Source organism: Roseiarcus sp., from assembly GCF_049514155.1.
Lineage (GTDB): Bacteria > Pseudomonadota > Alphaproteobacteria > Rhizobiales > Beijerinckiaceae > Roseiarcus.
In genome coordinates this window covers 1-56,811 of the sequence record NZ_JBEKVH010000003.1, presented here as the reverse complement: position 1 = coordinate 56,811, position 56,811 = coordinate 1, and the positions used below count along the sequence as shown (strand labels likewise).

Sequence of the window (56,811 nt, the reverse complement as noted above, 5' to 3'; positions counted from 1 at the left end):
AAACCTTTGACAACCAATTATAATGCGAACACGTCGCACCTCCGAGAGGGCGTCGCCCATTGACATTGATTATCTTCGGTGGGAACCTTCGCCGCAACCTCGGGCCGCAATGGGGACGCCTCGAGAAAAGAACAATGTCGCCCCACTCGAAACGGTCGCAAACCGGTATTTGACGCCGATAAATTCGGCGTCGCGTCAGGAGGAAACACAATGATCATAGATCGCCGCACATTATTGGTCGGTACGGTCGGCAGCGCCGCGGCGTTGGCGATCTGGCCCGCTTTTGCGGCTGTGCCGCCGCTGAAGAAGAAGGACACTTACAAAGTCGGCTTCGCCCAGACGGAAAGCAACAATCCGTGGCGCCTGGCGCAGACCGCCAGCATGCAGGACGAAGCCAAGAAGCGCGGCTGCCAGTTGGTCTATACCGACGCCGCCAGCTCGGCCGCCAAGCAGGTCGCCGACGTCAACAGCATGATCGCCCAGGGCGTCGACTTCATCTTCCTCGCCCCGCGCGAAGAGAAGCCGCTCATCCCGGCCGTCATGGCCGCCAAGAAGGCGGGCATCCCGGTTCTCCTGATCGACCGCAGCGTCGACCCGTCGCTCGCCAAGGCGGGCGAGGACTATCTCGCGTTCGTCGGCTCGAACTTCATCCAGGAGGGCCAGCGCGTCGCCGAATGGTTGATCAAGACCACCGGCGGCAAGGGCAAGATCCTCGAGCTCGAGGGCACCATCGGCGCTTCGCCCGCCAATGACCGCAAGAAGGGCTTCGACGACGCGATCAAGGCCGGGGCGCCCGACATGGTCATTCTCGCCAGCCAGTCGGGGGATTTCGCTCGCGACAAGGGACGCCAGGTCGCCGAAACGCTCCTGCAGGCCCATTCGGACGCGACGATCATCTACGCGCACAACGACGAGATGGCGCTCGGCGCCATCGCGGCGGTCGAAGCGGCCGGCAAGGTTCCGGGCAAGGACATTCTCATCGTCTCGATCGACGGCGAGAAGGACGGCGTCCAGGCGATCGTCGACGGCAAGATCGGCGCGATCTGCGAATGCAGCCCGCACTTCGGGCCCAAGGCCTTCGAAATTATGTATAGCTATGCCGCGGGCGATAAGATCCCGCCGGTCATCATCAATCCGGATCGATTCTACGACGCGAGCAACGCCAAGGAAATGCTGGCGAGCGCGTTCTAACTGTGCCCAAATAGACCCCACCTCGCCAAAGCCCCTCCCACCCGCCGCGAAGCGAGCGGGAGGGGTCGCGGCGAGGCCGTGCGCCGCCGATCGGTGAAAGCCCTGATGCCGTCGTCCTCTCCCCTCCTCTCCATGCGCAATATCGACAAGCGGTTCATGGGCGCCCACGCGCTCGCCGCCGCGACGCTCGAGGTCGAGCCGGCCGAGGTGATGGGGCTGGTTGGCCAAAACGGCGCCGGCAAATCGACGCTGATCAAGGTGCTGACCGGCGCTCACGGAAAGGACGCCGGCGAAACCGTCTTCGGCGGCGAGACGGTCGAGTTCGCCTCGCCACTGGCGGCGCAGCACGGCGGCATCAGCACGATCTACCAAGAGATCAATCTCATCCCCTTCCGCTCGGTCGCCGAGAATATTTTCCTCGGCCGCGAATTTCGCCGCTACGGACTGCTCGATTGGCGGCGCATGAACCGCGACGCCGCGGATTTGTTGCGCCGCTTCGCCGTCGAGATCGACGTGCGCCGCCCGCTGATGGAATTCAGCACCGCGATCCAGCAGATGGTCGCCATCGCGCGCGCGGTGTCGTTCAAGGCGCGCCTGGTGATCATGGACGAGCCGACATCGTCGCTCGACGAGCGCGAGGTCGCGGTTCTGTTCGACGTCATCCGGCAATTGCGCGCCGAGGGCGTCTCGGTGATCTTCATCACCCATCGACTGGACGAGCTCTATCAGATCTGCGACCGGGTGACGGTGATGCGCGACGGCCGCACCGTGATGACCAGCCGGATGGCCGACGTCGACAAGTTGCATCTCATCGCGGCGATGCTCGGGCGCGATCTCGAAGCGGTGCGCGAGCGCGCCACCGGTTTCCAGGGCGCCTCGGCGGCGGCGGGCGCAGAAGTGCTCGCCGCGGAAGGGCTCGTCGTCGGCAGAAAAGTCAGCGACGCGCGCCTCGAGGTGCGCGCCGGACAGATCGTCGGGCTCGCGGGCCTGCTGGGATCAGGGCGGACCGAAGTGGCGCGCGCGATTTTCGGCGCCGATCCGCCCGACGCCGGCGCGATTCGACTGATGGGCAAGGTCGCTTCGCCAAGGGAACCCATCGAGGCGATCACGCTCGGCGTCGGCTTCTGCTCCGAGGATCGCAAGGTCGAGGGCATCGTTCCCGACATGTCGGTGCGCGAGAACATCACGCTCGCGCTGTTGCCGCGGCTCACCCGCTTCGGCGTCGTCGACGAGGCGCGCCAGCGGGCGATCGTCGACCGGTTCATCGCCCGCCTGGCGATCAAGACTGCCGACATCGAGCAGAAAGTGCGCGAGCTGTCGGGCGGCAACCAGCAGAAGGTCCTGCTGGCGCGCTGGCTTTGCACCGACCCCAAGCTGCTGATCCTCGACGAGCCCACCCGCGGCATCGACGTCGGCGCCAAGGTCGAAATTCAATCGCTGATCAAGGAACTCGCCGACCAGGGTCTCGGGGTGCTGATGATTTCATCGGAGCTCGAAGAGATCGTCGAAGGCGCCGACCGGGTCTTCGTCCTGAGCGACGGCCGCACCGTCGCCGATCTGCCACACGCCAAATCGAGCGCGTCGGCGATCATGGCGGCGATGGCGCACGACGCCAGTGCGCTTTCCGCTGATGGAATGGAACATGGCTGACGCGCAAGCTATCGGGCGGCCGAGGACGTCGCTGAACGTCGGGAACTTTCTGCGACGCTACGCGGCGCTTTCGGCCATCGTCGTGCTGCTGGCGTTCAATTTCGCCGTGACGCCCAACTTCGCCACCTGGCAGACGTTGAACGTCAACCTGACCCAGGTGGCGACGATCGTCATCGTCTCGGTCGGCATGACGCTGGTCATCGCCACCGGCGGCATCGACCTCTCGGTCGGTTCGCTGATGGCGATCTCGGGCGCGCTCGCCCCGCTGATCTTTCTCAGCCCGTTCGGGCGCGACCATCTCGCCATCGGCAACATTCTCGCTTTCGTCGTTCCGATCGGCGTCGCGGGATTGCTCGGGCTGTTCAACGGCTGGTTCATCACCCGCTTTCGGGTTCAACCGATCGTCGCGACCTTGGTGCTGTTCATCGCCGGACGCGGCATCGGACAAGTGATCACCAACGGCAATTTGCAGACGTTCAAGAACCCGTCGTTTCAGTTCATCGGCCTCGGCCGCGTCTTCGGCCTGCCGTGCCAAGTCCTGGTCATGCTGGCGATGGTCGCCGCCGCCGCGTGGATGTTGCGCCGAACGCTATTCGGCCGACAGATCCTCGCCGTCGGCGGCAACGAGAAGGCGGCGCGGCTGGCCGGCGTTCCGGTCGCGCCGGTCAAACGTTGGGTCTATGCGATCAGCGGTCTGTGCGCCGGCGTCGCCGGGCTGGTGGTGGTGTCGATCAATTCGTCGAGCGACGCCAATCTGGTCGGCCTCGGGATGGAGCTCGACGCCATCGCCGCGGTCGCGGTCGGCGGAACGCCCTTCACCGGCGGCCGGGCGACGGTGGTCGGGTCGCTGCTCGGCGCGCTGCTGATCCAGCTTCTGCGCTACACCCTGCTCGCCAACGGCGTGCCCGACGCGGCCGCGCTGGTGGTGAAGGGCGCGATCATCGCCGGCGCGGTGTGGTCCCAGCAAAGGAGTATGCCGTCGTGAGCGCGCTTCCGGCGAACGCGGCCCCGACGATTCGTTCGGGCCTTTCGGCGTGGGCGGGCCAACAGCGCGTGCTGATTGCGCTGTTCCTTCTCATTCTGTTCGGCGCGCTGCGCTACGATCACTTCCTCGGCGCGTTCAACGTGCTGAGCGTCCTGCGCTACAATTCGATGTTCGCGCTGACCGGCCTCGGCATGTGCTTCGTCATCATGACCGCGGGCATCGACCTTTCGGTCGGAACGACGGCGGCCTTGGCGAGCGTGGTCTCGGCGATGCTGTCGCCGCTGGGCGTTCTGCCGGGACTGCTCGGCGGCCTCGCCGCCGGCGTCGCAGTCGGCATGATCAACGGCTTCATGGTGACGCGGATGCGGATCCTGCCGTTCATCGCCACGCTGTCGGGCGAGCTCGCGGCGAGCGGAACCGCGCTGCTGCTCGCGCACAACCAGTCGGTTTCGGTCTCCTACGACACTGATTTCACCTGGCTCGGGCAAGGCGATTTCCTCGGCTTTCCCGTCCCCGCCTGGATCGCCCTCCTCGCCTATGTCTACGGCTCGATCGTCCTCAACTACACCAGCTTCGGCCGCAACATCCTGGCGGTCGGCGGCAACGAGGAAGCGGCGCGCCTGATGGGCCTGCCCGTCGATCGGGTCATTTTCCTCACCTACGTGCAGTCGAGCGTCTTCGCCAGTCTTGCCGGCGTCATCCTCGCCGCCCAGTTCGGCGCCGGCCAGCCGGCCGAGGGCGTCGGTTGGGAATTGTTCTCGATCGCCGCCGTCGTCGTCGGCGGAACCTTGTTGACCGGCGGCGTCGGCTCGGTGGCGACGACTTTGGCCGGCGTGCTCTTGCTCGGCTTGATCTTCAACGTGCTCAATTTCGAGAACGGCATGGGCTGGATCAGCCTCAGCGCCTATTGGCAGTCGGTCGTGCGCGGCGTCTTCCTGATGGTGGTGGTGATGGCGGGCCCGGGGACGGCGAGGCGCGTGGTGCGACTGGGGCAGACCAAGACTGGCTGAACGCGCCGCCGGCGTCGAAGCGCGTCACCGTCACGACTTCGCGAGGGACGCCGCGGTCACATCCTCGCGATCCCCACGGATCTGTGGTTGAAGTGGCGGGCCGTCCGCGCGCATCCTCGGTTGCGTCGTGCGGGGCCTCGCGCCGCGCCGCCAGGGAGCCGTCGGCATGCGCCTTCCTCTCCTCCTCGCCAGCATTCTGATCGCCGGCTCGTCGCTGCTGGCGCTCGCCGACGACAGCGCGACGCGCATCGGCGCAGCCGCCTACGGGGATTGGCGCAGCGACGCGCCGGGCGTGCGCCGCAAGCTGACGGCGGCCGACCTGCCGGCGCCGGGGGCGTCGCGCTCGGTCGCCAATCCGTCGCGGGTCGTCGCGCGTCCCGAGAGCGCGCTGCCGAAAGCGCCCGAAGGCTTCGTCGTCAGCCTATTCGCCTCCGGCCTCAATCAGCCGCGCGTCGTCCGCGTCGCGCCGAACGGCGACGTCTTCGTCGCCGAGAGCGCCGCCGGCCGCGTCGCGGCGCTCAGCGCCGCCGACGGCGCGGCGAAAGCGGCGAGCGCCGCGACCTTCGCCGCCGGGCTCCATCGCCCGTTCGGAATCGCCTTCTACCCGCCCGGTCCCGACCCGCGCTACGTCTATGTCGCCGAGACCGACCGGGTCGTGCGCTTCCCCTACCGCAACGGCGATACCCAGGCGGCGGGGCCAGCCGAGGTCGTCGTCCCATCGCTGCCGGCGGGGCGCGGCCACTGGACGCGCGACCTCGCCTTCTCGGCCGACGGCAAGACGATGTTCGTCTCGGTCGGCTCGGCCTCCAACATCGCCGAAGAAATGCCAGAGGCGCCGGCCGAAGGACTGGCCGCCTTCGTGGCGAAACACGCGCCCGGCGCGGCCTGGGGCGCGCAGGAGAACCGCGCCGACGTGCTCGCCTTCGACCCCGACGGCGGCGGCATGCGGGTGTTTGCGACCGGCTTGCGCAACTGCTCCGGCCTGACGGTGCAGCCGCAGTCGGGGGCGCTGTGGTGCGCGGTCAACGAGCGCGACGCGCTTGGCGACGACCTGCCGCCCGACTACGTGACCAGCGTCAAGCCGGGCGCCTTCTACGGTTGGCCATGGTTCTACATCGGCGACCACGAGGACCCGCGCTTGGCGGGACTCCGCGGCGACCTCGCCAAATCCGTGACCACGCCCGACGTGCTGATCCAGGCCCATTCCGCGCCGCTCGGAATCACGTTCTATGAAGGCGCGCAGTTCCCCGCCGCCTATCGCGGCGACGCCTTCGTCGCGCTGCACGGCTCGTGGAACCGCGCCAAGCGCACCGGCTACAAGGTCGTTCGGCTGCCGTTCGAGGACGGCGCGCCGACCGGCGAATACGAAGATTTCCTCGTCGGCTTCGTCGCCGACGACGCCAGCGTATGGGGGCGGCCGGTCGACGTCGCCGTCGCGCATGACGGCGCGTTGCTGGTCACCGACGACGCCGGCGGCGCAATCTGGCGCGTCGCCTATCAGGGGCGGTGAACGCCGGCCGTCCCACGGTCAGATCAGCACGAGCCACAGCGCGAGGCCGCCGCCGGCGACGATCGAAGCCGCCACCAGCAGAGCCGCAAGGCGCGAGCCGTCGATGCGGAATCCGCGCGAGGTGAAGAAATAGCCGAGGACGATAAAAACGGCGACGGCGGCGAACCCGTGCGTGCGCCAGGGATCGCCGGAAAGCGACGCCATATAGGCGTTCAGCGGCTCGTCGACGTTCTCCGCCCAGGCGAGCGCGGTGTTGAACAGGATCGCGATCACGGCGGCGAGGCCGAAACCGGCGGGGGGGCCTTTGAGGGCGTCGTTCGTCTCGGCGCCGGCGTCGACAGGGGGAACGGCGCTCATCATTGGGCTCCTGTGATCCCGTTGTGGACGAATCCGGCGCTGACCGCATAATCGACGACCGCGCCTGCGCCTTCGATCGCCAGGCCGTTGAGGACGATGAGGGCGGCCGCCGCCATCACCACGATCCGCGCGCCGCGGCTGCGGGCGATATTGGCTGTGGCGGCGATCGGCAGATAGAGGGCGAGAATCAGCGGGATAAAGAACAGCCGCGCCTTCGTCTCCATGACGAAGTTGTGCGCCCAGGGCCACGGCCCGGCGAGAATGATCGCCTTCTCCGGCGCGTAGAGGACGGTGTAGCCGTAACCGCCCAGCGCCCAGGCGATCAGCATGCAGGCCGTAACGACGAAGGCGGCGACCCGCACGCGCGACCGATTCGCTTCAGACGCGTTCAACGCTTCGACGAACACCCATACCGAAGCCAGAATGCCCAACACCCCGAACGTCGGATGGGCATGCAGGATGACGTCGTTCATCGCGCCTTGCCCCCCGGTCAGAGCGGTCTGATGCGTCACCCTATCGTATTTCGCCGACCGCCGTCCCGCGTTCCTCGTTTCGCTTGTGCGCGACTCAATCGCCGGGCGGCCAAAGAGCGGGCTTGCGGAGCGCCACGGCGGCGGCGACGCGGCCGGGTCAGCGCCAATGCGGGCGGCGAGCCGGAACCCGCACGCGGGCCGGATTCGTTTTCGCAGCGTTCCGCGCCTGGACGAACAGGCGCAGTGTAGCGAGGGCGCCGAGCGCCGCGACCGCCGGAGTGACGAAAAGGATGATGCCGTTCATCGCGCCTTCCTCTGTCAAAGAACCTTCCCGATTGTCATTATCGGCCGCTTCCGATGGCCGGCCTTGAGCCGTCGCAAACTGCACGTGCGCAAACTTGCGGCGCCCGGGGGCGGCGGCGGGATTTCACCGCGCGCGAGACGGATCAGGGTCACTCCGGCGCCAAGAGCCGTCCCATGCTGGCGAAATCGATCTTCGTATAGCCAGCGGGAATGTCGAAAGCATCCGCAGGCGCGTCTTGACGCTGGATCGACTTGAGGGTGACGACGATCTGGCGGCCGCCGTCGCCAAGCTTGGCCGTCGTCTGCACCGGAAATCCGTCGAAGCCGATCGCCTTCGTCATCGAGTCGTAGTCGATCGACGACATCGGCGAACGCAAGACGCCCATTGCCGCGGTCATCTTCGCCATGAAGGCGCCGAAGCTGGCGAAAACGGTCAGATCGTCGCGACTCAAGCCCAAGTCCGACAATTTGGCGATGCAAACTTCCGACGAAGCCTTTCCGCCCACGACGACTTGATAGGGCGCGCAGCTCCAGTCTCCCACGGTGCGCGAATCGCCGGCTTTCTCGTAAGCGACTTGCGGCGGCGCCGTCGCCGCGCCCAGCCCCAGATGCGAGGCCATCATGGCCTCGACTTGCTTGCGCTGCGCCTCGGGCACAGCGGCCAACTTCTCCTTCATCTGCGCCATCGCCTGATCCATTCGGGCGCCCATCTGGCCAAGGCCCCCGGGCGTCAGTTCGAAGTAGGTGTGGTTTTTCGAGCGCAGCACCCACACCTTGTTCAGATCGCCACGAAAGACGAAGTCTATCGCCGCCGTGGACATTCGCAGCCGATTCGCGTCCAGAATCATCGTCCGGGGTTGCGCAGCGGCGCCGTTGGCCGCCTCGTCGAAGGCCATCACCGTCGCCGCCGTCGCGCCGCCGCCGGCGCCGAAGGCGAGAAGAGCGCCCACAAATCCGGCGCTCCAAGCAAGCTGACTGGGCACTGTGTTTCCTCCCCGCCGCGACCTGGACCAAAATCCAGGCGGGGCAGCTTGATCGACGCCGCCCGGCCCGTCCAGCGCGAATGTCGGGAGACGAGGCGCCGTCGGGCGTCGGCGCCGAGGCCGGCGAATTTGCCCGGGTTGGCGCCCGACCCGCCGTTCATCCCCGCTTCATTCGCCATGCGCCAGAATCGTCGTCGGCGCGGCTGCGGACCGCGGGCTCGAGGTGACCAGAGCGGGGACAATGAATTTGCGATTCCTGGCCGGCGTCGCTGCCGCGACCCTCGCCGTCTGCATCGGTTCGGACTCGCTGATCGACGGCGCGCAATCGCTGACCATCCCCAGCCTGTGCGTCGACGGCGAATTCTGCGCCGCTCTGTGCCGCGCCCATGTCGAGGACGGCCGAACGCCCGAGGACTTCATCCAGCGCGCCGCCTATGAGCTCGGGCCGGCGGCGGCGACGTTCAAGCTGCCGCCCGCCAACATGAACATGCCGCCGCTCGTCGACCCGAAGAACGTCTACGCCTCGATCGCGACGAGCGACATCAGCCCGGCGACCGCCGGCGCGCTGAACCGCGTCTACGCGCCCAACCTCATCACCGGCAAGGTCGACGTCATCGATCCCGAGACCTTCCAGGTGGTCGACAGCTATTTCGCCATCCCCAGCCCCCAGCACATCGTGCCGTCGTGGGACCTGCAGACGCTGTGGGTGTCGGGCGACATCAGCTATCGCGGCGGCCACGCCTCGGTGGCGGCGATCGACCCCAAGACCGGCAAGGTCACCCGGACGATCGACCTGCCCGACGCCTACAACATGTATTTCACTCCCGACGGGCGTTCGGCGATCGTCGTCGCCGAGGCCAAGCGGCGGCTCGAGTTCCGCGACCCGCACACGATGGCGCTGCAAGGCTACATCGCCGCGCCGCGCTGCGCCGGAATCAACCACGCCGACTTCTCGCTCGACGGCGCCTACGCGATCTTCACCTGCGAATACGACGACACGCTGGCCAAGATCGACCTCGTCCACCACACCCTCGCCGGCATGCTGCAGCTCTCGCCCGGTCACATCCCGCAGGACATCCGCATCGCGCCCGACGGCTCGGCGTTCTTCGTCGCCGACATGCTCAAGGACGGGCTGATCGTCATCGACGGCGACGCCTTCAAGGAGACCGGCTTCATCCCGACCGGCGTCGGCGCGCACGGGCTCTATCCCAGCCGTGACGGCAAGCGGCTGTTCATCTCCAACCGCGGCACCCACAATCTCGGCGGCGAGCGCCACGCCGACGGCAGCGTCTCGGTGATGGATTTCGCCACGCGCAAGATCGTCGCCAACTGGACGATCCCCGGCGGCGGCAGCCCCGACATGGGCAACGTCTCGGCCGACGGCAAATATCTGTGGCTGTCGGGCCGCTACGACGGCGTCGTCTACGCCTTCAACACCGACGACGGCTCGGTGAAGACGATCCCGGTCGGCGGCATGCCGCACGGCCTCACCGTCTGGCCGCAACCGGGGCGCTACTCGCTCGGGCACACCGGCAACATGCGATGAGCTGCGCCCACTTTCCCTAAGGGCAAGAAGAGGGGGACTTTGCCGGCGGCTCGCTCCGATTGTGCGCCGTCTGGAATTCGCGTAGCGTTTGTGGTTCTGGACAGGCTCACAAGCGAAAGCGCTCCGGTCGACGAAGCGACCGGGCCCGGCGACGCCAAAGACGCCGGCCATCTTCCGTTCGTTCACGGAACTTTTCGGCGCCGTCGGCGCGCGGCGGCCGCTCCGCGCAAGAGGGTGAGATGGAAGACCTGTTCAAGAGTTTCGACGCGATCGCCATCCTCGATTGGGTCGTGCCCGGCGCGTTCTTCATTCTGTTCCGCTCGTTCGCGCTCAAAGGCGCTTTCCCTTCGCTGGGCAAGGACGACGTCGTCGCGTTCATCATCGTTTCGGTTCTCTATTGGTATTTGGCGATCTGGGCGTCGGCGACCTTCCTCGGCGCGCCCGAGGCCTTTCGCCAGCCCATCGCCGGCGCCGAATCGATCGTCGCTTTGGTGGCGATTCCCGCCGCCGCCGGTCTCGCCGCCGGCTTGTTCGAACGCCGGGACGTCGTCGGGAGATTGTTGCGGGCTTTCGGCGTCAAATTCCTGTCGCCTTACGCCACCGCATGGGAATCCGTCGTCGTCAACCTGCCGCCCGGGTCGGTGCTGATCGTTCACCTGAAGGATGCGCAGCCGATCGTCGGCCGCTGGACCAACGCGCAGATCGGCTCGGCGGCCTCGACCGACAAAGAGGTGCGCGACCTCTATCTCGACGAGATCGGCTCGGTCGTCGGCGCCAACTATCAGCCGTTTGCGCCGGTTCGCGGCGCTTATATCGCCGCCGAGCAGATCCAGTTCATCGAAGTCATCACCGCCGCGGCGAATTGAGGGGGACGACGCGATGGCCAGAACGCCCAAGACCATCCTCGACGGCCTGACGAAGGCCATGCGCGACAACGTCGCCTTGCGCGCGGCGCATCCGATCGGCGGAAAGCCGAAGCCGGGTCCGATCAACATCGGCGGCGGGCCGAAGATCGCGCCCAAAGCCGACAAGCCGAAGGAAGGGCCGTCGCCTGCCGCGGGCGGCGGAACGCCGGCGAAATAGACGCGCCTACGCTCTCTCGGCGCCGCCCCTACTTCCGTCCCGCCCCGCTCGGCGGCGCGCGCAGGATGGGCGCGACACGCGCGGCGAGCGACAGCGCGACGAGCGCCAATGCGCAGACCAGCGCGCCGGCGAGGAAGGTCGCGGCGGGCCCGAGCGCATCCCACAACGCGCCGGCGGCGAGGCTGGCGACAAGCGCGGCCACGCCGCTGACGAAGTTGAAGACGCCGAAGGCCGCGCCGCGCTGATCGGCGGGCGCGGAATCGGCGACCAGCGCGGCGAGCACGCCCTGGGTCAGGCCGAGGTGCAGGCCCCATAGCGCCACACCGAGCGCCGCGCCGGCGAGCCCGCCGGCGAAGGCGAGCACGAGATCGGCGGCGACCAGCAGATAGAAGCCGATCGCCGCGACCGTCAGCCGGTCGAGCCGGTCGGAGAGCGCGCCGGCCGGATAGGCGGCAAGCGCGTAGACGACGTTCATCGTCACCAGCGTCAGCGGCGCCAGCGCCAGCGGCAGGCCGAGGCCCTGGACCCTCAGCACCAGGAACGCCTCGGAGAAGCGCGCCAGCGCGAACATGGCCGCGACGGCGACGACCAGCCAATAGGCGCCGCCGAGCCTCCGGAGCGCGGCGCGGTCGAACGTCGGCCGCGCGTCGCCCGCCGCGCGTCGCGTCTCCGGCTCCTTGACGACCGTGACCAGCAACGCGACGGCGAGGAAGGCCGGAACGACCGCGACCCAGAACACGACGCGGAAGGCGCCGCCGGTCGCCGCCATCAGCGCGATGGCGATCAGCGGCCCGACGAAGGCGCCGACCGTGTCGAGCGTCTGGCGCAGGCCGAAGCTCGCGCCGCGCAACGCGGGCGGCGCGATGTCGGCGATCAGCGCGTCGCGCGGCGCGCCGCGGATTCCCTTGCCGACGCGGTCGAGGAAGCGCGCCGCCGCGACCCAGCCGAGCGAGCCGGCGAGCGGGAAGATCGGCTTGGTGAAGGCGGCGAGGCCGTAGCCGAGCCCGGTCAGCAGCTTGCGCCGGCCGAGACGGTCCGACAGCGCGCCGGAGAACACCTTGACGATCGACGCGGTCGCCTCGGCGACGCCTTCGATGATCCCGACCGCCTCCATCGACGCGCCCATGATCGTGACGAGGTAGATCGGCAGCAGCGCATGGATCATCTCGGATGAGACGTCCATCAGCAGCGACACCCCGCCGAGCGCCCACACGCCGATGGGGATCGCCGATCGGCGCGACAGGGCTTCGGCGAGTTTCTGGACAGCGCTCATCTTCGCTTGTGTCGCTTCGGCGCGGCGGCGCGCGGCGCGGCGACCCTATCCGGACGGCCGGTCATGCGAAAGCTCCTGCCGGCCGCCTTGGCGGTCTTGACGATCCTGGCGGCGGCGGCGACAGACGCCGACGGCGGGCGCGGCTCAGCTGGCGAAGCCGAGGAGCCGCCATTCGAACAGCGTGGCGATGAGCGCCGCATAAACGGCGAGCGTGGCGAGATTCCTGAACCACAGCCAGCGGCTCCACGCCGTCGGGCGCAGCCAGACGAAAGCGAGGCCCGCCGCGACCGGCGTCGCGACGGCGGCGACGAGCAGCGCCCAGCAAGCGATCGGGTAAAGGAAGCCGGGATAGTCGTAGAGGTAGGACGCGCCGACCTTCGCCCACGCATGGGCCCCCGCGAGAAAGGTCGCTCCGGCGGCGAGCCACAGCAGACTCAAGGCGTCGAGGACGATGATCGCGCGCCGTCCGCGCCGATCGCCGCGAAGGCGACGCTCCGCCGCCGCTGCGATCGCCCACAGGCCGAGCGCCGCCGCCAGGCCGGTGATCCAACGCAACCAGCGGCCGGTCTCGAAGAAGCCGATGCGGTCGGACGGAAAGACGCCGGACGAATCGAACAGCCGCATGCGGCCATCCTGTTCATGAAACGCGATGCGCCCACGATCGGCGATCGCGGCGAAGACGCCGCCGCCGAGCGGCTTGTAGCGCCGGTCGCCGCCGACCACGATGGCTCCGCTCGGCAGCGCCCGCACGGCGAACGAACTGAAATAGCGGATCGCCGCCGCCTCGCTGCGAAAGCTCGGAACCCGCAACGCGCGATAGACGCCGGCGACCTTCGCCCCTTCCGTCTTCGCGTCCTCGGCGGGCGGCGGCGGCGGATTCGTCTTCGGATAGAAGAGATCGAGCAGCAGGCCGGGGAGCTTGTCGAGCAGCGCCCCGCCGTTCGGCGTGTTGACGGAGATGAAGATCGCGACGCCTTCGTCGGGATAGATCTCCATCGTCGACTTCTGGAAGACCAGCGCGCCGCCATGGCCGAAACCGCGCCGACCGCGCGTGGCGCTGAGGTCGAAGAAGCCGTGCAGCCGGGCGCCGAGCTCGGGCGTATTAGCGAACAGCGGTTCGCGCAGGGCGAGCGCCGTCGCCGCCTTGAGCACGCCCGCCTTCGCCATTGTCTCGGGATCGAGCAGCGCCTGCATGTAGGCGGCCATGTCGTCGGCGCTCGCCGACATCGCCCCCGCCGGCGCGTCGTTCGACACATATTCGAAAGCCTGCGTGTGATAGGCGCCCGCCGACCACGAAAAGCCGTTGGTCGTCTTGCCCAGCGTCTCGGGCGACATCGGCGCGGGAAGACCGAGCGCCGTCGCGACCGTGTCAGGATAAGGCTCGCGATAGGTCGCCGTCGCCATGCCGAGCGGACGCAGGATGCGCCGTTCGGCATAGTCCTGCCACGCCTCTCCCGCGACATTGGCGACCAGCGCGCCGGCGAGCGCCGCGCCGTAATTGGAATAGACGGCGAGCGTCCCCGGCTCGCGCACCCGATGGACGCGATGGACGGCGAGGCTGCGGTCGAGCGGCAGCAGTTTCGTCGGGTCGTGGACGAACAGGCCTTCGATCGAGTCCTCGAACCCCGCCGCATGGGTCATCAGATCGCGAACGCGAATCGGCTTCTGGAAGCCTTCGTCGGGAATGCGCAACTCGGGCGGCAGATGATCGTTGATCGGATCGTCGAGACCGAGCTTGCCGCCCTCGACGAGCTGCATGATCGCGATCCAGACCGGCGTCTTCGAAATCGAGCCGACGCGAAACAGGGTGTCGGCGTCGACCTTGCGGTAGGGCTCGAATGCGGCGGCGCCGTAGCCGCGGGTCATGACGACGCCGGCGCGGTCGACGATCGCGACGCTGACGCCGGCGATCTTGTCGGCGCGCATCGCTTCGCGCACCGCGCCGTCGACGAAGGTCTCGATCTTCGCGTGATCGACGGGCGCGGGCGTTTGCGCGCGCGCCTCGGCTCCGGCGAGCGCCGCAACCATCGCGAGCGCCAGCGGCAAACGCAACATGGTGCCTCCGCGGCGCGGGGAGCGCCGCTTCCGCGCGACCCTCGCCGGAAGTGCGCCGAGCTTATCGTGAATGCCGCCGCTGTCACGCACCGGACGCCGTCGTTCCACCCGCCGCCGACACACACGTGCGTGATCGGGGAAGCGCGAGCCGCGAACCTGCGCCCGCCGGCCAGCGGCGGACCCTGCCCCCCTTCTCCCGCCTGCGGGGCCGGCTTTGCCCGCCGGATGAGGGCAAGTCGCGATCCCGGCCCCTGTCCCGCTAGCGAACGACGCCTGCCGGGCGTGTTTCTGAGGGACGGACCGGCGTGGTACAGTTGGCCGGTCCATGACAGGAGCCGGCCATGCGTGTTGCAGTCGTCAAAGCCGCCCACGATGACGAGGCGGGCGTGTGGTACGTCCAGTCTTCGGATGTCGAAGGTCTGCGCGTCGAAGGCGACACGTTCGAGGCGTTTTGCCGCAACGTCGCCGTCGCCGTCGCCGACCTGCTTGAGGGCGAAGAGGCGGCAGGCGAGATCCCGGTGGAGATCATCGCCCACGCTTCGCTGCGCGCGCGCATCGCCGCATGAAGGACTTCGGCAACGTGGTGCGAACCAGGCTGACCGAAGCGGGAAGCGCGTTCCTGCGCCACGGCAAGGGCGATCACGACGTCTGGACGACCGCCGCCGGAAAGCGGATCGTCGTGCCCGTTCAGATCAAGTCTCGCCATACCGCGATCGGCATCCTCAAGGACGCCGGCCTGCCGAAGGCGTTTTGAACGCCTTCGTCGCTCGCGGGCAAACGCCGAACTCGGCGCCCCTCGGACATGACTATCGCCGCATCCGGTTCTGCCAGAACCTCCCTGCACAAGCGAACGCGCAACTAGCGGCGCCCCACGCGCCAATGCGCGCAGCTTTGTTCATTGCTCGCTTGGCGGAGCGGAGGCGCGCGCCCCTTCTTCCGCCTGCGGGAGAAGGTGTCGGCCGAAGGCCGACGGATGAGGGCAAGTCCCGCCCGCCTCCCGCGCGAGCACTAACGCGAGCACTAACGGCTTTCTGAAAATCGGAAAATCGAATATAATGCTCAGGCGAGCATCTCCCCATCGCCCGCCGCGTCGCGCCTCACCCGCCCCGTTCGTCGCCCGCGAAACGAAACGCCCCCTAACCCATTGGAAAACTTTCATACCGTGCATTTCGCCGACTTCGCCACCCTTACAAATCAACGCCTTACGACTTCGCAGACGCAATCGCCGATTTCGTTTGCGTTTCGCTTCATTGCGTTTCGTTTCGCCTCGCTTCGCTGGCGCTTTGTCACCGGCCCTCGCTCGCCGCCCCTCGTCCTCGCCGCCCCTCCTGCGCGATGAAGCCGTTGCGAACAAACGCCGAACCGTGTTCCCCTGGCGCCATGGCGCTTTCCGCGATTCGTTCCGACCCCGCCGACGCGCTGAACGACGCGCAGCGGCTGGCGGTCGAGCATGGCGAGGAGCCGCTGCTGGTGATCGCCGGCGCCGGGGTCGGCAAGACGGCGACGCTCGCCCATCGCCTCGCCCATCTCGTGCTTGCCGGCGTCGACCCCAAGCGCATCATGCTGGCGACCTTCTCGCGCCGCGCCGCGGCCGAGCTCAACCGCCGCGTCCAGCGCATCCTCGCCCGCCGCCTCGCCCCCGAGGCTGCGGCGGCGGCGACGCCGAGCTACAGCGGCACCTTCCATTCGATCGGCGCGCGGCTGTTGCGCGAATACGCGCCGCGCATCGGCCTCGACCCGGCCTTCACCATCCACGACCGCGAGGATTCGGCCGACCTGATGGCGCTCTGCCGCCACGAGGCCGGCCTGTCGCAGAAGGAGGAGCGCTTCCCGACCAAGGCGACGTGTCTGGCGATCTATTCGCGCGTCGCCAACGCGCAAGTATCGCTCGAGGAGGCGCTCGGCCGCCACTTTCCCTGGGCGGCGGCGCACGAAGCGGCGTTGCGCGGCCTGTTCGCGTCCTACGTCGAGACCAAGCAGCGCCAGCGCGTGCTCGATTACGACGACCTGCTGCTCTATTTCGCCCAGATGCTCTCCGAGCCGATGCTCGCGGCCGAAGTCGCGGCGCGCTTCGACCATCTGCTGGTCGACGAATATCAGGACACCAACCGCCTGCAGGCGGAGATCGTGCTGAAGCTCAGGCCTGAGGGGCGCGGCCTCACCGTGGTTGGCGACGACGCGCAGTCGATCTATTCCTTCCGCGCCGCGACGGTGCGCAACATCCTCGAGTTTCCGCGCGCCTTCACGCCGCCGGCGCGCGTCGTCACGCTCGAGCGCAACTATCGCTCGACCCAGCCGATCCTCGCCGCCGCCAACGCCGTGATCGCGCTCGCGCCGGAGCGCTTCGCCAAGAACCTGTGGAGCGAGCGCGCCGGCGGCGCGCCGCCGGAGCTGGTCGCCGTCGGCGAAGAGGGCGATCAGGCGCGCTTCGTCGCGCTGCGGGTGCTGGAGAACCGCGAAGCGGGCGCGAGCCTGAAGTCGCAGGCGGTGCTGTTCCGCGCCTCGCATCATTCGGCGGCGCTGGAATTGGAGCTGACGCGGCGCAACATCCCGTTCGTCAAGTTCGGCGGGTTGAAGTTCCTCGATTCCGCGCATATCAAGGACGCGCTGGCGCTGCTGCGCTTCGCCTCCAACCCGCGCGACCGCGTCGCCGGCTTCCGCGTCGCGCAATTGCTGCCGGGGATCGGCCCGGCGAGCGCCGAGAAAATCGTCGCCGCCGCGGCGGCCGACGAGAGCTTCGCCAGCCTGGCTTCCTGGCCGGCGCCGGCGCGCGCGCGCGAAGCTTTCGCCGAATTCGCCGCGCTGATGGCGCGCCTCGCTGCGCCTGCGCCTTGGCCGAGCGACTTGAGCGAAGCGATCGCCTGGCGGCGCGACACGCTCGCCGAAACCTACGACGACGTCGCGCCGCGCGCCGCCGACCTCGACGCGCTCGAGCGCATCGCCGCGACCTTCGCTTCGCGCGAGCGCTTCCTCGCCGAGCTGACGCTCGACCCGCCCGATGCGTCGAGCGACGAAGCGGGGCCGCCGCTACGCGACGAAGACTATCTCATCCTCTCGACCATCCATTCGGCCAAGGGGCAGGAATGGAAGTCGGTGTTCGTGCTAAACTGCGTCGATGGCTGCATCCCGTCCGACCTCGCCGCCGGATCGTCGGAAGAGATCGAGGAAGAACGGCGGCTGCTCTATGTCGCGATGACGCGGGCGCGCGACGCGCTGACGCTGATCGTGCCGCAGCGCTTCTATGTCCACGGACAGGCGAAGAACGGCGACCGCTACGTTTCCGCCGCGCGCACCCGCTTCATTCCGAGCCCGCTGCTCAAGCACTTCGAGCGCGTCGCCTGGCCTCGCGCGGCCGCCGAAGCCGCGCCGCGATTCGCCGAAGGGCCGAAGGTCGACCTCGCCGCGCGCATGCGGGCGATGTGGAAGTGAGGGCGGCGCCGACGCATGATGCATTCAAGTCGAAACATCCGGGTCGTCATCGCGACCCCCGGATCAAGTCCGGGGGGATCCAGACTTCGAGATTGCGGCGGCCACTTAGTCTGGATTGCTTCGCCTTGCTCGCAGTGACGGCAGAGAGTGGCGCAATCCAAAAGCAACGCGCTCTTACAGTGAGAGCGTCTTTACGCCGGCATGCGCGCCAGCGGCGCCGATTGGCGCGCCAGTCCGTCCCAAGCCTCGACCGATTGTTCGGCCATCAGCGTCTTGACGAAATCCCACGCGAGTTCGAGACGCTCGACGCCGTCGGGGCTCAGGCCTTCGCCGAGCTCGAAGCGCTCGCCGCGCACGCACAGCGCGAAGGCCGGCGGCGGCGCTTCGCCGCGCACCTGGACGTAGACGTCGAGCACCGCCTCGGGCGACAGCGCATGGGTCGAGTGGGTCGCGTCGCGCTTCGGCGCGAGGCGGGAGAACGCGAACGGAGCGGGCGTGTCCTTGCCGGCGTCGAGAAACAAGGCGCAGTCGGCCTCGACCAGATCAAGCGCATGCTCGATCTGCAACTGGTAGTCGTCGACCATCGGCAGGTCGGGCCAGGCGGCGGCGATGCGATCGAGCAACGCCGGGCCGAGCGCGTCGTCGCCGCGCGCGTCGTTGCCCCAGCCGAGGACGACGAGCCGCATCAGTCGCCCTTACGGCCGCGGCTCACCAGCGCGCCGTCGGCGTCGAGGATGTCGACTTCGAGCGGCATCTGGCCGAGCGCATGAGTCGCGCAGCTGAGGCACGGGTCGTAGGCGCGGATCGCCACCTCGATGTGGTTGAGCAGCCCCTCGGTCACCTCGCGGCCGGTGAGGAAGCGCGCCGCGACGGCGCGGATCGCCTCGTTCATCGCCTGGTTGTTGTTGGTCGTCGAGACGATGAGGTTGCAATAGGTGACGAGGTCGTCGTCGCCGACCTTGTAGTGGTGGAACAAGGTGCCGCGCGGCGCCTCGATCACGCCGACGCCTTCGCCGCGCCGCGGTCCCTTGTCCGCCATCAGGTCCGTACCGATGATCTCGGCGTCGTTGAGCAGGTCGCGCGCCATCTCGGCGGCGTTGAGCAGCTCGATCATCCGCGCCCAGTGGAACATCAGCGCGCCGTGCAGCGGCTTGCCCTGCCCGAGCGCGACGAACTTGCGCCGCTGGTCTTCGGCGAGCGGCGTCGACAGGCGGTCGGCGACCTGGACGCGCGCCAGCGGACCGACGCGATACGAGCCGTTCTCCGCCCCCAGCGCCTTGATGTGCGGGAACTTCATGTAGCTCCAGGGCTTGGTCTCTTCCTGGAACACGTCCTGGTAGGTCGTGTAGTCGACGTGGTCGAAGATCGGCCCGCCGTCGGCGTCCTGGGCGCGCAAGCCGCCGTGGTAGAAGTCGGTCTCGCCGGCCGCGTTGACGAGGCCCATCATGTTGGAGCGCGACTCGCCGAAACGCTTGTAGAAGTCGGGATTGGTCTCGTACAGCGAAGCGACCAGATCGACCGACTCGCGCGCCCAGCCGACGATCTCGTCGACGTCGCGGCGCAACGTGTCGCGCTCGTCGACATGCAGCGGCTTGTTCATGCCGCCGGGAATGACGCCGGTGCCGTGGATGCGCTTGCCGACGATGTGGCGGATGACCTCCTGGCCCCACTTGCGCGTCATCACGCCGCGCCTGGCGAGATCGGGGAAGGCGGCCGCGACGCCGATGACATTGCGCTTGCTGACCTCGCTGTCGAAGCCGAACAGCAGATCGGGCGAAGCGAGGTGGAAGAAGTGCAGCGCGTGCGACTGCACGATCTGACCGTAATGCAACAGGCGGCGCAGCTTCTCGGCGGTCGGGGTCAGCGGGCCGTAGCCGGCGACGATGTCCATCGCCTTGCCGGCGGCGATGTGATGGCTGACCGGGCAGATGCCGCACAGGCGCTGCACGGTGACCGGCACTTCCCAGAACGGCCGCCCTTCGATGAAGACTTCGAAGCCGCGGAACTCGACGATGTGGAGGCGGACCTGATGGACTCGGTTCTCCTCGTCGAGCAGGATCGTCACCTTGCCGTGCCCCTCGACGCGGGACACCGGTTCGATCGCGACCCGGCGCAGCGTGTGCGGCGATTGCGCGGTTTCGAGATTCAGCATTTCGGGGCCCTTAGTCGTAATTCAGGAGACTGTAGTCCAGGCGCGGCATGCGCCCGAGGATGAGGTCGGTGAGGAACTTCCAGATCGCGTCGCCCGACGGCGGGCAGCCCGGCAGGAAGTAGTCGACGCGCACGATCTCGTTGACCGGATAGACCATGTCGAGCGGCAGCGGCAATTCCGGCGAATCCGGCACGCACGACTCGCCAGTCGTCGGATTGCGATAGACCTGCGTCAGGATGTCGTTGACGTCGAGCTTGTTGCGCAGCGCCGGCAGGCCGCCGTTGATCGCGCAAGCGCCGACGGCGACCAGGATCTTGGCGTTGGCGCGCAATTCGCGCACCACGTGAACGTTGTCGGTGTTGCACACCCCACCCTCGATCAGCGCAATGTCGCAAGGACCGCAATGCTTGATGTCGGTCAGCGGCGAGCGGTCGAACTCGGCGAGCTCGGCAAGCTCGAACAGCCGCTCGTCGATATCGAGGAACGACATGTGGCAGCCGAAACAGCCCGCGAGCGACGTCGTCGCCAGTCGAACTTTGACTTTATCCTGTCCTGAGGTGCTCATCGGGCTTCCGGAATTTCACAAGATTCGACTTCGGCGCTGATCGGGTTGTTGTCGTAGAGCCGCTCGCCGATCGGGGCGGCGGAAAAGCCGACGCGCTTGACGATGATCGCGCCCACCGGACAAACCTGGACGGCGCGGTCGGTGACCGCGAGCGCGCTGTCTCCGAGCTTGCCGGTCGGCGAATTGATGATCAGCTTGGCGTTCTGCCCGCGCCCGGCGATCGCGAACACGTCCTTGTGGTCGACGTCGCGGCTGGCGCGCACGCACAGCTCGCATAGGACGCAGCGGTTGAACTCGATCAGCACGTCCGGGTGCGACGCGTCGATGTTGCGCTCTGGGAAGAGCTCGACGAAATGCGGCGACATCATTTCGTATTCGTAACCCAGCGCCTGAAGCTGGCAGGCGCCGCTCTTCTCGCAGCCGGGGCAAAAGTGATTGCCCTCGATGAACAGCATCTGCACCAGCGTGCGCCGCATCGCGTTGAGCTCGGGGGTGTCGACGTCGACTTCCTGTCCCGCCTGCGCCTTATGGGTGCATGCGGTCTGCGTGCGCCCGTTGACGAGTACAGTGCACATCTTGCAGCCGCCGTGCGCCTTGAACTCCGGGTGGTAGCAGAGGTGGGGAATGTAGATGCCGGCCGCCTTCGCGGCCTCGAGGATCGTCTGGCCGGGCGTGAACGGAATCGGTTGTTCGTCGATGGTGAATGTCGTCTCAGCCATTTCTGGAACCTTCCGTCTCCATGTGCGCTTCGGCGTCGTCGCGCCCGGTGACCAGCCGCGCGGGCTCGAGCGCCCGTTCGAGATCGATCGCCGGCTCGAAATCCTTCGCGTGCAGCCGCCGCTCGAACGCCGGCCTGAACTTGTTGAGCGCGTCGCGCACTGCGTTGCCCGCCGTTTCGCCGAGGCCGCAATGGCTGGTGCGCTTCATGAACTCGACCACGCGCTTCAGTTCGTTGACCTCGTAGCGCGACCCGCGCCCCTCGGCGATCTTGTCCATGATGTTGCGTTGGACCGCCGTCCCCACCCGGCAGGGGGTGCAGAAGCCGCAACTCTCATGGGCGAAGAAATGGACGAAGTTGCGCGCGACTTCGAAAATGTCGCGGTCGGCGCCGAAGACCATGAACGCGCCGGCGGTCGGCACGTCCTCGAAGGCGATGCGGCGGCTGAACTCGTCCGGCGTCACCAAGACGCCCGACGCGCCGCCGATCTGCACCGCGCTGACCGCCTTCGCGCCGCAATCCTCCAGCACCCGGCCGATGGTGACGCCGAACTGGTATTCGTAGACGCCCGGCCGCTCGCAGTCGCCGGAGATGGAAATCAGCTTGGTGCCGGTCGAAGTCCGGGTGCCGCGCTTGGCGAAGCGCGAGCCGCCTTCGACGGCGATCTCGGTCGCGTGGGCGAGCGATTCGACGTTGTCGACCACCGTCGGTTTGCCGAGGTAGCCGACCTGCACCATCGACGGCGGCCGCACGCGCGGCCGGCCCGGCTTGCCCTCAAGCGATTCGACCATCGCCGTGCCTTCGCCGCAGATGTAGCCGCCTGCCCCCATATGGATTTCGATGTCGAAATCGAAGCCCGCCGCGCCGCGGATCGAGGCGCCGAGCCTCCCGCCGGCGCGCATCTCGTCGATTTCGCGCTGCAGCTTGGCCTGCAAGTGCTTGTACTCGCCGCGCAGATAGATGAAGCCCTTGGTCGCGCCGGAGACGTAGCCGGCGATCGCCATGCCCTCGAGCACCCGAACCGAGAACGAGTTCAGCAGCACCCGGTCCTTGAAAGTGCCAGGCTCGCCTTCGTCGGCGTTGCAGACGATGTAGCGCTCGGCGCCAGGCGCGTTGCGGGCGCCGTCCCATTTCGTCCCGACCGGGAACCCGGCGCCGCCCCGCCCGCGCAGGTAGGAGCGCTTCATCTCGTCGAGCATCCCTTGCCGCCCGCGAGCGATCGCGGCGTCGAGCGCGACGCCGGGGGCGATCGGCGTCAGCAGAGTCTCACGCCGGCGGATATTGTCCTCGACCCGAAACAGCTCGGCCGGCCATTCGTCGAGCGGCGCCCGCGCCTTCACCAGATCGCAGATCTCGTCGATCCGGCGCATCGTCAGGCGAGGAATGGCGCGATTGTTGGCCAGCATGGCCGGGCCTTGGTCGCACATGCCGGTGTCGGAGGTCAGATCGACGCTCACCAGACCGTCGGACGACACTTGGCCGCGCTTGAGTTTCAGCCGGCTGAGCATATGCTCGAACAGGGCGATATTGCCCGCCATGCGATCGGTAATATTGTCAGCCAACAGCAGGCGGTAACGGCCGCGCGGCTTGTCGTACAAAAACGAATAGAATTGCAGCACGCTCTGCACCCGCGTGCGCGGAATCTTCAATTGAGACGCGACGGTCTCAACCGTTTCCGGCGAAATCCAATCCAGCGCCTCTTGCGCCTCTCGCAGGATTTGCAGGAGGTAAGTCGGATTGTTCCGATACTTCTCGGCGATGGCGGAGACGATCGGATCCGCGGTCGGCATGCTTGAGCCCTTCAGTTGTCAACACCACTAAAGTAGGGCGCCAAGCCGGGCCTAATCTGATCCGTATCAATTGGCGCATCCGGCTTCTATCCTTTTGGCCTAAAAGCTTGACACACCTCGGGAATTGTTTCCAGCCGGTCGCCGCCGGCGAGGTCCAGGCAATAGGGGATAGAGGGAAAGATTGCATCGAGGCAAACGCGAATCGCCGCCGGTCGGCCGGGCAGGTTTACGATCAGGCTGCGACCGCGCAGCCCGGCGATCTGGCGCGATAGGATCGCCGTCGGCACCTCGAGCAGGCTGCGCGCGCGCATCAACTCGCCGAAACCGGGCATGATTCGGTCGCAGACATCGGCGGTCGCCTCCGGCGTCACATCGCGAGGACTCGGGCCGGTGCCGCCGGTGACCAGGATCAGCGAGCAGCGTTCGACGTCGGCGAGTTCGCGCAATGCGGCCGCGATTTTGTCGCGCTCGTCGGGAACCAGCCGCCGGCAGGACCGCCATGGCGTCGCCAGGATCGCCGCCAGCGCCGCCTCGATTCCCGGGCCGCCCTTGTCTTCGTAAACCCCCGCAGCGGCGCGGTCGGACACGGTGACGACGCCGATCGGAACTTCGCTCACGCGATAACCCTATTGCTGCAGGTCGAGCGCCTCGGTCATGTCGGGGCTCGCCGCGTCGCGGGAGGCGAGCGGCGCCAGACCATAACGGGTTTCGATCAGCTTCAAAATCGCGGTCGTATCCATCACCGTGTGATCGACCAGGCCACGCTTGGCGAAAGGCGAGATCAGCAACGTCGGCACTCGCGTTCCCGGGCCCCAGCGGTCGATCGCCGGCGGCGCGACGTGGTCCCACAGACCGCCGTTCTCGTCGTAAGTGACGATCACGACGCTGTCCTTCCACAACGGGCTGCGCTGGATGAGGTCGATCAGCAGTGCGGTGTGGTATTCGCCGGCCAGCACCGTCGAATAGCCGGGGTGCTCGTTGTCCTCGCCGCTCGGCTTGAAGAAGACGACTGGCGGCAGGTCGCCCTTCTCGATCCCGGCGATGAAATCGGACTCGTCCTTCAGATGCGCCTTGGCGCCCGGCGTGCCGAGCGCGGTGTCGGCGAAGAAGGCGAACGCCTGGTGATGGAACTGGAACTGCGGGCCGGGGCGCCCCGCCGCTGCAGCGTCCCAGCCGCCCGAGTACCACGCCCAGTCGATCCCCTTGGCGTCGAGCCGGTCGCCGATGGTCGGCGCCGTTTGCAGGGGCAGGCGCATCGCCGCCGGCGCGCCGGCCGGAAAGGGGCCGTTGAAGGGAAAGAGCGTGTTGACGGCGTAGCCGTCCGGCGTCACCGCGCCGTCCTTGATCAGCCCGCCGTGATCGTCGAACTCGGCGACGAGCGGAGCGGGAGCGTCGGGATAGCGCGGCGCGCAGGCGCAGATCAGGAACAGGTGGTTGAGGAACGAGCCGCCGAACGCCGCGTGATGGAAATGGTCCATCAGCGCGTAGTCCTTGGCGTAGCGCCACAGCGGCATCTTCGAGCCGTCGTAGACGCTCATCACCAGCGAGCCGGCGTCCGACCAGGCGACAAACTTGTCCATCTTGCCGCCGTCGATCTGCAACTGCTCCTGATAGAAGCGGTGCACCAGATCGCCAGTCGTTTCGCTGAGCTTGGCCAGCGAATCGGCGTGGATCGGCCCGTTGTCGGCCGCGGCGGGAAAGCGCGGGTCGGCCGGCGCGCCCTTGCGGTTGGTGTCGAGCGCCGGCGGCAACTTATCGTAAGGCTTGCCGTCGCGATCGACCTGGGGCGACGCCCCGCCGGCCTGGGCAAGGCCGTCGGCGCCGGGAAACTGGCCGTAAAGCTGGTCGAAACTGCGGTTCTCGAGATAAAGAACGATGATATGGCCAATGCGATCCAGCCCCGGCTTGGCCGATTCGTCTCCCGCCGCCGGCGCGCCAGCCGCCAACAGCGCGGCCAGGGCGGCGATCGCCCGTCCTTTGCTCATTCCACAGCTCCTTTGTCGACCGCCCCGACCATTCCCGCCCGCGGTGACCGGACGATGACGCGCCCTCAGCCGCGCGCGCCACTCTGCAACGCCTGGATCGCTTCTTCGACGCTATGAAAGAGGTGGTCGCGCCCGATCAAGTCCTCGAGGCCCTGGCGCACGAAGCTCTGTTGCGCGCGCACCGATTCGAGCCGCGCGAAGGCGACGTCGACGCCCTCGGCGCGCAACCGCTTCACCATCGCGGCGAGGATCGTCGCGCCGGTGTAGTCGATCTCGACCACAGCGTTGGCCTCGATCACCAGCAGCCGGGTTTCCGCCTGGTGGTACGCGCGAATCTCCTGCTGAATGGCGTAGGCGTTGAGGAACGAGAGCGGCGCCTGCAGCCCGACGACGCGCACGCCCGGCGCCCGCTCGCCACGCTGCAGCGCGCTCGTCGGCCACCAGATCGAAGTGCCCGGAATACGCTCGAACTCGACCAGACGCGCGCGCGTCGTGGTCCAAACGCCGTGCAGCAGCGACAGGATGACGCCGAGGGCGACGCCCTGCTGGATCGGCAGGACGAGCAGCGCGAGCATGGTGGCGACGACGAGAGCGAACTCGGGGCGGCTGCGTCGCCACACGTCGGCCATCGTCCCGACCCGGAAGATGCGCTGGGCGACGAACAGCAGCACGCCGGCGAGCGCCGCGTGCGGGACATGGGCGAGCAGGCCGCCGCCGAACGCCGCCAGCGCCAGCGCGAGGCCGGCGCAGACCAGCGCGCTGAGCTGTGAAACGCCGCCGGTTGCGGCGACGATGGCGGTGCGCGGCGGGCTGGCGTTGAGCGGAAAGGCGCCGAGAAAGCCGGCGAGCAAGTTGGCGGCGCCGAGTCCGATGAAGTCTCGGCCGACGTCGGGGCCGACCGCCGGATCGGAAACGAAGCTGCGCGTCGTCGCCGCGGTCTGCACCATGACGACGAGCGCGACGATGATGGCGAGCGGCGCAACCTGCGGCAGATCGGCGAGCGCGACCTGCGGCCACCCGAGCCGCAGATTCGTCCCCTCAATCGTCCCGAGCGTTGCGACGCCGCGCCCTTCGAGCCCGAAAACGACGACCGCAATTGCGGCGAGCGCGAGCCCGATCAGCGCGCCGGGAAAGCGCGGGCTCAGGCGCTCGCCCGCAAGCATCAACGCCAGCACGAATAGGCCCAGGCCGAGCGTCGGCAGGCTGGTTTGACCGAGCGCGCCGGCGAGCGCGACGACCTGGGCGACGAGCGGGCCGCTGGGCGGCGCGACGCCGATGAACGCCGGCGCCTGGCTGACGACGATGTGCCCGGCGATGCCGGCGAGAAAGCCAGTGGTGACCGGAATCGACAGCAGATCGGCGATAAATCCGAGGCCGAGCGCGCCGCCGAGCGCCAGCGCGAGGCCGACGCCCAGCGCCAGCGCCGCCGCATCGGCGGCGTAATGAGGCGAGCCGGCGGTCGCCAGCAGCGCCAGCGCGCCGGCGAAGATCGGCGCGACGGTCGAATCGGCGCCGACCGACATCAGGCGCGAAGCGCCAAAAACGGCAAAACCGACCGCGCCGGCGAGCAGCGCTATGAAGCCGATCTGCGGCGGGAACCCCGCGAGCCGCGCCGTCGCCATCTGCTCGGGGATGGCGATGGCGGCGACCGTCAGGCCGGCGACCGCGTCGGGGCCGAGGTCGCGCCAGCGCCAGCCGGCGAAGGAACGGAATGCCGGCCAGGGCCTGGACGGCGCGGCGGGAGGGGCGTTCATCGCTTCATCGGCGTTGCGGGCTCGACTGGCCTTACGGCGGCGCATTCAGGACAATCGACGCCCCGCCGTCAATGACGGCGAATGACTTTCCCCCCCGCCCGCGATAGGGTTTTGTCCGCGACGCAGGGGGAGTCCGGCTTCGATGTTCACGCGACGCCTCGCGGCGGCGATCGGGTTGTTGTTCGCTCTGGTCGGCATGCAAGGCCCCGAGTTCACCCAGCAGTACCGCCAGCGGCTCGGCGGCGCGCTCGACGAGCTGAAGCGTGTCGTTTCCGCCTTCGACGCCGACGCGGCGCGCCAGTCGATCACCCCGGTCGAGGCGATCGCCCGGCTCGAAGGCAACCCCGATCCGCTCGCCCAGGCGCGCGGCGCCGCGATCGAGAACGACATCGCCCGCCGCGACAAGCTGCAGAACGCGCTCGACGCGATGCAGGGCGCCGGGCCGGTGCAGCGGATCGCAGCGATGGCGTTCGACTTCGACCCGGCGATCGCCAACGACACGCTGCAGAACTTCGAACCGGCGGCGCCCCTCACGTCGGAGTCGCTGCTGGTCGGCGCACTGGCGCTGGTCATCGGCTGGGGCGGCACGCATATTTGCGCTTGGCCGATCCGGCGGCGCTGGCGCGAGTGGGCCGAGAGGCGTCGCGCGACGGCGTCCAGCCACTGGACCTGATGGAAGCGCGGCCGAGCGGCCAAGCCTCCCCTGAGGCCCAAGCTTCCCTTAAGTTCGATGTAGACGGCCAAGGTTAGCCTGCGCCGGGGCCTGGAGACGCGGCACACCGCGCCGCCCCGGGGGGTCGCATGCTCAAGCTGATCGGCCAGTTCCGCCGTTCGCGCGCGGGCGCGACATCGGTCGAATGCGCCGCGCTCGCGACCTGCGTCGGGCTGGCGATCGTCGTTGCGGTCAGCTTCGTCGGCGCGCAGGTCAATACGACCTACAGGTCCGTCTCGGCTTCGTTCCGGTAGGCCCGTCGTTCCGTAGGCGCGCCGCCCGAGCGCGCGCCAGCGGCGCGACGGCGCGTCCTTCCGCTTATGGTTAACCGTCGGCGAAGGACGGGTAACCCTAATTGTAGCAAATTGAGACGAATGAGAACGAAGCCGGTAGGGAAGGAGTCCGCCCCCGCGAGGGGCTTGTCGCAAGCGTGATGTGGGTGGATGAGCGGCAGCATTCTTCATGCGGCGATCGCGCCCCAACGGCGAACCAAAGTCGCGGGATTCGGGCTCAACATCGCCTCGATCTCCCAAGCCGTCGACCTGGCGATCGACTACGCCGCCCAGGGCAAGGGTTTCACCTTCCACACGCTCAATCTCGACCACGTCGCCAAGCTGCGCGGCAGCGCCGCCTTCCGCAACTCCTATCGTCGCGCCACCTTCGTCTGCGCCGACGGCTGGCCGATCGCGTGGCTCGCCAACCGCGCCGCTGGCCGCCGAATCTTTGAGCGCGCGCCCGGCGCCGATCTGATCGAACCGCTGCTCCAGGCGGCGGCGGAACACGGTCTGTCCGTCTATCTGATCGGCCCGGGACCGCGCGCCCAAGCGGCCGCCATCGCCGAGCTGAAACGGAGCGCGCCCAACCTCGTCATCGCCGGCGCGGAAACGCCGCGCGTCGGACTCGGCGACCTCGAATTCGAGCGCCTCGCCATGGCGGAACGCGTCCGCGCCAGCGGGGCCCGGTTGTGCCTCGTCGCGCTCGGCGCGCCCAAGCAAGAATTGCTCGCCGACGCGCTCGCCCCCCATTGTCCTTCGGTCGGCTTCCTCTGCGTCGGCGCGGCGCTCAACTTCGTCGGCGGGCACTCCCGACGGGCGCCGCTGTGGATGCGCCGAATCGGCCTCGAATGGCTGTGGCGGCTCGGGGCGGAGCCATATCGACTCGCCGCGCGCTACGCCGCCTGCGCTTACGTCTTTCTGCTGCTGGGGTTCGGCGTCGACGTCGTCCCGGCCGAGGAGCGCCGATGAACGCGGCCGAGCGCGCCGGGCTGCCGATTGCGCCGTCGCGCCTCGGCTTCGGCTGCGCTTCGCTCGGTTCGCGGGTCGCCGCCGCCGATGGGCTCAACGCCCTCGCCGCCGCCTTCGACGCCGGCGTCAACTGGTTCGACGTCGCCCCGGCCTACGGCGCAGGCGAAGCGGAGACGCTGCTCGGCCGCTTCCTGCGCGGCCGCCGCGACCGCGCGTTCGTCGTCACCAAGGTCGGCATGGCGCCGCCCCGCCGCCTCGGCGCGCTGAGGCTCGCCTATGCGCTCGGCCGGCCGCTCGCCGCCCGCGCCACGGCGGTGCGCAGCGGCTTCCGCAGCCTCGCCGCCACCCGCAACCGCCCCCTGCCGCTGACGGCCGAGTTCGTCGAGCGTTCGATCGGTGAATCGCTCAAACGGCTCGCAATCGACTGCGTCGACGTTTACGCCCTCCACGATCCCGACCCGGCCGATGTCGGGCGCGACGACGTCCGCGCCGCGCTCGCGCGCGCGCTAAAGCGCGGACAGGCGCGCGCCGTCGCCGTCGCCGGCCGCTTTGACGCCTGTCGCGCCGCGCTGGCGGCGGGCGAGCCATATTCCGCGCTGCAGACCAGCGTCGCGGACCTCGATTACGGCGGCGCCGAACTCGCCGGCGCCGGCTTGCTGCTGGTCAGCCATTCGGTGTTCGGCGTCGGCGGCGGCGCCCTCGCCCAGTTGCGCGCGAAACTCGCCGCCGCGCCGAACCGCCATCGCCGACTCGTCGCCGCCGGCTACGACGCCGACAGCCGCCGCGCCGCCGCCGAACTGCTGCTCGACTGCGCGCTGGCCAGCAACCCCGACGGCGTCGTGCTCGCCTCGATGTTCCGCTCTGAACATCGCGCCGCGGATCTGGCGCGGGCGCGCCGGCGCGTCGGCCCCGTCGCGCTCGGCCTGCTCGACGAGGCGCTCGCGTGACCGCGGCGAACACGCATCGCTTTCGACGGCGTTGAGGAGGCGCCATGCGACTGCTCGCGGTCCATCGCTGGCGCTATCGCAAGGGCGGCGCCGAGGGCGTGCATCTCGACCACCTCGCGCTGTTTCGCGAGCGTGGCTGGGACTGCGCCGATTTCGCCGTCGATCATCCCGACAACGAGCCGTCGCAATGGCGCGACTATTTCCCCGCGCCGTTCGCGCCGCGCGCTGGCCTCGCGGGGCTCGCGTCGCTGCCGCGCTTCTTTCATTCGCGCGAGGCAGGCGAAAAGTTTGCGCGATTGCTCGACGATTTCCGCCCTGACGTGATCCACGCCCACGGCGTCTACCACCACCTGACCAACGCCATCCTCGCGCCGGCGCGCCGGCGCGGCGTGCCGATCGTCTACACGTTGCACGACTACAAGCTGATCTGCCCCGCCTACCACTTCTACACGCCGCAGAACGGCGTCTGCGAACGCTGCCGCGGCGGCCGGCAATGGCGCTGCCTGACCAACCGCTGCACCCAGGGTCCACTGGCGATGGACGCGCTCTACGCGCTCGACGGCATGATCCAATGGCATGGCGGCGCGCTACGCAGCGCCGTCTCGCGCTTTGTCGGGCCGTGCCGCTTCATCGTCGACAAGTTCGCCGAGCACGGCTTCGACCGCGGAAAGCTGCGCTACGTGCCGAACTTCTTCGAGAGCGCGGACGATGCGCCGGCCGCAACCGACGACGTCGTGGCGTTGCGCCAAGCGCGCGGCCGCCACATCCTCTATTTCGGCCGCCTGTCGCCGGAGAAGGGCGTCGACGTGCTGATCGACGCCGCCGTCGCCGCGAACGCGCCGCTGACGATCGTCGGCGACGGGCCGCAGCGCGACGCGCTCGAAGCCCAAGCGCGCGCGCTCGGCGCGCGCTGCGTGTTCACCGGCCATCTCAAAGGCGCAGCGCTGTGGGCAGAGGTCGAGGCCGCGACCGCGGTTGCGCTGCCCTCGTTGTGGTACGAAATCGCGCCCAAGAGCGTGCTCGAGGCGCAAGCGCGCGGCAAACCGATTGTCGCGACGCGCATCGGCGGCCTGCCGGAGCTGGTCGAACATGGCGAGAACGGCCTTCTCGTCGAGCCCGGCGATCGCTTGGGGCTCGCCGACGCGCTGCGGCGCACGTTGGCGATGGACGAAGGGTCGCTCGCCGCGATGGGCGCGAAAGGTCGCAAACAGGCGACGACCCGCTTCACCCGCGACCGCTACTATCGTGAGATGACCGCGCTCTACGCCGAACTCGTTCCGACTCTGAGGGAGGCGGCGGAATGATTTGCGCCGGCCTCGACGGCGCTGAAGCGCGCGCGCACGAGACGATCGTCGTTGGCTCCGGTCCCGCCGGCCTGACGCTGGCGATGGAGTTGGCGCGGCGCGGCCGTCCGACGCTGGTGCTCGAATCCGGCCTTGATCGGCCGAGCGACGCGCAGGACCTTGCCCGCGCCGAGATCGTCGATCCCACTCGCCACGACGACATGCGCATCGCGACCGTGCGCCGCCTGGGCGGAACGTCCAATCTGTGGGGCGGCCGCAGCATGCCGCTCGACCCGGTCGATTTCGTCCCGCGACCCTTCGTCGGCGGCGTCCGCTGGCCGATCGGCTACGACGACGTCGCGCGCTATTACGCGACCGCGTGCCGCTACGTCGGCTGCGGGGAAGCGGCGTTCACGCTCGCCGCGCCCGAGCTTTCCGCCGCCAACGGCGATTTCGAATTCGACCGCATCGAGCGGGCGAGCAACCGGCCGTGGTTCCAGAAGGCGCATGCGGCGACGCTCACCGCTTCGCCGCTGATCGACATTCGCCTCGGCGCGACCGTGATCGAGATCGAGTTCGCCGAGAACGGCCGCGCGACCGGCGTCGTCGCGGCGACCGCCGACGGGCGCCGACTGCGCCTTGCGGCGGAGCGCATCGCGCTCGCCGCCGGCGGGCTCGAATCGACGCGGCTGCTGCTGGCGGCGCAACGCCGGCGGCCGGCGCTGTTCGGCGGCGCGGATGGTCCGCTCGGCCGTTATTACATGGGCCACGTCATTGGCGAGATCGCCGACGTCGTCTTCGACGACGCGCGCGTCGACGCGGCGTTCGACTTCCTGCGCGACGGGCGCGGCTCGTTCGTACGCCGCCGCTTTGCGCCGAGCCCGTCGCTGATGGCGCGCTTCGACCTGCCCAACGTCGGCTTCTGGCCGGTGGCCCCGCCAATCGCCGACCCGCGTCACGGCAGCGGCGCGCTCTCGGCCGTCGCGATGGCGCTGTCGACGCCGATCGTCGGCGGCATGATCCTGCCGGAGCTGATCCGCGCCCGCCATCTCGGCGGGTCGATCGATTGGCCCGCCCATGCCCGCAACGTCGCTTCCGACCTGCCGGCGACCCTCGCCTTTCTCGCCCGGTTCATGCGTGATCGCTATCTCAGCGCCGAGCGCATTCCAGGTTACTTCCTGCGCAACCGCGCGCGCCGCTACGGACTGTCCTATCACGCCGAGCAGATTCCCAACCCCGACAGCCGGGTGACGCTCGCAGCGGAATCTGACCGCCTCGGCCTGCCGCGGCTGCGCGTCGACCTGCGCTTCAGCCGCGCCGACAGCGAGGCGATCGCGCGCGCTCACCAGCGTCTCGCGCTGTGGCTTTCCGCCTCCGGTTTCGGCCGGGTCGAATACCGTCAAAGCGAAGCGGCGAGCGCTGAAACGGCCCTGGCGCTGATGTCGCACGGCTCGCACCAGATCGGAACCGCGCGCATGGGCGCGAACCGCCGCGAGGGCGTCGTCGATGGCGATCTCGCCTGCTTCGACACGCCCAATCTCTGCGTGCTCGGCTCGGCGGTCTTTCCGACCTCCGGCCAGGCCAATCCGACCCTTTCGATCGTCGCCTTCGCGGCGCGGCTCGCCGATAAGCTCGCGGCCTCCCCTGCCCCTTCACCGGTCACGCAGCCGCAGGCGAGCGCGCATGCATGATCACGTCGGCGATCAGCGCGTCGTAACCGTCGCGCGCCGCTTCGAGGGAGAATTCGCGCGCCCGCGCCTGGCGCGGCGCCGGATCGCCCGGATCGGCGAGCGCGCCCGCAAGCGCGCGCGCCAGCGCCTCGACGTCGCCAACCGGCGCCAGGACGCCATGCGTCGGCGCGACGAGGATTTCCGCTGGCCCGCCGCAATCTGTGGCGACGACCGGCAGGCCGTGGGCGAGCGCTTCGACGCAGGCGAGGCCGAACGCTTCGCGGCGCGACGACAGGACGAAGCCGCGCACCGCGTCGAGCCGCGCCGCAACGTCGGACTCGAAGCCGGGCATGTCGACTTGGGCCGCGATTCCGAGACCCCACGCTTCGGCTTCGAGCCGCGCCCGCTCCTCGCCTTCGCCGAGAATGACGAGCCGCGCCTCGCGATCATCGAGCCGCGCGAAGGCGCGCAGCAGCGTGACGAAATCCTTGTCGGGAACGAGGCGGCCGAGCGCGACGATGGTCTTCGGTCGCGCCGCCAAGGCGCCGGCGGCGAGCGCTTCTGGGAACGGCGCCGGCGCGGCGGGGTTGTAGATCGTGCGGACGCGCCGTTCGGGAACGACGAAGCGGGCGATGAGATCGTGGCGCAGGGCCGCCGACACCGCGACCGTCGCCGCACACAGGCGGGACAGGAGCGGCGTCAGGCGATAGCCGATGCGGCTGAGCAGCTGCGGCTCGCTTTCGCTGAAGCCGTGATAGGCGAGGATGGCGCGATCGCGGCGCCCAACCAGCGTCGCGGCGATCGCGTGCTTGAGGTTGGCGACCGCGAGCGCCGACAAGGTCGCATCGGGGCGGCGCGCGGCGATGAGTCGCGCGAGCGCGCGCGTCGACTGGAAATGGCCACGCGGCAGGACTTCGAGCGCGACGTCGCGCGACAGGAACGGCGCCGATTGCGTCGCCTCGAAATCGACCGCGAACGCAACGGCGTCGCCGCGCGCGGCGAAGGCCGACGCGAGCCGCGCCCACACGCGCTCCGCGCCGCCGTCGAGCAGCGCCGGAACGTAGAACAGCAGCGTGCGCGGACGGGCGGGGGAAACAGTCATCATTCCTCTGTTCTAGCGGAGTTCGCGGCGGGCAGGAATTCGGCCGCTGCGAGCGGGCGTTCGCCGGGGCGGCGGCGATGACGGCCGTCCGCCTGCTGCTGCCGCAGGGCGGCCTGCGCCGCTGGCACTGCGCGCTCGCCGAGCGACTCGCCGCCAAGCGTCATCGCGCGTTGATCGAGACGCGAGAGCGCCGCGGCGCGCCGCCGCCCTCGACCGCGCTGATCGAAGCGCTCGAAGACCTGATCGCCCGCCCCCGTCCGCCGGCGACGCTCGACCGCGCGCCGGCCGGCGCCTGGAGCGCGCCTGGCGCCGGCGACGCCGATCTCGTTTTCGACCTGACCGGCTCGGCCGAGCCCGAACCCGGCGCGATCGTTCCGCTCTACGACGGCACGGCGGGCGAGGCGGCGCGCGACGCCGCGCTGCTCGACGGCCGCGCGCCTTGGATCGAACTCGCGCAGATGACTGGCGACGCGCCGCGGGTCTATGCTTCGGCGTTGCCGGCGGTGCGGCGACCCGACCTGCTCTCGAGCGGCCGCGCGGCGGTCGCCGACGCGCTCGTCGCGCTTGTCGTCCAGCTTGCCGCGCGCGGCCTCGGCGAGGCCGCTCCGCCGCGCGTCGCCGCGCCGCCGCCGGCGCCCGCTCCCCTCCGCTTCGCCGCGGCGACGCTCGCCGGGCTGATCGAGCGGCGACTGCGCCGCCTCGTCGTCCACGACGGCCACTGGCGCGTCGGCGTCAGGCGGCGCGCACCCGGCGAAGCGCCGTTCGCCGGCCTCGACCGGCTCGATAATGGCGGCTGGCGCTGGCTTTCCGACGACCGCCGCCGCTACTTCGCCGATCCGTTCGTGTTCGAAGAGGGCGGCGCCGCCTATGTCTTCTGCGAGGAATATTCCTACGCGACCGGCAAGGGCGTCATTTCGGTCTGCGCGCTCGACGACGAGGGAAACCCCGGCCCGTCGCGCGTCGTGTTGGAGCGGCCCTACCACCTCTCCTATCCCTTCGTGTTTCGCCACGACGGCGCGATCTGGATGATCCCGGAGAGCGGCGCAAACCGCACGCTCGAACTCTACCGCGCCGATCCGTTTCCGTTCCGCTGGACGCTCGACCGCGTACTGTTGAGCGGCATCGAGATCGCCGACGCGACGCCGTTCCCCAGGAACGGAGACTGGTGGCTGGCGGCGACGGGCGGCGAGTTGGAAGGCGCGAGCTGGGACAGCCTGTCGTTCTATTGCGGCGCCAGTCCGCTCGGCCCGTGGACTCCGGCCTTCGATGGACCGGCGCTGATCGACGCCTCGGCGGCGCGTCCGGCCGGTCGCGTCTTCGAACATGAGGGGGCGCTGTGGCGCCCGGCCCAGGACTGTCGCGTCGGCTACGGATCCGGGCTGGCGCTCTGCCGCATTGACGCGCTCGCGCCCGGCGCCTTTCGCCAGACGCCGATGCAACGTTTTACGCCGCCGGGCGGCCTGCATACGTTCAATATGACCGACCGCTTCGCCGCGATCGACGCCGCGGGTCCCCGCGCTCGCGCTTCCTGGCTCAGGGGCTTCGGTGGATGATCAGCCGCCGCGCCCTGCTCGCCGCCGCCGCAACCGCCGCCGCGCCGCGTTTCGTCCTCGGCGCGCCGGCGCCCGCCAACCTCGGCGTCGCGGCCGCCGCCAGCGGCCTCATCTATGGCGCCTCGATCGGCCAGGAGGCGTTCGACGACCCCGGCTACGCCGATCTCTACCGCCGCCAGACGCAAATCCTGACGACCGACGTGGCGATGAAATTCGACTGGTTGCGGCCCGCGCCGGACCGCTTCGAGTTCTCCTATGCCGACGCCGTCGTTCGCTTCGCCGCCGACAACGGCGAGCCGCTGCGCGGGCATACGCTGATCTGGAACGACCGCGCCCCTGACTGGCTGAAGCGCCTGTCCGGCCGCGAAGTCGAGCGCGTGTTCGACGCCCATATCGACCGCGTCGTCGAACGCTACGCCGGCAAGCTCTTCGCCTGGGACGTGGTCAACGAGCCGTTCTGGCCGATGGACCGCAAGCCCGGCGGCTGGCGCGACGGACCGTGGTTCGCGGCGATGGGCCCGTCCTATGTCGAGCGCGCGTTCCGCCGCGTCGCGGCGATCGACAAGACGGCGCGGCTCGCGCTCAACGAGGCGCAGTGCGACAATGACCACGAATGGGGCCGTTCGATCCGGCCGCTGCTCGCCGGCCTCGTCGATCGGCTGCTCGACGCCGGCGCGCCCGTCGACACGATCGGCCTGCAAAGCCATCTCAAGCCGCAATGGCCGTCCGACTATTCCGCCTTCGCCGGCTATATCGCCGACTTCGCCAAGCGCGGCCTGTCGGTGTCGATCACCGAATTCGACATCGACGATTCCGCCCTGCCTGACGATTTGGCGGCGCGCGACCGCGCCGTCGCGGCGGTCGGCGCGGAGTTCCTCAACGCGGTCCTCGCCGTGCCGGCGGTCGACATGGTGGTCAGCTGGCAATTGTCGGATCGCTATTCCTGGTATCGCGAGCTTTCGCGCCGCGCGCCGCGCCCGCTACCCTTCGACGCCGACCTCAGGATCAAGCCGCTCGGCGAAGCGATGGCCGCCGCTTTCGCCGCGGCGCCGCGACGGACGCCCCGAACGACTCGGTAACCCATCGAAAGCCGGACTAATCGTTTGGTAACCATGCCGCTTTACCTTCGGCGACAGTTTGGAGGCGGCGCGGAACGCGTCGCTTTCACGAGAAAGTCAGCGCGTTCGATGACTGCCTGGACCGCCCCTCCGCCCCGGCGAGCCGGCCCGGCGGCCGCCGAAGCCGGTGACGGCGCCGCCCTGCCGACGGTCGACGTCGGCGAGCTCGCCCGCATCGCCGCGCGGCGACTGCGCTTGCTGCTGCCGTGCCTGGCGATCGCCGGCGCGATCGCGCTCGCCTATATCGCGCTGACGCCGAGCCGGTACGCCGCAACGATGTCGATCCTCGTCGACCCGCGCGAGCGCGTGCCGGTCGGGCTCGACGCTCAACCGATGCCGCAAACCCCCGACATTGCGCTGGTCGAGAGCGAGATGAGCATCCTCGCGTCGCGCGCGGTCCTGCGCCGCGTCGCTGAAGCGCAGGATCTCGTCGACGACCCCGAGTTCCGCCCGGGTCTGATCGGCCTGTTTGTCGGCAGCCTGACCAGCTTGTGGCGGGCGCCGGCGGGCGACCCCGACGCGCGCCTGGACGCCGTGGTCGTCGCGCTCGGCGACCGCATTTCAGTCAAGCGCAGCGAACGCAGCTACATCGCCGACGTCGAGGTGCGCGCCGCTGCGCCGGCCAAAGCGCAACGCCTGGCGCAAGGCCTCGCCGACGCATTCTTCGCCGAGCAGTCGGCGCTCAGCGATCAGATCGTCGCCAAACAGTCGGCGTGGCTCGACGCGCGCATCGCCGAGCTGCAGCCGCGCGCCGAAGATGCGGAGCGACGCGCGCAGGCCTATCGCGAGGCCAACGCGATCGTGTTGAGCGACGGACGCATTTCGCCTGAGCAGCAGCTCAAGGACGCCAACGACGCGCTGGTGGTCGCGCGCGGCAAGCGGGGCGAGGTCGAGGCCGCCTATGAGCAGGTCAAGGCGGCGCTCGCGTCCTCCACCGCCGGCGGCGAAGGCGTGGGCGAAGCGCTGCATTCGCCGGTGATCGAGAAGCTGCGCGCCGATCAGGCCGCGCTGGCGCGCGACGAGGCTTACGAACTGTCGACGCTCGGGCCGCGCCATCCGAGCTATCTGACGACGCGCGCGCAGTTGCAGTCGGTGCAGACGCAGATCGACGCCGAGATCAGGCGCATCCGCTCAGCGAGCGAACGCGACCTGAAGGCGGCGCGCGCCGCCGAGCAGGAGGCGGCCAAGCTGGTCGCTTCGCTCGAGTCGGCCAATCAGCAATTCGGCGGAACCCGAATCGAGCTCGACCGCCTGAACGCCGAAGCCGCGGCGCTGCGCGCCGCCTACGAGAAGGCGCTGTCGGCGCGCGAGAACGTGCGTCGCGACATCGTCGAGTCGCCGCACAGCGCCGTCGTCGATCCGCCGTCAGCGAGGCCCGGCAGAGTCAGCCCACGAGTGGGACTCGCCCTGTTCATGGCGCTGGTCGGCGCGCTCAATCTTTGGCTCGTCACCGTCTTCGCCGCCGAATACCGTGACCGTCGTCGGTCGCTCGCCGCCGCAATCCCGTCCGCGCCGCCAACGCCCGTCGCGCCTCCGGCGCCCGCGGCCGCTGCGACCTCGGCGCCGCCGGCCGCCGCGGCTGCGGCCAACGCGCCGGCGCGCGAAGCGTCGCCCCCGGCGCCGAGCCCATTCGCGATCGACCTCGCCATCCCCGCCTTCGCCCCGCGGTCCGACGAGGATGGCGAGAACGACGGCGGCGCCGCGCTTGCCGCCGCCGAAGCGGCGATGACCGCCGACGCGCCCTACGCCGCGGCGATCGGCGCGCTGCGCGACCGGCTGACCGAACGCCTCGTCGTCGGCGCCCACGCGCCCGTCGTCGCAATCGTTTCGCACGCGCGCGGCGACGGCGCTTCGACCGTGGCTTTGTCGCTCGCCCACGCGCTCAGCGCCGCCGGCCGGCGCGCGCTGCTGGTCGATTGCGACCACCGCCGGCCGACGCTCAGCGCTTACGCGCGCCGCCTGCGCAAGGTGATCGTCGACTCGCCGGGACAGGTCGCCAGCATCCTGCGCCGCGACGCCGTCAATGGCGGCGAAGCGTTGATCCTGCAGTTCGGCGGGCCGGAGCCGGTCGCCCTGACCGCGCGTCTCCATGCGCGGTTCGACTGGATCGTGCTCGACTGTGGTCCGCTCGCCGGCGCCGACGCGCTGCTCGCTCACGAGAAGACTGCAGACGCCGCGGTGATCGTCGACGCCGCTGCGACCGACGCCGCCGCACTCGAGGCGGCGGCCGAACGCGCCGGGATCGGCGCGCTGGTCGCCGGCGTGGCGCGGACGCCGACGAAGCGGCCGGGGAGAACGGGGTGAGCCTGTCGCTGGCCGTCGCCGACGACCGCCGGCCGCTCCGCGTCGCCGCGCGCATCTGCGCCTTCGCCGCGGCGATCGTCGCCTTCGCCGTCTCGGCGATGGCGCTGCAGGCGCTCGGCGCGCCCTACGAAGCGCCGGGCGGAAGCGCGCTGCAGAAACTGCATCCGGCGACCTATCTCGCCGTCCTGGCCCTGATCCTCGAGGCGGCGTCGCGCCCGCGCCCGCTCGCCTATCTCGCCGCCCTGCCGCTGCGCTTTCCCGGCGCGGCCCTGTTCGCCGTCAATCTCGCGCTGATCGTCGCTTACGCGGCGCTGTTCCAGAAGACGGCGATCACGCCGCTGATCGATACGTTCCTCGTCGGCGCGATTCTGCTCGCGCTTTACGAGGATTTCAGCCCGCGCGAGCGAGCGGCGCTGCGGCTGGCGCTGCACGCCGTCATGTTCGTCAACGCCTGCCTCGGCCTCGCCGAGTTCGCCTTCGACTTTCGCCTGACGCCCTTCGCCGCCGGCGGACGGGCGATCGTCGGCGATTATCGTTCGACGGCGCTGCTCGGCCACCCGCTGCTCAACGCCGGCACGACCGCGCTTTACGCCGCGATGCTGATCCTCGGCGCCGACCGCGCGCTCAGGCTGCCGCTGCGCCTGGTCCTGACGACGATCCAGCTCGTCGCGCTCGTCCCCTTCGGCGGACGGACCTCGCTGACGCTCGCGATCGTGGTCGTCTGCCTGGCGGCGCTGAAGCCGATCGGCGAAGCGCTCGGCGGCCGGCGCTTCGACTTGCGTGCGGCGATCGCCGCGACGCTCGTCGCGCCGCTCGCGGCCTCGGCGGCGGCCGCCGCCTGGTTCGGCGGCGCGCTGGCGCCGCTCGTCGAGCGCTTTTCCGCCGACCGCGGCTCGACCCAGGCCCGCGTCGTCGTCTTCGATCTGTTCGGCGCATTCTCGCCGCAAGACATCCTGCTCGGTCCCGATCCGCAGCGGCTCGCGACGCTGCAGAACACGCTCGGCATCGAATACGGCATCGAGAACGGCTGGCTCGGCCTGGTCTTCCAGTACGGCGCATTGATGACGGCCTTCTTCCTGATCGGCTTCGCCGCGTTGCTGTGGGAATTGTGGCGACGGGCGAAGTCGGGCGCTTGGGCGATCATGCTGCTGTTCCTGGTGCAGGCGAGCTCTTCGGCCAGCCTTTCGGTCAAGACCTTCGCCTTCAACCAGTTCGCGATCCTGATGCTGGCGGTGTTCGACCGGCGCGCCGGCGACGAGGCGGCGACGCGGGGGCCGGCGTGAAAACCGGCGGCCTGCTGCGCAATACCCTGCTCTATCTGCCGGCGCAGCTTTTCGCGCCGCTGTTGCAATTCATCGTCACCGTCGTCTGGACGCATCTGTTCGATCCGGCGGTCTACGGCGTCGTCGCGTTCGTCGTCGCCGCGCAGGAGCTGACCGGCGGGCTCGGCCTCGCCTGGTGGTCGGTCTACCTGTTGCGCTTCCGCCAGCGACACGCCGACGCCGCGCGCTTCGCGGCGATGGACGCGCGCGTCGTCGCCGGCGGCGTCGCGAGCCAGGTCGCCTTTGCCGCGCCGACGCTGGCGCTGGTCGGCCTCGCGCCCTCGCCTCACCTGTTCGCCGCGACCGCCGCCTATCTCGCCAGCCGCGCCGCGCTCAACCATTACGGCGAAGTCGCGCGCTCCAATCATCGCATCGGCGTCTACACGCTGGCGCAATTGTCGAGCCCCGTGCTCGGCTCGGGCTTGTCGATCGTCGCCGCGATTGCGCTCAAGGCCGACGCGGCGACGGCGTTGGCGGCGATGGCGGTCGGCCAGACGGCGGGGCTCGCGTTGACGTCGATCGGGCTTCGTCGGCCGCTGCGGCTCGGCCGCTTCGATGCGGCGATCTTCCGCGAGGCGCGGCAGTTCGCGCTGCCGCTGATCTTCTCCGGCCTGTTTGCCTGGGCGGCGAGCAACGGCGTACGGGTGCTGGTCGGCGCCGGAGAAGGCGTCGCTGGCGTCGGCCTGTTCTCGGTCGGCTGGGGGCTCGGCCAGCGGCTCGCCGCCATGCTGGCGTCGCTATGCGCCGTCGCTTCGTTCCCGCTCGCCGTCGATCGGCTCGAAGCGGGCGACCGCGACGGCGCGCTGGGCCAGGTCTCGCTCAACGGGGCGTTGATGTTCGGCCTGATGACGCCGGCGGCGGTCGGCGTCGCTGAGCTCGCCGGCCCATTCGTCCGCCTCGCCGTCGCTCAGCAATTCCAGGCGCAAACGATCGTCATTCTGCCGCTCGCGGTCGTCGCCGGCGCGGCGCGGGCGCTACGCGTCCACACTGGCGATCAGACCGCGTTGTTGGTGCGGCGGACCCGGTCGATGACGATCTTCAATCTCATCGACGCCGTCGCGGCGCTCGCTGGCGGCGCAGTCGGCGAACATTTCGGCGGCGTCGTCGGCGCGGCGGTCGGCTGTCTGGCGGGAACCCTTGTCGGCTCGACGGCGGCGATGGCCTTCGTCGTCGCGCGCATGGGATTGCGCCTTCCCCTAAGCGCTTTGGCGGGGGTCCTCGCCGCCTCTGCGGTCATGGGCGTGGGCCTGCGCCTCGTTCCGGCGCCGATCGGCGCTTTGGACCTGGCGGCGCAGATCCTCGCCGGCGTGTTTGTCTACGGGGCGACGATCCTCGTCCTCTTTCCGCAGGCGCGGCGCGTCGCGCGGACGGGATTCGCCTTCCTTGCCGAGCGGTTCGGGACCGATCGATGAAGCGTCAGGCTTGGCCGCGCGCTGGCGTTCAGCTAGAATCCGGGCATGTACTTCGCGGTCACCAACGATATCCGCGTCGCCGTCGAGCCTGTCTATTCGCCGGAACGGTCGAAGCCCGAAGAGGGGCTTCACTTCTGGCTGTACACGATTGAGATCGTCAACCTCAGCCGCCGCACGGTGCAGCTCACCCATCGACATTGGATCATCACCGACGCCAGCGGCCGGCGACAGGAGGTGCGCGGCGTCGGCGTCGTCGGCGAGCAGCCGACGCTCGCGCCGGGTCAAGCGTTCCGCTACACCTCGGGTTGTCCGCTTGCCGAACCCAGCGGCATGATGGAAGGCGCCTACCGCCTCATCGCCGACGACGGCGACGTGTTTGAAGTCGTCGTGCCGGCGTTCTCGCTCGACATTCCCGCCGCGCCACGGGTGCTCAACTGAGACGCGGCCTCAGTTCGCCGCCTTGAGGATCGCCGGCTTGACGACGCTCTCGAGCGCGACGGCGTCGATCGGCCCAATCTGCTTGAAGGCGATCACGCCATCCCCGCGCACGACAAAGGTCTCCGGCACGCCATAGACGCCCCAGTCGATGCCGGCGCGGCCGTCGCCGTCGAGCCCGACCTTGACGTAGGGGTCGCCGAGCGCGCCAAGAAACCGCCTGACATTTTCCGGCGGGTCCTTCTGCGCGACGCCGATCAGCGTCACGCCCTTCGCCTCGAGATCCGGATCGTGCGCGAGCGCCAGCAGAAACTCGTGCTCGGTGCGGCAAGGCACGCACCATGACGCGAAGACATTGACGACGGTGACATGGCCCTGGCGCAGATCGGCGTCGGCGAGGCCGGGCGCGCCGTCGAGTCCGGGCAGATTGAGCGCCGGCGCGCTTTGGCCGATCAAGGCCGACGGAAGGCGCGAGGCGTCGCCGGTGAACAGTCGCACGAAGAGCAGGCCGGCGAGCGCGAGGAATGCAATCAACGGCGCCGCCGCCAGCAGGCTGCGGCGGCGCGGGGGCGGGACGGCGTCGCTCATTGCGCGTCTTCCCCTTTGCGCGCCGCGTCAAGCCGGCTGAGCGCGCGACTCAGACGGCGATAATCGACGACGATCGCGCCGATCATCGCCAGGATCGTCGCCGCGGTGACGAGATAGGCGGCGATGATGAAGCCGATGTGCGGGATGTCGCTCACGCGCCAGACCCTCCAGCGGCGAAGCGACGCGCGAGCGCGTCGCCCTCGGCGGCGGCCAGCATCGTCAGCCGCGCCAGTCGCCGGCGCAGAATCTCGTTGCGGATCGCCATCAGGTGCAGAACGACGAACAACAGCGTGAAGGCGAGCGCCATGATCAGCAGCGGCCACAGCAGCTGCGGCGCGATTGTGGGACCGCCGAGGCGAAACACCGAGGCCGGCTGGTGCAGCGTGTTCCACCAGTCGACCGAAAACTTGATGATCGGTAGGTTCACGCAGCCGACCAGTGTGAGGATCGCCGCCGCGCGAGCGGCGCGGCCAGGGTCCTCGATCGACCGCCACAGCGCCACCAGGCCGAGATAAAGGATGAACAGCACCAGCACCGAGGTGAGCCGCGCGTCCCACACCCAATAGGCGCCCCACATCGGCTTGCCCCACAGCGAGCCGGTGACGAGGCAGATGAAGGTGAAGCCGGCGCCGAGCGGCGCCGCGGCCTTCTGGGCGGCGTCGGCGAGCGGATGACGCCAGACGAGCGTGCCGAGGCTCGCCGCCGTCATCACCACGTAGATGAAGCTCGACAGCCACGCCGCCGGCACGTGGATGTACATGATCTTGACCGTTTCGCCCTGCTGGTAGTCGGGCGGCGAGAGCAAGGCCGCCCACAGGCCGAGGGCGAACAGCGCCGCCGTCGCCAGCGCAAGCCACGGCAGGGCGCGCCGCGTCACGGCGAGAAACGTCGTCGGATTGGCGAGATTGGCCATTGCCGGCCTTTTATAGCGGCGTCACGCCGCCGGCAATGGCAAGCCCAACTCTTTGCTCGATAAGATATAATTTACGGATTCCTGCGAGCTTTCAGCCATGACGTGTTGAGCCGCTGGCCCGCCGAGGCCGCAGCGCAATGGCATGACGCCGTACGCTCATTCCGGTTGCAGCCCGGAATCGCCCCACCAGTGAGGACGCGCAACCGTGTCCGGCGCCGTCGATCGCCGGATGGACGCGCCCCGTAGGCGACGACGGAAAAGCCAGCGTATGCTCGACTCCAGCGGCGAGATGGCCCGATGCGAGCGCCCGGAGGCGGCGCTCGAGCGCCTCAATCGCGAGTTGGGCGCCATCAGATCCTGTCATCAGACGCTGATGCGGGCGGTCGACGAACCGAGCCTGCTGGCCGAAATCTGCCGCATCGTCTGCGAAGAGGCGGGCTACCGCATGGCCTGGGTCGGCTATGTCGAGCGCGACGCCGAGCAGTCGGTGCGTCCGGTCGCGCGCGCCGGCCACGATCGTGGTTACGCCGACGCCGCGCACGTCACCTGGGCCGACGTCGAACGCGGGCGCGGCCCGATCGGCGCGGCGATCCGCACCGGCAAGGTCGTCTGGGTCCAGGACTACGAGTTCGACCCGCGCGTCGCGTCGTGGCGCGACGAGGCGCTCGAGCGTGGTTACCGCGCCGGCGTCGCCCTGCCGCTCAAGGATGAAGCGGACGGCGTGTTCGGCGCGCTCTGCATCTACGCAGGCGAACGCGACGCCTTCACCGTCGAGGAAGTCCGACTGCTCGAGCAACTCGCCGCCGACCTCTCATTCGGCGTTTTGGTGCTGCGCCAGCGTGAGGCCCGCAAGCGCATGGAGGCGCTGCTCGAGGCTAACTTGCGCTTCTTCGAAGGCATGGATCGGGTCAGCCAAGCGATCCAGGAGACGACCGACCTCGATGAAATGACGGGGCGGGTGCTTGAGATCACGCTGGAACTGCTCAATTGCGACCGCGTCTGGCTGCTCCACCCGTGCGACCCGGAGGCGCCGAGCTGGCGCGTGCGGACAGAGCGCGTGCGGCTCGGATACGCCGGCGCCAGCCTCGGCGCGCTCGATTGCGACATTCCGACGACGCCAGAGGCGCGCGACATGCAGACCGCGGTTTTGGCGACGCCCGGTTCAGTCGTCTTCGGCCCTGGAGGCGAACGCTCGAACCCAGAAGCCTTGCGGCTCCACTTCGGCATCCAGTCTCAGTTGGCGATGGCGCTCCGTCCCAAGACAGCGCGCGCATACGGTTTCGGGCTGCATCAATGTTCGCACGCGCGCGTTTGGACCGCCGACGACCGGCAGCTGTTCGAAGCGATCGGCCGCCGATTGGAAGACGCGCTGACCCTGCTGCACGCCCACGACGATCTGCGCGAGCGTGAGAGCCAGTTGCGCACGCTGGTGCGAACGATCCCCGACCTCATCTGGGTCAAGGACCTCAAGGGGCGCCACTTGCGGTGCAACCCGCAGTTCGAACGCGCGCTCGGCATCGTACAGGACGGGGCGATCGGCAAGACCGACTACGAAATCTTCCCATCCGAACTCGCCGACCGGCATCGCGCCGGCGACCTCCGAGCGATCGAGACCGGCGAGATCCAATTCGAAGAAAATGAGACGCCGGGCCCCGGCGGCAGGGCCGTCTGGTTCGAGGTGCTCAAGGCGCCCCTGCGCGACGAGTCCGGCAAGACGATCGGCGTAGTCGGAATCGCCCGCGACGTCTCGGAGCGCCGCAAGGTCGAGGAACAGCTTCGCATCGCCGCCACCGCGTTCGAGGCGCAGGAGGGCATCGTCATCCTCGACGCCGACAAGCGGATCCTGCGCGTCAACCACGCCTTCGTCGAGATGACCGGCCATGTCGCCGACGAAGTGGTCGGCAAGACGCCGCAGCAGATTGCCCGCGATCCGCGCGCCGGCGAGCTGCTCAGCCAAATCGCCGACCGCGTCGAACGCAACGGCTTCTGGCGCGGCGAATTGCCGGCGCAGCGCAGCTCTGGCGAGATCTTCCCCACTTGGACCACGGTCGCCACGGTGCGCGGGGCGTGCGGCGAGACGACGCACTACGTCATAACGATGACCGACGTCAGCGATCGCAAACGCGCCGAAAAGGAGATCGTCAACCTGGCCTTTTACGATCGGCTGACCGGGCTGCCGAACCGTCGCCTGCTCCGCGACCGCCTCGAGCAGGCGCTCGCCGGCTGCGGCCGCAGCGGCCGCCACGGGGCGCTGCTGTTCATCGATCTCGACAACTTCAAGCTGGTCAACGAGACGAGCGGCCACGAAGTCGGCGACCGGCTGCTGATCGAGGTCGCGAAGCGCCTCGAAGCCTGCCTCGGCGCCGCCGGCGGCGCGGCGCGCGTGGGCGGCGACGAGTTCGTGGCGCTGGTCGAGGACTTGAGCGAAAACCGGCATGAAGCCGCTGCGCTGGCCAAGAAGACCGGCGAGGCGATTCTCGCCGCGCTCAACGCACCCTATGCGCTGCCCTGCGGCGTCCGCCATTCCAGCCCTAGCATCGGCGTCGCCATGTTCAGCGGCGGCGGCGACACTTGCGAGGAGCTGCTCAAGCAAGCCGACATCGCCATGTACGAAGCGAAGGCGGCCGGGCGCAACGCTTTGCGCTTCTTCGATCCCGACATGCAGGCGACGCTCGCCGTCCGCGCCGAAGCGGAGGCGGCGCTTCGCCTCGCCATTCGCGAGCGCCGTTTCGTGCTGTACTATCAGCCGCAAGTCGATTGCGACGGCGAATGGATCGGCGCCGAGGCGCTGCTGCGCTGGGCGCATCCCGAACGCGGACTGGTCGCGCCGGGCGAGTTCATCCCACTCGCCGAGGAAACCGGCCTCATCCTGCCGATCGGCCGTTGGGTGCTGGAAACCGCCTGCCAGCGGCTCAAGGCGTGGTCCGGCGACCGACGCAGTCGCGACCTGCACCTGTCGGTCAACGTCAGCGCCCGCCAGTTCAGCCAGCCCGACTTCGTCGAGCAGGTCGCCGAGACGTTGCGCGCCTCCGGAGCGCCGGCCGATCGCCTCGTGCTCGAGCTCACCGAGAGCGTCGTGCTCGACGATGTCGCCGGCGCCGCGGACAAGATGAATGCGCTCAAGGCGCTCGGCGTCGGCTTCGCCGTCGACGACTTCGGCACCGGCTATTCGTCGCTCGCCTATCTCACGCGGCTGCCGCTCGACCAGATCAAGATCGACCGCTCGTTCGTGCGCAATCTGCCTGGCAGCGCCAACGACGCGGCGGTCGCGCACACGATCATCACGCTGGCCGAGAGCCTCGGCCTCGCCGTGATCGCCGAAGGGGTCGAGACCGAGGCCCAGCGCCGCTTCCTCGAGCGCCACGGCTGCCCGTCCTTTCAGGGCTTCCTGTTCGGCAAGCCAATGCCGATCGACGTCTTCGAGGCGAAGCTCGCCTGAAGGGACGCGGCGCGCGGCTGCGACCGAACGCTCAGCGTCGCGGCGGCGCCAAAGTCGACCGGCGTCGGCGCCGTTCCGACCGCCGCCCGCGCCGCAGAGCGCGCCGGCGCGCGGCCTCGGGGGAAACCATATGGCCAAGACGCTGGCGCTGGCGGCCCCGGCGGGGCGCTGCGCCGCAGCATTTCGACAAAGCGAGAAAACGGGTAAGACAAATGCGGCGCCGACTACCGATCAAGACTATCCTCTGACAGTCGGAAGGTGCGATCGATGGATTACGCCGCCGAAATATTCGACCAGCTTCAGTTGTTGTCGAATGCCAATCGGTTCAACGATCACGAGCTGCATTGCGCGCTGCGCTTCGAGCGCGCGCCTGACGCCGAAATCCTGAAGAAATCCGTCGTCGCCTCGATCGCGGCGATTCCGGTCCTCGGCGCCCGCTATGTCGACGGCGCGAGGCCGCATTGGACCAGCCTCGACGCGCAAGACTTCGCGCGCGCCTTCGTCAGCGCGCCGACGCAGACCGAGTTCGAGGCGTTTCTCGTCTCCCGCATCGACGAGAGCGTCGGCCCCCAGGTCGCGGTCTGCCTCCTTGACGCCGGGGCCGGGGCCGGCGCCGTCGCAATCCGAATGAACCACATGGTCAGCGACGCGGCGGGGTTCAAGCAATACCTCGACTTGCTGTCTATGATCTATTCCGGGTTGTCGTCCGACCCCGCCTTCAATCCGACCCCGATCGCCGGAGACAGAAGCATCCGCGGCGTGCTGCGGCGCTTTCCCTGGAGCGTCAGGCTGAAGTCGCTGTTCCTGCAGACCAACGAAAACAATCGCGCCGGCAAACATCGCTTCCCCCTCAGCGAGGACGGCGAGGCGCGCCCCTTCATCGCCACCTGCAAGCTGGGGCGCCAGAGGGTCGCGGCGCTCAAGGCTTATTGCCGGGCCAGAGGGGCGACCCTCAATGACGCCGTGCTGACTGCCTTTTATCGCTGCCTCTTCCGCCGGCTGGCGCTACGGTCCGGCGAGACGACGCAAATCCCGATCATGGTGGACATGCGCCGCTACCTCGACCGGTCCGAGGAATTCACGTCCCTGACCAACCTGACCTCGATGGTGGTCACGGAGTTCGATTACAGGCCGCAGGAGCGCTTCGAGGGCGCGCTCGGCAGGGTCAAGGCGATCCTGGACGCCAAGAAGGGCGCCGCAATCGGCCTCAACGGATTCGTCAAGCTTGACTTGGCCTTTGGCATTCTCGGCCAGAGGTTCGCCAATCTTCGGCTGCGATCGCAATTCGCGAACCCTTACATCTGCATGACCAACATCGGGATATTGGATCCGGCCCGCATCGCCTTCGGCGACCGGCGCCCGAGTGACGCCTACCTGTGCGGCTCGATAAAATACAAGCCGTACTTCCAACTCGCGATGAGTTCCTACGACGGCGAGATCACCTTCAGCGTCAATCAGTATGGCGCCAGCGACGATCGCCATCGCATCCAACTGTTTCTCGACGAGATCGACGCCGAATTGCCCAAATCCGTTTCCGGAGACGACGCGCAGGGCGCGACGGCGACCGCCGGCTGACGCAGTCGTGGCCGACGCGGCGTCGCCGGCGACGCACGTTCGTCTCTGCGGGCTCGCGCAGAACCGCTAATCCCTGACATGCCGCAGCGCCGCAGCGGCGGCGAAGGGCGCGAGCGCGATCGCGGCGAGCGACAGCGCGCACAGCATCAGCAGCGGCGCGGCGACCGGCGAAACGCCGCCGCTCGCGGCGGAAGCCGCCGAGACGCCGAAGATCACCACCGGGATCGCCAGCGGCAGCACCAGCACCGCCATCAGCAGGCCGCCGCGCCTGAGCGACACCGTCAGCGCCGCGCCGATCGCGCCGATCATCGTCAGCGCCGGCGTGCCGGCGACGAGGCTGACGGCGACCAGCGCCAACGGACCGGCGTCCATGCCGAGCATCAGGCCGAACAGCGGGCTGAGGATCGCCAGCGGCGCCGCGCTTGCCGCCCAATGGGCGGCGCATTTGACCAGCACCGTCAGTTCGAGCGGCAGGCCGGAATTGACCAGCACGTCGAGCGAGCCGTCGTCGTGATCGCCCTGGAACAGACGGTCGAGGCCGAGCAGCGTGGCGAGCAGCGCCGCCACCCACAGGATCGCCGGACCGATCCGCGCCAGCAAGGCGAGGTCGGGTCCGACCGCGAACGGCATGATCGTCACCAGGATGAGGAAGAACACCGCGCCGACCGACGCGCCGCCGCCGATCCGGCTGGCGATCCGCCATTCGCGCAGGAACAGTCCCCAAGCCGCTCGCCTCACGCCGCCGCTCCCGTCGCCGGAGCGTCGCCGAGGATCAGCCGCGCCGCGTCGTCGAGACTGAGCGGCGCGTGGGTGGCGGCGAGGATGAGGCCGCCGGAGGCAAGGTGCTCGCGCATGACGAGGGCGAATTGGCGCTGCGCGGCGGCGTCGAGCGCGGTGGTCGGCTCGTCGAGCAGCCAGATCGGCCGCGGCGCGACCAGGAGCCGGGCCAGCGCGACGCGGCGCTTCTGGCCGGCGGACAGCGCGCGGGCCGGGAAGTCGGCGACATGGGCGAGGCCGAGTCGGCCGAGCGCTGCGATCCACGCGGCGCGTGCGGAATCCCCGCCGAGCGCGTCGGCCCAGAAGGCGAGATTCTCGCCGGCGGTGAGCGCGCTCTTCAGCGCGTCGGAATGGCCGAGGTAATGCGCCTGCTCGCCGATTCCGGCGTCCGCCGCCCCGCCCTCGAGCGCGAACGTCCCGGCGGCGAGCGGCAGGAAGCCGGCGACCGCCCGCAGCAGGCTCGACTTGCCCGATCCGTTGGGGCCGACCAGCAGCAGCGCCTTGCCCGCGCGCGCCTCGAACGACACTCCCGACAAGATCCGCCGTCCGCCGCGTTCAATGGCGATCTCGTGGGCGCTGAGGCGCATGGTTTCCCCTCGACGGCGCCTCCCCTTTGTGCGCCGTCCGACATTAGTTTGTGTAGCCCGGCCAAGGGAATTTATCTATAAGCGCGCCCACTTCCTTTCGCTGCGCAAAGTCCGGAGCAGAGCCGATGGCCAGCCTTGACAGCTTCAAATGCCGCAAGTCGTTCAAGGTCGGGGCCAAGGCCTACGAGTATTACGCGCTCAAGACCGCGGAGCGTCACGGTCTGGCGGGGATCTCGGAGCTGCCCTATTCGCTCAAGGTCGTGCTGGAGAACCTGCTGCGCAACGAGGACGGGCGCAGCGTGACCAAGGACGACATCGCGGCGGTGGCCGCCTGGTCGGTCAACCGCGGCAGAAAGGGGCACGAAATCGCCTTCCGTCCGGCGCGGGTGCTGATGCAGGACTTTACCGGCGTGCCGGCGGTGGTCGACCTCGCGGCGATGCGCGACGCGATGAAGAAGCTCGGCGGCGATCCCGACAAGATCAACCCGCTGGTGCCGGTCGATCTCGTCATCGACCACTCGGTCGTCGTCGATCATTTCGGCACGGCCAAATCGCTGTCTCAAAACGTCAAGCGCGAATACGAGCAGAACCAGGAGCGCTATCGCTTCCTCAAATGGGGCCAGCAGGCCTTCGCCAATTTCTCGGTCGTGCCGCCCGGCACCGGCATCTGTCACCAGGTCAATCTCGAATACCTCGCCCAGACGGTGTGGACGACGAAGGAGAAACGCAACGGCAAGTCGGTCGAGGTCGCCTATCCCGACACTTTGGTCGGCACCGACAGCCACACGACGATGGTCAACGGCCTCGCCGTGCTCGGCTGGGGGGTCGGGGGCATCGAGGCTGAGGCGGCGATGCTCGGCCAGCCGCTGTCGATGCTGCTGCCGGAGGTGATCGGCTTCAAGCTCACCGGCGAGCTGCGCGAAGGCGTCACCGCGACCGACCTGGTGCTGACCGTCACCCAGATGCTGCGCAAGAAGGGCGTGGTCGGCAAGTTCGTCGAGTTCTACGGCCCCGGCCTCAACGCGATGTCGGTCGCCGACCGCGCGACGCTCGCCAACATGGCGCCGGAATACGGCGCGACCTGCGGCCTGTTCCCGATCGACGCGCAGGCGATCGCCTATCTCAACGCTTCGGGCCGCAGGCCGGCGCGGGTCGCGCTGGTCGAAGCCTACGCCAAGGCGCAGGGATTCTACCGCACCCGCCTGACGCCCGACCCGGTCTTCACCGACACGCTGGCGCTCGACCTCGGCGAAGTGACGCCGTCGATCGCCGGCCCCAAGCGGCCGCAGGATCGCGTCGCGCTCGTCGACGCCAAGGCCGGCTTCGCCGCTGCGGCGGCCGGCGAATTCAAGATCGCCGAGAGGCTCGCCGAGCGTCATCCGGTCGAAGGCGCGAACTACGACCTCGGCCATGGCGATGTCGTCATCGCCGCCATCACCTCTTGCACCAACACCTCCAATCCGAGCGTGATGATCGCCGCCGGCCTGCTGGCGCGCAACGCGGTCGCCAAGGGAATCTCGGTCAAGCCGTGGGTGAAGACCTCGCTCGCCCCCGGCAGTCAAGTCGTCGCCGACTACCTCCACGCCGCCGACCTGCAGAAGTCGCTCGACAAGCTCGGCTTCAACGTCGTCGGCTTCGGCTGCACCACCTGCATCGGCAATTCCGGCCCGCTGGCGCCGGAGATTTCGGCGACGATCGCCAAGCACGACCTCGTCGCCGCCGCGGTGCTGTCGGGCAACCGCAATTTCGAAGGCCGCGTCAATCCGGACGTGCGCGCCAACTACCTCGCTTCGCCGCCGCTGGTCGTCGCCTACGCGCTCGCCGGCTCGCTGCAGGTCGACCTGACCCGCGACCCGATCGGCCACGACAAGAAGGGCGCGCCGGTCTACCTCGCCGACATCTGGCCGACGGCGCAGGAGATTCACGACGTCATCGACAAGACGATCACCGCCAAGATGTTCAAGACCAAGTACGCGAAGGTGTTCGACGGCGATTCCAACTGGCGCAAAGTCAAGGTCCCGGCGGGCCTCACCTACGCCTGGGACATGGGCTCGACCTATGTGCAGAACCCGCCCTATTTCGACGGCATGACGATGGAGCCCAAGCCCGTCCAGGACATCGAAAACGCGCGCATCCTCGGGCTGTTCCTCGACTCCATCACCACCGACCACATCTCGCCGGCCGGCTCCATCCGCGCCTCGAGCCCGGCTGGGCAATATCTTGTCGAGCATCAAGTGCGCCCGGCCGATTTCAACCAGTACGGCACGCGTCGCGGCAATCACGAAGTGATGATGCGCGGAACCTTCGCCAACATCCGCATCAAGAACCAGATGGTGAAGGACGCGTCGGGCGCCGTGGTCGAAGGCGGCTATACGATCCACCAACCTTCGGGCGAGCGGATGCCGATCTACGACGCGGCGATGCGCTACCAGCAGGACAGCGCGCCGCTGGTCGTGTTCGCCGGCCGCGAATACGGGACCGGCTCGTCGCGCGACTGGGCGGCCAAGGGCACGAAGCTGCTCGGCGTCCGGGCGGTGATCGCCCAGAGCTTCGAGCGCATCCATCGCTCCAACCTGGTCGGCATGGGCGTTCTGCCGCTGGTGTTCGAGGAAGGGACTTCGTGGCAGTCGCTCGGCCTCAACGGCGACGAGACGGTGACGATCCACGGCCTCGCGTCCGGTCTCGAGCCGCGTCAGCGGCTCCAGGCGCTGATCGTGCGATCCGACGGTTCGAGCCTCAGCGCGCCGCTGATCTGCCGCATCGACACGCTCGACGAGCTCGAGTATTTCCGCTCCGGCGGCATCCTGCCCTACGTGCTGCGGCAGCTCGCGGCTTAGAGCCGGCTCTCAGGCCCGCGGCAAAACGGATCCGGCGTCGGCCGGCTCTATCCTTTTGGCGGGAAGGCGAGGCGGGCCGGCGCGATCCTATGCGATCCGTCGCTCGCGCATGCGCAGCCGCGCCTCGAGCTCCTTGGCCGGCATTGGCTTGGCGAAAGCGAAACCCTGGAGGATCGAGCAGCCGAGGTCGCGCAGCAGCGCGGCGTGCTCCATCGTCTCGACCCCTTCGGCGGCGACTTCGATGTCGAGCGAGCGGCCGATTTCGACGATCGAGCGAACGAGGCGGCGCTGGGCGGCGGAGCGCACGATCGGCGTGACCAGCTGGCGGTCGATCTTCAACCGCCGCGGCCTGATCTTGGTCAGGCTGACGATCGACGCATAGCCGCTGCCGAAATCGTCGATCTCGATGTCGATGCCGAGCGCCTTGATCTGCTCGACGTTCTCGAAGAAACGGTCGTCGCGTTCGTCGAGATAGATCGACTCCACCAGCTCGAAAGACAGCTCGCCCGGCGCGATTTCGAGGGCGCTCAGTGCGTCGATGAGTCCCTCTTCGTGCAGCCGACGCAGCGAGACGTTGACCGACAGCCGCGGCGGACGCAGGCCCTCCGCGCGCCAGCGGCGGTGGCAGGCGAGCGCGCCCTCGAGCACCGCGCGGTCGATCGCGCCGATGACGGCGAGATCCTCGGCGATATTGATGAACGTTGCAGGCGCAAGGATCCCGCGCGTCGGGTGGCGCCAGCGCGCCAGCGCCTCGACGCCGACGATCTCGAGGGTGCGGGAATCGACCTGCGGCTGGAAATAGGGAATGAACTCGCCGTGCTCCAGCCCGCCGATGATGCTGTCGCCGGTGCGCCTGGCGTCGACGACCTCGGCCTGGAGGGCGGCGGTGTAGAATTCGAAGCGGTTGCGGCCGAGGCTCTTGGCGCGATAGAGGGCGAGATCGGCATCGACCAGCAGCCGCTGGCGGTCGACGTCGGCGCCGTAGGCGCCGGCGATGCCGATGCTCATCCCCAGTCGGCATTCATGGCCGCAATGGTCGATCGGCTTGCTGACGTCGTCGATGATTCGCTGCGCCAGGCCGTCGAGTCCGACCATGCCGCCATCGGCGTTGCAGACGACGACGAATTCGTCGCCGCCGGTGCGGGCGACGAAGTCGCCGGGGCGCAGATGACGGCGGATGGTCTCCGCAGTGTGAATGAGCATCGCGTCGCCGGCGGAATGGCCGAGCGTGTCGTTGATCTGCTTGAAGCCGTCGAGGTCGACCTGCAGCAGCGCCACCCCGCCGCCGGATTGGGCGCAGCGGGCGGCGTGTTCTGCGAGCGCCCGCTCGAGATACATGCGATTGGGCAGGTCGGTGAGAAAATCGTGCAGCGAGCTGTACTCGATTTGGGCGCGCGCGGCTTCGAGCTCCGCATTGCGCGCCTCTGTCAGCACCTTCGAGCGGGTCAGGTCCTCGGTCAGCTTGACGTCGGCAGTGACGTCCCAGTTGACGCCGACCATCTGTCGCGACAGGTCGGACGCCACGTAGAGCTGACCGATGGCGCGGATCACCCGCGTGCGACCATCGCCGAGGTCGAGCCGGTATTGCGACTCGTAGCGACCGCGGGCGCGGATGGCGGCGTCGTATTCGGCGACCGCGCGCTCGGCGTCGCTCGGTGCGAGACGGTCGCGCCATTGGGCGTAGCTTCGCGGCCCGCCGTCGCAGGGGTAATTGTAGAGCTGGTTCATCCGGTCGTCCCAGACCAGCTCGCCGGTGTCGACGTTGAACTGCCAGACGCCGACCTTGGAGGCGTCGAGCGCCAGCCCGAGCCGGCGCGACAGGCGTTCGAGCTCGCCTTCGCGCTCGGCGAGCCGATTGAAATGGACGCGCCGCTCCTCGACCAGGCGCCCCGCGAGCCAGGCCGGCGCGACAACCACCGCAGCGGCGAAGAGGATGATCAGCCGCGCCCACCAGCGGCCGCTCAAAGCCGAGTCCCAGCCGCCCTTCGGCGTGGCGGCGATCGTCCATAGGCCGGACGGAACGCTGACGAAACGCGTCACCGGATTGTCTTGGAACACCCGCGCGTCGCCGAAGAAGCTGCGCGCATCCTGCTCCCGCCCGTCGCGGCCGGAAATGGCGACGTCGATCGGCAGATCGCGGGCATAGAGGCCGGCGTCGCGATAGAGTTTGTCGAGGTCGATGACCGCGGAGACCACGCCCCAGAAACGCCGGCCCTCGTTCGGTCCGTCGACGAACACCGGCAGCCGGGCGATGAAACCGCGGCCGCCCTGGACCAGATCGACCGGGCCGGCGAGCACCGCGTCGCCGCTGTCGCGAGCGCGCAGCGCCGCCGAGCGCTGGTCCACGTTGGCGCCGAGGTCGAGGCCGATCGCCTTTTCGTTGCCCTTCAGCGGGCACTCATAGGCGACGACCAGACCGGGCGCGACGGCGATATTGCGCAGCAGATAATCCGAGCGCAGCACATGGTCGCACAGCGCGTCGAAACTCGCCCGGTCGAGGTTGGCCTCGCTGGCGATGTCGGCCACGAGGCCGCGCACCAGTTGGACTTCGCCCCTGATGTCGCCTTCCAGCCGATCCTGGATCAGGTTGAGTTCAGAGAGCGCCTCGGCCCGGGCGCGGGCGAGCGCGAGCTGCTTCTGCTGCCCGTCGGCGACGACGCCGAGAAAGATCGCGACCACGGCGGCGATCGCCGCCGGCGTGAAAGCCGGGCGGCGCAGCCGATCGAAGAGCGCGCGCGGGTTCAAGAGACGATATCCTCGCGGATCGCCGAGGGGACCCGGCGCCGACGGAATTGACTATGCGGAAGGGGCTTGAGCCTTTGCTTAATACGATCGGCGAGGCGGCCGCCGAGTCGCCGCGACGCTTAACCGGAAGTTAAGGGTCCGCAATGATTTGGCGCGCCGCGCCGGCCCGGTCTATGGTGCGGCGCATTTCGTGGGGAGAGGCGATGGAGAGCGCGTTCGAACACACCCATTTCGGCGAACGGACGGTTCGTCTCGACGAAAAGCAGGGGCTGGTCGACGCAGTGTTCCATAACGTCGCCGATCGCTACGACCTGATGAACGACCTGATGTCGTTCGGTCTGCACCGGCTATGGAAGGACGCCCTCGTCGCCAAGCTGCGGCCGCCGCGCTCTCGCCCGTTTCGCCATCTCGACGTCGCCGGCGGCACCGGCGACATCGCCTTCCGCGTCGCCGCAGCCGGCGGCGCGACGACCGAGGTCACCGTCGTCGACGTCAATCCCGACATGCTGCGCGTCGGCGCCGAGCGGGCGCGCAAGCGGCGCGATGGCGAGCGCGTGCGCTTCATCGAAGGCAACGCCGAGGCGCTGCCGCTGCCCGACGCTTCGTTCGACGCCTATACGATCGCCTTCGGCATCCGCAACGTGCCGCGAATCGAGCGCGCGCTCGCCGAAGCCTACCGCACGCTCAAGCGCGGCGGGCGATTCCTGTGCCTCGAGTTCTCGCGCGTCGACGTGCCCGTGTTCGATCGCCTCTACGCCGCCTATTCCGACGCCGCGATTCCGGCGATCGGCAAGGCGGTGACCGACGACGGGCCGGCCTATCGCTATCTCGTCGAATCGATCCGCAAGTTCCCGCCGCCCGAGCGCTTCGCCGATATGATCGCGGCGGTGGGCTTCGCGCGCGTCGACTTCACCCGGCTGACCGGCGGCGTGGTGGCGATCCATTCGGGCTGGAAACTCTGAATTTGCCGCGCCTGACCAACCTCGGACACGTATTCAGGCTGACGCGGGCGGGTTTCGTCCTCGCCCGCGAGGGCGCCTTCGTCGACCTCGATCCGTCGACGCTGCCGCCGCTCGCCCGCCTTCCGCTGTTCCTCGCCAATCTCCTGGCGCGGAGGGGTGCGGATGGCTTCAGCGGCCTGGCGGCGGCGATCGACCGACTCGGCCCCTCCTACGTCAAGCTCGGCCAGTTCCTCGCCACGCGGCCCGACATCGTCGGCCCCAGGGTGGCGATCGAGCTGGAGAAGCTTCAGGACCGCATGGCGCCGGCCGACCGCGCCACCGCCGTCGCCGCGCTCGAAGCCGCGTTCGGCGCGCCGATCGACTCGCTGTTCGTCGAATTCGGCGAGCCGGTCGCCGCCGCGTCGATCGCTCAGGTGCACAAGGCGCGGGTGCGCGACGCCGCCGGCGAGCGCGACGTCGCGGTAAAGCTGCTCA

The 56,811-nt window shown here is 69.0% G+C and carries 49 protein-coding genes; 28 read left to right on the top strand and 21 right to left on the bottom strand.

Annotated features, from left to right (window positions below):
* Positions 1-210: 210 nt before the first annotated feature.
* The 5 genes from ABSF49_RS00860 (at position 211) to ABSF49_RS00840 (ending at position 6,346) form a co-directional block, all read left to right on the top strand.
* The gene (locus tag ABSF49_RS00860) at positions 211-1,191 is read left to right on the top strand and encodes an ABC transporter substrate-binding protein (protein WP_424110736.1); all 981 of its coding nucleotides are present in this window, start codon (positions 211-213) and stop codon (positions 1,189-1,191) included.
* A gap of 105 nt (positions 1,192-1,296) precedes the next feature.
* The gene (locus ABSF49_RS00855) at positions 1,297-2,841 is read left to right on the top strand and encodes a sugar ABC transporter ATP-binding protein (RefSeq protein ID WP_424110735.1); all 1,545 of its coding nucleotides are present in this window, start codon (positions 1,297-1,299) and stop codon (positions 2,839-2,841) included.
* Positions 2,834-3,826: an ABC transporter permease gene (locus ABSF49_RS00850; protein WP_424110734.1), complete on the top strand. Its 993-nt coding sequence runs from the start codon at positions 2,834-2,836 to the stop codon at positions 3,824-3,826. The genes ABSF49_RS00855 and ABSF49_RS00850 overlap by 8 nt, the downstream gene beginning before the upstream one ends.
* A gap of 29 nt (positions 3,827-3,855) precedes the next feature.
* Positions 3,856-4,836, top strand: coding sequence for an ABC transporter permease (locus ABSF49_RS00845; RefSeq protein ID WP_424110740.1), 981 nt, complete (start codon positions 3,856-3,858; stop codon positions 4,834-4,836).
* Between the two features lie 166 nt (positions 4,837-5,002).
* The gene (locus tag ABSF49_RS00840; protein ID WP_424110733.1) at positions 5,003-6,346 is read left to right on the top strand and encodes a PQQ-dependent sugar dehydrogenase; all 1,344 of its coding nucleotides are present in this window, start codon (positions 5,003-5,005) and stop codon (positions 6,344-6,346) included.
* Positions 6,347-6,364: 18 nt separating this feature from the next.
* Here the strand turns inward: ABSF49_RS00840 and ABSF49_RS00835 are convergent, their stop codons facing one another.
* From ABSF49_RS00835 to ABSF49_RS00820, 4 genes are all read right to left on the bottom strand, one after another.
* The gene (locus ABSF49_RS00835; protein WP_424110732.1) at positions 6,365-6,703 is read right to left on the bottom strand and encodes a hypothetical protein; all 339 of its coding nucleotides are present in this window, start codon (positions 6,701-6,703) and stop codon (positions 6,365-6,367) included.
* On the bottom strand, positions 6,703-7,176 hold the full coding sequence (locus ABSF49_RS00830; protein ID WP_424110731.1) for a hypothetical protein: 474 nt from the start codon (positions 7,174-7,176) through the stop codon (positions 6,703-6,705). Before ABSF49_RS00830 ends, ABSF49_RS00835 begins: the two co-directional genes overlap by 1 nt.
* A 157-nt stretch (positions 7,177-7,333) precedes the next feature.
* Positions 7,334-7,480 carry a hypothetical protein gene (locus ABSF49_RS00825; RefSeq protein WP_424110730.1) on the bottom strand — a complete coding sequence of 49 codons (147 nt, stop codon included), beginning with the start codon at positions 7,478-7,480 and terminating at the stop codon, positions 7,334-7,336.
* Between the two features lie 148 nt (positions 7,481-7,628).
* Positions 7,629-8,429 carry a DUF4412 domain-containing protein gene (locus tag ABSF49_RS00820; protein WP_424110729.1) on the bottom strand — a complete coding sequence of 267 codons (801 nt, stop codon included), beginning with the start codon at positions 8,427-8,429 and terminating at the stop codon, positions 7,629-7,631.
* Positions 8,430-8,703: 274 nt separating this feature from the next.
* Here ABSF49_RS00820 and ABSF49_RS00815 point away from each other — a divergent pair, with 274 nt between their 5' ends.
* The 3 genes from ABSF49_RS00815 (at position 8,704) to ABSF49_RS00805 (ending at position 11,091) form a co-directional block, all read left to right on the top strand.
* The gene (locus ABSF49_RS00815) at positions 8,704-10,008 is read left to right on the top strand and encodes a YncE family protein (RefSeq protein ID WP_424110728.1); all 1,305 of its coding nucleotides are present in this window, start codon (positions 8,704-8,706) and stop codon (positions 10,006-10,008) included.
* 239 nt (positions 10,009-10,247) lie between these two features.
* Entirely contained in the window at positions 10,248-10,874 is a 627-nt protein-coding gene (locus ABSF49_RS00810) for a DUF6338 family protein (protein WP_424110727.1), read from the top strand.
* Positions 10,875-10,887: 13 nt separating this feature from the next.
* Positions 10,888-11,091: a hypothetical protein gene (locus ABSF49_RS00805; protein WP_424110726.1), complete on the top strand. Its 204-nt coding sequence runs from the start codon at positions 10,888-10,890 to the stop codon at positions 11,089-11,091.
* A gap of 28 nt (positions 11,092-11,119) precedes the next feature.
* On the opposite strand, the gene ABSF49_RS00800 is transcribed toward ABSF49_RS00805, so the two are convergent.
* Together ABSF49_RS00800 and ABSF49_RS00795 are read right to left on the bottom strand one after the other, a co-directional pair.
* Positions 11,120-12,364, bottom strand: coding sequence for an MFS transporter (locus tag ABSF49_RS00800; RefSeq protein WP_424110725.1), 1,245 nt, complete (start codon positions 12,362-12,364; stop codon positions 11,120-11,122).
* Positions 12,365-12,508: 144 nt separating this feature from the next.
* Positions 12,509-14,419: a serine hydrolase domain-containing protein gene (locus ABSF49_RS00795; RefSeq protein WP_424110724.1), complete on the bottom strand. Its 1,911-nt coding sequence runs from the start codon at positions 14,417-14,419 to the stop codon at positions 12,509-12,511.
* Positions 14,420-14,760: 341 nt separating this feature from the next.
* Here ABSF49_RS00795 and ABSF49_RS00790 point away from each other — a divergent pair, with 341 nt between their 5' ends.
* From ABSF49_RS00790 to ABSF49_RS00780, 3 genes are all read left to right on the top strand, one after another.
* Entirely contained in the window at positions 14,761-14,985 is a 225-nt protein-coding gene (locus tag ABSF49_RS00790) for a DUF1902 domain-containing protein (RefSeq protein ID WP_424110723.1), read from the top strand.
* 14 nt (positions 14,986-14,999) lie between these two features.
* Entirely contained in the window at positions 15,000-15,173 is a 174-nt protein-coding gene (locus ABSF49_RS00785) for a type II toxin-antitoxin system HicA family toxin (protein ID WP_424110722.1), read from the top strand.
* 626 nt (positions 15,174-15,799) lie between these two features.
* Positions 15,800-17,848 carry an ATP-dependent helicase gene (locus ABSF49_RS00780; protein ID WP_424110721.1) on the top strand — a complete coding sequence of 683 codons (2,049 nt, stop codon included), beginning with the start codon at positions 15,800-15,802 and terminating at the stop codon, positions 17,846-17,848.
* 191 nt (positions 17,849-18,039) lie between these two features.
* On the opposite strand, the gene ABSF49_RS00775 is transcribed toward ABSF49_RS00780, so the two are convergent.
* The 8 genes from ABSF49_RS00775 to ABSF49_RS00740 all read right to left on the bottom strand — a co-directional run bounded on the left by ABSF49_RS00775 (position 18,040) and on the right by ABSF49_RS00740 (position 26,812).
* Positions 18,040-18,534 carry a hydrogenase maturation protease gene (locus tag ABSF49_RS00775; protein WP_424110720.1) on the bottom strand — a complete coding sequence of 165 codons (495 nt, stop codon included), beginning with the start codon at positions 18,532-18,534 and terminating at the stop codon, positions 18,040-18,042.
* Entirely contained in the window at positions 18,534-20,000 is a 1,467-nt protein-coding gene (locus tag ABSF49_RS00770; protein WP_424110719.1) for a Ni/Fe hydrogenase subunit alpha, read from the bottom strand. The genes ABSF49_RS00775 and ABSF49_RS00770 overlap by 1 nt, the downstream gene beginning before the upstream one ends.
* A 10-nt stretch (positions 20,001-20,010) precedes the next feature.
* Complete coding sequence (locus tag ABSF49_RS00765) at positions 20,011-20,565, bottom strand: NADH-quinone oxidoreductase subunit B family protein (protein ID WP_424110718.1); 555 nt, start codon at positions 20,563-20,565, stop codon at positions 20,011-20,013.
* The gene (locus ABSF49_RS00760) at positions 20,562-21,284 is read right to left on the bottom strand and encodes a 2Fe-2S iron-sulfur cluster-binding protein (RefSeq protein ID WP_424110717.1); all 723 of its coding nucleotides are present in this window, start codon (positions 21,282-21,284) and stop codon (positions 20,562-20,564) included. The genes ABSF49_RS00765 and ABSF49_RS00760 overlap by 4 nt, the downstream gene beginning before the upstream one ends.
* Complete coding sequence (locus ABSF49_RS00755) at positions 21,277-23,073, bottom strand: NAD(P)H-dependent oxidoreductase subunit E (protein ID WP_424110716.1); 1,797 nt, start codon at positions 23,071-23,073, stop codon at positions 21,277-21,279. Before ABSF49_RS00755 ends, ABSF49_RS00760 begins: the two co-directional genes overlap by 8 nt.
* Before the next feature lie 86 nt (positions 23,074-23,159).
* Positions 23,160-23,690 (bottom strand): molybdopterin adenylyltransferase, encoded by a 531-nt coding sequence (mog, locus tag ABSF49_RS00750; protein ID WP_424110715.1) that lies wholly within the window; start codon positions 23,688-23,690, stop codon positions 23,160-23,162.
* A 9-nt stretch (positions 23,691-23,699) separates the two neighbouring features.
* Positions 23,700-25,058, bottom strand: coding sequence for an acid phosphatase (gene acpA / locus ABSF49_RS00745; protein WP_424110714.1), 1,359 nt, complete (start codon positions 25,056-25,058; stop codon positions 23,700-23,702).
* Positions 25,059-25,123: 65 nt separating this feature from the next.
* The gene (locus tag ABSF49_RS00740; protein ID WP_424110713.1) at positions 25,124-26,812 is read right to left on the bottom strand and encodes a SulP family inorganic anion transporter; all 1,689 of its coding nucleotides are present in this window, start codon (positions 26,810-26,812) and stop codon (positions 25,124-25,126) included.
* 142 nt (positions 26,813-26,954) lie between these two features.
* Between ABSF49_RS00740 and ABSF49_RS00735 the strand changes: the two genes are divergently transcribed.
* The 6 genes from ABSF49_RS00735 to ABSF49_RS00710 all read left to right on the top strand — a co-directional run bounded on the left by ABSF49_RS00735 (position 26,955) and on the right by ABSF49_RS00710 (position 32,689).
* Positions 26,955-27,485, top strand: a complete 531-nt coding sequence (locus ABSF49_RS00735) for a DUF2937 family protein (protein ID WP_424110712.1) — start codon at positions 26,955-26,957, stop codon at positions 27,483-27,485.
* A gap of 128 nt (positions 27,486-27,613) precedes the next feature.
* Positions 27,614-27,778 carry a Flp family type IVb pilin gene (locus ABSF49_RS00730; RefSeq protein ID WP_424110711.1) on the top strand — a complete coding sequence of 55 codons (165 nt, stop codon included), beginning with the start codon at positions 27,614-27,616 and terminating at the stop codon, positions 27,776-27,778.
* A gap of 189 nt (positions 27,779-27,967) precedes the next feature.
* A complete protein-coding gene (locus ABSF49_RS00725; RefSeq protein ID WP_424110710.1) occupies positions 27,968-28,768 on the top strand; it encodes a WecB/TagA/CpsF family glycosyltransferase in 801 nt (266 codons plus the stop codon).
* The gene (locus ABSF49_RS00720; protein ID WP_424110709.1) at positions 28,765-29,715 is read left to right on the top strand and encodes an aldo/keto reductase; all 951 of its coding nucleotides are present in this window, start codon (positions 28,765-28,767) and stop codon (positions 29,713-29,715) included. The genes ABSF49_RS00725 and ABSF49_RS00720 overlap by 4 nt, the downstream gene beginning before the upstream one ends.
* A gap of 44 nt (positions 29,716-29,759) precedes the next feature.
* Complete coding sequence (locus ABSF49_RS00715) at positions 29,760-31,019, top strand: glycosyltransferase family 4 protein (RefSeq protein WP_424110708.1); 1,260 nt, start codon at positions 29,760-29,762, stop codon at positions 31,017-31,019.
* A complete protein-coding gene (locus ABSF49_RS00710) occupies positions 31,016-32,689 on the top strand; it encodes a GMC oxidoreductase (protein ID WP_424110707.1) in 1,674 nt (557 codons plus the stop codon). The genes ABSF49_RS00715 and ABSF49_RS00710 overlap by 4 nt, the downstream gene beginning before the upstream one ends.
* On the opposite strand, the gene ABSF49_RS00705 is transcribed toward ABSF49_RS00710, so the two are convergent.
* Positions 32,658-33,770: a glycosyltransferase gene (locus ABSF49_RS00705; protein WP_424110706.1), complete on the bottom strand. Its 1,113-nt coding sequence runs from the start codon at positions 33,768-33,770 to the stop codon at positions 32,658-32,660. The two genes, ABSF49_RS00710 and ABSF49_RS00705, sit on opposite strands and share 32 nt — an antisense overlap.
* A 77-nt stretch (positions 33,771-33,847) precedes the next feature.
* Here ABSF49_RS00705 and ABSF49_RS00700 point away from each other — a divergent pair, with 77 nt between their 5' ends.
* The 6 genes from ABSF49_RS00700 to apaG all read left to right on the top strand — a co-directional run bounded on the left by ABSF49_RS00700 (position 33,848) and on the right by apaG (position 41,917).
* On the top strand, positions 33,848-35,323 hold the full coding sequence (locus ABSF49_RS00700; protein WP_424110705.1) for a glucosamine inositolphosphorylceramide transferase family protein: 1,476 nt from the start codon (positions 33,848-33,850) through the stop codon (positions 35,321-35,323).
* Positions 35,320-36,402: an endo-1,4-beta-xylanase gene (locus tag ABSF49_RS00695; protein ID WP_424110704.1), complete on the top strand. Its 1,083-nt coding sequence runs from the start codon at positions 35,320-35,322 to the stop codon at positions 36,400-36,402. Before ABSF49_RS00700 ends, ABSF49_RS00695 begins: the two co-directional genes overlap by 4 nt.
* Positions 36,403-36,510: 108 nt before the next feature.
* Entirely contained in the window at positions 36,511-38,745 is a 2,235-nt protein-coding gene (locus tag ABSF49_RS00690; RefSeq protein ID WP_424110703.1) for a GumC family protein, read from the top strand.
* The gene (locus ABSF49_RS00685; RefSeq protein WP_424110702.1) at positions 38,742-40,028 is read left to right on the top strand and encodes a VpsF family polysaccharide biosynthesis protein; all 1,287 of its coding nucleotides are present in this window, start codon (positions 38,742-38,744) and stop codon (positions 40,026-40,028) included. The genes ABSF49_RS00690 and ABSF49_RS00685 overlap by 4 nt, the downstream gene beginning before the upstream one ends.
* Entirely contained in the window at positions 40,025-41,479 is a 1,455-nt protein-coding gene (locus ABSF49_RS00680) for a lipopolysaccharide biosynthesis protein (RefSeq protein WP_424110701.1), read from the top strand. The genes ABSF49_RS00685 and ABSF49_RS00680 overlap by 4 nt, the downstream gene beginning before the upstream one ends.
* Positions 41,480-41,524: 45 nt before the next feature.
* Positions 41,525-41,917: a Co2+/Mg2+ efflux protein ApaG gene (apaG, locus tag ABSF49_RS00675; protein WP_424110700.1), complete on the top strand. Its 393-nt coding sequence runs from the start codon at positions 41,525-41,527 to the stop codon at positions 41,915-41,917.
* A gap of 9 nt (positions 41,918-41,926) precedes the next feature.
* On the opposite strand, the gene ABSF49_RS00670 is transcribed toward apaG, so the two are convergent.
* From ABSF49_RS00670 to ABSF49_RS00660, 3 genes are read right to left on the bottom strand one after another with little or no spacing between them, the layout of a single operon-like run.
* Positions 41,927-42,502 carry a DsbE family thiol:disulfide interchange protein gene (locus tag ABSF49_RS00670; protein ID WP_424110699.1) on the bottom strand — a complete coding sequence of 192 codons (576 nt, stop codon included), beginning with the start codon at positions 42,500-42,502 and terminating at the stop codon, positions 41,927-41,929.
* Complete coding sequence (ccmD, locus tag ABSF49_RS00665; RefSeq protein WP_424110698.1) at positions 42,499-42,657, bottom strand: heme exporter protein CcmD; 159 nt, start codon at positions 42,655-42,657, stop codon at positions 42,499-42,501. The genes ABSF49_RS00670 and ccmD overlap by 4 nt, the downstream gene beginning before the upstream one ends.
* On the bottom strand, positions 42,654-43,415 hold the full coding sequence (locus ABSF49_RS00660; RefSeq protein WP_424110697.1) for a heme ABC transporter permease: 762 nt from the start codon (positions 43,413-43,415) through the stop codon (positions 42,654-42,656). The genes ccmD and ABSF49_RS00660 overlap by 4 nt, the downstream gene beginning before the upstream one ends.
* Positions 43,416-43,683: 268 nt before the next feature.
* On the opposite strand from ABSF49_RS00660, the gene ABSF49_RS00655 reads away from it, so the two are divergent.
* Complete coding sequence (locus tag ABSF49_RS00655; RefSeq protein ID WP_424110696.1) at positions 43,684-46,854, top strand: bifunctional diguanylate cyclase/phosphodiesterase; 3,171 nt, start codon at positions 43,684-43,686, stop codon at positions 46,852-46,854.
* Positions 46,855-47,121: 267 nt separating this feature from the next.
* A complete protein-coding gene (locus ABSF49_RS00650) occupies positions 47,122-48,429 on the top strand; it encodes a hypothetical protein (protein ID WP_424110695.1) in 1,308 nt (435 codons plus the stop codon).
* 66 nt (positions 48,430-48,495) lie between these two features.
* Here ABSF49_RS00650 and ccmB read toward each other — a convergent pair whose 3' ends face one another.
* Entirely contained in the window at positions 48,496-49,167 is a 672-nt protein-coding gene (gene ccmB, locus ABSF49_RS00645; RefSeq protein ID WP_424110694.1) for a heme exporter protein CcmB, read from the bottom strand.
* Positions 49,164-49,793: a heme ABC exporter ATP-binding protein CcmA gene (ccmA, locus tag ABSF49_RS00640; protein ID WP_424110693.1), complete on the bottom strand. Its 630-nt coding sequence runs from the start codon at positions 49,791-49,793 to the stop codon at positions 49,164-49,166. Before ccmA ends, ccmB begins: the two co-directional genes overlap by 4 nt.
* 125 nt (positions 49,794-49,918) lie before the next feature.
* Here ccmA and acnA point away from each other — a divergent pair, with 125 nt between their 5' ends.
* A complete protein-coding gene (acnA, locus tag ABSF49_RS00635; protein WP_424110692.1) occupies positions 49,919-52,630 on the top strand; it encodes an aconitate hydratase AcnA in 2,712 nt (903 codons plus the stop codon).
* Positions 52,631-52,717: 87 nt separating this feature from the next.
* Here the strand turns inward: acnA and ABSF49_RS00630 are convergent, their stop codons facing one another.
* The gene (locus ABSF49_RS00630; protein WP_424110691.1) at positions 52,718-55,375 is read right to left on the bottom strand and encodes a bifunctional diguanylate cyclase/phosphodiesterase; all 2,658 of its coding nucleotides are present in this window, start codon (positions 55,373-55,375) and stop codon (positions 52,718-52,720) included.
* A gap of 203 nt (positions 55,376-55,578) precedes the next feature.
* Here ABSF49_RS00630 and ubiE point away from each other — a divergent pair, with 203 nt between their 5' ends.
* Together ubiE and ABSF49_RS00620 are read left to right on the top strand one after the other, a co-directional pair.
* The gene (ubiE, locus tag ABSF49_RS00625; RefSeq protein WP_424110690.1) at positions 55,579-56,337 is read left to right on the top strand and encodes a bifunctional demethylmenaquinone methyltransferase/2-methoxy-6-polyprenyl-1,4-benzoquinol methylase UbiE; all 759 of its coding nucleotides are present in this window, start codon (positions 55,579-55,581) and stop codon (positions 56,335-56,337) included.
* A 2-nt stretch (positions 56,338-56,339) separates the two neighbouring features.
* Positions 56,340-56,811, top strand: a 472-nt coding sequence (locus ABSF49_RS00620; RefSeq protein WP_424110689.1) for an AarF/UbiB family protein, incomplete at its 3' end; no start/stop codon positions are given.

Bases quoted from the DNA above. Each gene is read 5' to 3' on its own strand.
- ABSF49_RS00860 (WP_424110736.1), top strand. From the start codon at position 211: ATGATCATAGATCGCCGCACATTATTGGTCGGTACGGTCGGCAGCGCC.
- ABSF49_RS00855 (WP_424110735.1), top strand. From the start codon at position 1,297: ATGCCGTCGTCCTCTCCCCTCCTCTCCATGCGCAATATCGACAAGCGG.
- ABSF49_RS00850 (WP_424110734.1), top strand. From the start codon at position 2,834: ATGGCTGACGCGCAAGCTATCGGGCGGCCGAGGACGTCGCTGAACGTC.
- ABSF49_RS00840 (WP_424110733.1), top strand. From the start codon at position 5,003: ATGCGCCTTCCTCTCCTCCTCGCCAGCATTCTGATCGCCGGCTCGTCG.
- ABSF49_RS00835 (WP_424110732.1), bottom strand. From the start codon at position 6,703: ATGAGCGCCGTTCCCCCTGTCGACGCCGGCGCCGAGACGAACGACGCC.
- ABSF49_RS00830 (WP_424110731.1), bottom strand. From the start codon at position 7,176: ATGAACGACGTCATCCTGCATGCCCATCCGACGTTCGGGGTGTTGGGC.
- ABSF49_RS00825 (WP_424110730.1), bottom strand. From the start codon at position 7,480: ATGAACGGCATCATCCTTTTCGTCACTCCGGCGGTCGCGGCGCTCGGC.
- ABSF49_RS00815 (WP_424110728.1), top strand. From the start codon at position 8,704: ATGAATTTGCGATTCCTGGCCGGCGTCGCTGCCGCGACCCTCGCCGTC.
- ABSF49_RS00810 (WP_424110727.1), top strand. From the start codon at position 10,248: ATGGAAGACCTGTTCAAGAGTTTCGACGCGATCGCCATCCTCGATTGG.
- ABSF49_RS00805 (WP_424110726.1), top strand. From the start codon at position 10,888: ATGGCCAGAACGCCCAAGACCATCCTCGACGGCCTGACGAAGGCCATG.
- ABSF49_RS00800 (WP_424110725.1), bottom strand. From the start codon at position 12,364: ATGAGCGCTGTCCAGAAACTCGCCGAAGCCCTGTCGCGCCGATCGGCG.
- ABSF49_RS00795 (WP_424110724.1), bottom strand. From the start codon at position 14,419: ATGTTGCGTTTGCCGCTGGCGCTCGCGATGGTTGCGGCGCTCGCCGGA.
- ABSF49_RS00790 (WP_424110723.1), top strand. From the start codon at position 14,761: ATGCGTGTTGCAGTCGTCAAAGCCGCCCACGATGACGAGGCGGGCGTG.
- ABSF49_RS00780 (WP_424110721.1), top strand. From the start codon at position 15,800: ATGGCGCTTTCCGCGATTCGTTCCGACCCCGCCGACGCGCTGAACGAC.
- ABSF49_RS00775 (WP_424110720.1), bottom strand. From the start codon at position 18,534: ATGCGGCTCGTCGTCCTCGGCTGGGGCAACGACGCGCGCGGCGACGAC.
- ABSF49_RS00770 (WP_424110719.1), bottom strand. From the start codon at position 20,000: ATGCTGAATCTCGAAACCGCGCAATCGCCGCACACGCTGCGCCGGGTC.
- ABSF49_RS00765 (WP_424110718.1), bottom strand. From the start codon at position 20,565: ATGAGCACCTCAGGACAGGATAAAGTCAAAGTTCGACTGGCGACGACG.
- ABSF49_RS00760 (WP_424110717.1), bottom strand. From the start codon at position 21,284: ATGGCTGAGACGACATTCACCATCGACGAACAACCGATTCCGTTCACG.
- ABSF49_RS00755 (WP_424110716.1), bottom strand. From the start codon at position 23,073: ATGCCGACCGCGGATCCGATCGTCTCCGCCATCGCCGAGAAGTATCGG.
- acpA (WP_424110714.1), bottom strand. From the start codon at position 25,058: ATGAGCAAAGGACGGGCGATCGCCGCCCTGGCCGCGCTGTTGGCGGCT.
- ABSF49_RS00740 (WP_424110713.1), bottom strand. From the start codon at position 26,812: ATGAACGCCCCTCCCGCCGCGCCGTCCAGGCCCTGGCCGGCATTCCGT.
- ABSF49_RS00735 (WP_424110712.1), top strand. From the start codon at position 26,955: ATGTTCACGCGACGCCTCGCGGCGGCGATCGGGTTGTTGTTCGCTCTG.
- ABSF49_RS00730 (WP_424110711.1), top strand. From the start codon at position 27,614: ATGCTCAAGCTGATCGGCCAGTTCCGCCGTTCGCGCGCGGGCGCGACA.
- ABSF49_RS00725 (WP_424110710.1), top strand. From the start codon at position 27,968: ATGAGCGGCAGCATTCTTCATGCGGCGATCGCGCCCCAACGGCGAACC.
- ABSF49_RS00720 (WP_424110709.1), top strand. From the start codon at position 28,765: ATGAACGCGGCCGAGCGCGCCGGGCTGCCGATTGCGCCGTCGCGCCTC.
- ABSF49_RS00715 (WP_424110708.1), top strand. From the start codon at position 29,760: ATGCGACTGCTCGCGGTCCATCGCTGGCGCTATCGCAAGGGCGGCGCC.
- ABSF49_RS00710 (WP_424110707.1), top strand. From the start codon at position 31,016: ATGATTTGCGCCGGCCTCGACGGCGCTGAAGCGCGCGCGCACGAGACG.
- ABSF49_RS00705 (WP_424110706.1), bottom strand. From the start codon at position 33,770: ATGACTGTTTCCCCCGCCCGTCCGCGCACGCTGCTGTTCTACGTTCCG.
- ABSF49_RS00700 (WP_424110705.1), top strand. From the start codon at position 33,848: ATGACGGCCGTCCGCCTGCTGCTGCCGCAGGGCGGCCTGCGCCGCTGG.
- ABSF49_RS00695 (WP_424110704.1), top strand. From the start codon at position 35,320: ATGATCAGCCGCCGCGCCCTGCTCGCCGCCGCCGCAACCGCCGCCGCG.
- ABSF49_RS00690 (WP_424110703.1), top strand. From the start codon at position 36,511: ATGACTGCCTGGACCGCCCCTCCGCCCCGGCGAGCCGGCCCGGCGGCC.
- apaG (WP_424110700.1), top strand. From the start codon at position 41,525: ATGTACTTCGCGGTCACCAACGATATCCGCGTCGCCGTCGAGCCTGTC.
- ABSF49_RS00670 (WP_424110699.1), bottom strand. From the start codon at position 42,502: ATGAGCGACGCCGTCCCGCCCCCGCGCCGCCGCAGCCTGCTGGCGGCG.
- ABSF49_RS00660 (WP_424110697.1), bottom strand. From the start codon at position 43,415: ATGGCCAATCTCGCCAATCCGACGACGTTTCTCGCCGTGACGCGGCGC.
- ABSF49_RS00655 (WP_424110696.1), top strand. From the start codon at position 43,684: ATGCTCGACTCCAGCGGCGAGATGGCCCGATGCGAGCGCCCGGAGGCG.
- ABSF49_RS00650 (WP_424110695.1), top strand. From the start codon at position 47,122: ATGGATTACGCCGCCGAAATATTCGACCAGCTTCAGTTGTTGTCGAAT.
- ccmA (WP_424110693.1), bottom strand. From the start codon at position 49,793: ATGCGCCTCAGCGCCCACGAGATCGCCATTGAACGCGGCGGACGGCGG.
- acnA (WP_424110692.1), top strand. From the start codon at position 49,919: ATGGCCAGCCTTGACAGCTTCAAATGCCGCAAGTCGTTCAAGGTCGGG.
- ubiE (WP_424110690.1), top strand. From the start codon at position 55,579: ATGGAGAGCGCGTTCGAACACACCCATTTCGGCGAACGGACGGTTCGT.